At 35.8% G+C, this 57,671-nt stretch carries 55 protein-coding genes and 1 riboswitch (2 of these 56 running past the window's edge); of the genes, 46 read left to right on the forward strand and 9 right to left on the reverse strand.

The window, feature by feature from the left end; all coding sequences use genetic code 11:
- From ACQKN4_RS05140 to ACQKN4_RS05170, 7 genes are all read left to right on the forward strand, one after another.
- On the forward strand, positions 1 to 322 hold the 3' portion of the coding sequence (locus ACQKN4_RS05140; RefSeq protein WP_427482624.1) for a hypothetical protein. 587 nt of this gene lie to the left of the window's left edge; the window shows 322 of its 909 coding nt (coding positions 588-909); its start codon lies beyond the left edge, outside the window; its stop codon occupies positions 320 to 322.
- Positions 323 to 376: 54 nt separating this feature from the next.
- A complete protein-coding gene (locus ACQKN4_RS05145; protein WP_079560533.1) occupies positions 377 to 1,129 on the forward strand; it encodes a glycosyltransferase family 32 protein in 753 nt (250 codons plus the stop codon).
- Between the two features lie 42 nt (positions 1,130 to 1,171).
- Positions 1,172 to 2,716 carry an oligosaccharide flippase family protein gene (locus ACQKN4_RS05150; protein WP_079560534.1) on the forward strand — a complete coding sequence of 515 codons (1,545 nt, stop codon included), beginning with the start codon at positions 1,172 to 1,174 and terminating at the stop codon, positions 2,714 to 2,716.
- Positions 2,695 to 3,711, forward strand: a complete 1,017-nt coding sequence (locus ACQKN4_RS05155) for a glycosyltransferase family 2 protein (protein WP_427482626.1) — start codon at positions 2,695 to 2,697, stop codon at positions 3,709 to 3,711. The genes ACQKN4_RS05150 and ACQKN4_RS05155 overlap by 22 nt, the downstream gene beginning before the upstream one ends.
- A 153-nt stretch (positions 3,712 to 3,864) precedes the next feature.
- Entirely contained in the window at positions 3,865 to 4,590 is a 726-nt protein-coding gene (locus tag ACQKN4_RS05160) for a YveK family protein (protein WP_079560536.1), read from the forward strand.
- Entirely contained in the window at positions 4,590 to 5,303 is a 714-nt protein-coding gene (locus ACQKN4_RS05165; protein ID WP_079560537.1) for a CpsD/CapB family tyrosine-protein kinase, read from the forward strand. Before ACQKN4_RS05160 ends, ACQKN4_RS05165 begins: the two co-directional genes overlap by 1 nt.
- 196 nt (positions 5,304 to 5,499) lie before the next feature.
- On the forward strand, positions 5,500 to 6,297 hold the full coding sequence (locus ACQKN4_RS05170; protein ID WP_079560868.1) for a TIGR00282 family metallophosphoesterase: 798 nt from the start codon (positions 5,500 to 5,502) through the stop codon (positions 6,295 to 6,297).
- Positions 6,298 to 6,506: 209 nt separating this feature from the next.
- Here the strand turns inward: ACQKN4_RS05170 and ACQKN4_RS05175 are convergent, their stop codons facing one another.
- Positions 6,507 to 6,935: a hypothetical protein gene (locus ACQKN4_RS05175; protein WP_427482628.1), complete on the reverse strand. Its 429-nt coding sequence runs from the start codon at positions 6,933 to 6,935 to the stop codon at positions 6,507 to 6,509.
- Positions 6,936 to 7,489: 554 nt separating this feature from the next.
- Between ACQKN4_RS05175 and ACQKN4_RS05180 the strand changes: the two genes are divergently transcribed.
- The 20 genes from ACQKN4_RS05180 to ACQKN4_RS05275 all read left to right on the forward strand — a co-directional run bounded on the left by ACQKN4_RS05180 (position 7,490) and on the right by ACQKN4_RS05275 (position 30,386).
- Complete coding sequence (locus ACQKN4_RS05180) at positions 7,490 to 7,756, forward strand: stage V sporulation protein S (protein WP_004224903.1); 267 nt, start codon at positions 7,490 to 7,492, stop codon at positions 7,754 to 7,756.
- A 312-nt stretch (positions 7,757 to 8,068) separates the two neighbouring features.
- Positions 8,069 to 9,808, forward strand: a complete 1,740-nt coding sequence (locus tag ACQKN4_RS05185) for a 2-oxoacid:acceptor oxidoreductase subunit alpha (RefSeq protein WP_427482630.1) — start codon at positions 8,069 to 8,071, stop codon at positions 9,806 to 9,808.
- A complete protein-coding gene (locus ACQKN4_RS05190; RefSeq protein WP_079560540.1) occupies positions 9,808 to 10,674 on the forward strand; it encodes a 2-oxoacid:ferredoxin oxidoreductase subunit beta in 867 nt (288 codons plus the stop codon). Before ACQKN4_RS05185 ends, ACQKN4_RS05190 begins: the two co-directional genes overlap by 1 nt.
- A 429-nt stretch (positions 10,675 to 11,103) precedes the next feature.
- On the forward strand, positions 11,104 to 11,811 hold the full coding sequence (locus tag ACQKN4_RS05195; protein ID WP_427482632.1) for a lantibiotic protection ABC transporter ATP-binding protein: 708 nt from the start codon (positions 11,104 to 11,106) through the stop codon (positions 11,809 to 11,811).
- A 13-nt stretch (positions 11,812 to 11,824) separates the two neighbouring features.
- Positions 11,825 to 12,541, forward strand: coding sequence for a lantibiotic immunity ABC transporter MutE/EpiE family permease subunit (locus ACQKN4_RS05200; protein ID WP_427482634.1), 717 nt, complete (start codon positions 11,825 to 11,827; stop codon positions 12,539 to 12,541).
- Positions 12,542 to 12,544: 3 nt separating this feature from the next.
- Entirely contained in the window at positions 12,545 to 13,300 is a 756-nt protein-coding gene (locus ACQKN4_RS05205) for a lantibiotic immunity ABC transporter MutG family permease subunit (RefSeq protein ID WP_427482636.1), read from the forward strand.
- Positions 13,301 to 13,328: 28 nt separating this feature from the next.
- Complete coding sequence (locus ACQKN4_RS05210; protein WP_427482638.1) at positions 13,329 to 13,991, forward strand: response regulator transcription factor; 663 nt, start codon at positions 13,329 to 13,331, stop codon at positions 13,989 to 13,991.
- Positions 13,988 to 15,364, forward strand: a complete 1,377-nt coding sequence (locus tag ACQKN4_RS05215; protein WP_427482765.1) for a sensor histidine kinase — start codon at positions 13,988 to 13,990, stop codon at positions 15,362 to 15,364. The genes ACQKN4_RS05210 and ACQKN4_RS05215 overlap by 4 nt, the downstream gene beginning before the upstream one ends.
- 528 nt (positions 15,365 to 15,892) lie before the next feature.
- The gene (locus ACQKN4_RS05220) at positions 15,893 to 16,264 is read left to right on the forward strand and encodes an ELKS/Rab6-interacting/CAST family protein (protein WP_240518225.1); all 372 of its coding nucleotides are present in this window, start codon (positions 15,893 to 15,895) and stop codon (positions 16,262 to 16,264) included.
- A gap of 277 nt (positions 16,265 to 16,541) precedes the next feature.
- Positions 16,542 to 17,798: an ATP-grasp domain-containing protein gene (locus ACQKN4_RS05225; RefSeq protein WP_079560546.1), complete on the forward strand. Its 1,257-nt coding sequence runs from the start codon at positions 16,542 to 16,544 to the stop codon at positions 17,796 to 17,798.
- A gap of 188 nt (positions 17,799 to 17,986) precedes the next feature.
- Entirely contained in the window at positions 17,987 to 19,531 is a 1,545-nt protein-coding gene (miaB, locus tag ACQKN4_RS05230; protein WP_427482640.1) for a tRNA (N6-isopentenyl adenosine(37)-C2)-methylthiotransferase MiaB, read from the forward strand.
- Positions 19,532 to 19,969, forward strand: coding sequence for a RicAFT regulatory complex protein RicA family protein (locus tag ACQKN4_RS05235; protein WP_079560550.1), 438 nt, complete (start codon positions 19,532 to 19,534; stop codon positions 19,967 to 19,969).
- A 385-nt stretch (positions 19,970 to 20,354) separates the two neighbouring features.
- Positions 20,355 to 20,990, forward strand: coding sequence for an outer spore coat protein CotE (gene cotE / locus ACQKN4_RS05240; RefSeq protein WP_427482641.1), 636 nt, complete (start codon positions 20,355 to 20,357; stop codon positions 20,988 to 20,990).
- 129 nt (positions 20,991 to 21,119) lie between these two features.
- Positions 21,120 to 23,711, forward strand: a complete 2,592-nt coding sequence (gene mutS / locus ACQKN4_RS05245) for a DNA mismatch repair protein MutS (protein ID WP_427482643.1) — start codon at positions 21,120 to 21,122, stop codon at positions 23,709 to 23,711.
- Between the two features lie 14 nt (positions 23,712 to 23,725).
- Positions 23,726 to 25,597 (forward strand): DNA mismatch repair endonuclease MutL, encoded by a 1,872-nt coding sequence (mutL, locus tag ACQKN4_RS05250; RefSeq protein ID WP_427482645.1) that lies wholly within the window; start codon positions 23,726 to 23,728, stop codon positions 25,595 to 25,597.
- A gap of 397 nt (positions 25,598 to 25,994) precedes the next feature.
- Positions 25,995 to 27,641 carry a glycerol-3-phosphate dehydrogenase/oxidase gene (locus ACQKN4_RS05255; RefSeq protein ID WP_427482646.1) on the forward strand — a complete coding sequence of 549 codons (1,647 nt, stop codon included), beginning with the start codon at positions 25,995 to 25,997 and terminating at the stop codon, positions 27,639 to 27,641.
- Positions 27,642 to 27,644: 3 nt separating this feature from the next.
- Positions 27,645 to 28,559: an alpha/beta hydrolase gene (locus ACQKN4_RS05260; protein WP_079560558.1), complete on the forward strand. Its 915-nt coding sequence runs from the start codon at positions 27,645 to 27,647 to the stop codon at positions 28,557 to 28,559.
- Positions 28,546 to 29,448 (forward strand): tRNA (adenosine(37)-N6)-dimethylallyltransferase MiaA, encoded by a 903-nt coding sequence (gene miaA / locus ACQKN4_RS05265; protein ID WP_427482648.1) that lies wholly within the window; start codon positions 28,546 to 28,548, stop codon positions 29,446 to 29,448. Before ACQKN4_RS05260 ends, miaA begins: the two co-directional genes overlap by 14 nt.
- A gap of 91 nt (positions 29,449 to 29,539) precedes the next feature.
- A complete protein-coding gene (gene hfq, locus ACQKN4_RS05270; protein WP_079560563.1) occupies positions 29,540 to 29,770 on the forward strand; it encodes an RNA chaperone Hfq in 231 nt (76 codons plus the stop codon).
- A gap of 313 nt (positions 29,771 to 30,083) precedes the next feature.
- A complete protein-coding gene (locus tag ACQKN4_RS05275) occupies positions 30,084 to 30,386 on the forward strand; it encodes a rhodanese-like domain-containing protein (protein WP_079560565.1) in 303 nt (100 codons plus the stop codon).
- Positions 30,387 to 30,444: 58 nt separating this feature from the next.
- On the opposite strand, the gene ACQKN4_RS05280 is transcribed toward ACQKN4_RS05275, so the two are convergent.
- Positions 30,445 to 30,840 (reverse strand): hypothetical protein, encoded by a 396-nt coding sequence (locus tag ACQKN4_RS05280; RefSeq protein ID WP_079560567.1) that lies wholly within the window; start codon positions 30,838 to 30,840, stop codon positions 30,445 to 30,447.
- Between the two features lie 328 nt (positions 30,841 to 31,168).
- Between ACQKN4_RS05280 and ACQKN4_RS05285 the strand changes: the two genes are divergently transcribed.
- Positions 31,169 to 32,041, forward strand: a complete 873-nt coding sequence (locus tag ACQKN4_RS05285; RefSeq protein WP_427482651.1) for a DMT family transporter — start codon at positions 31,169 to 31,171, stop codon at positions 32,039 to 32,041.
- A 656-nt stretch (positions 32,042 to 32,697) separates the two neighbouring features.
- On the opposite strand, the gene ACQKN4_RS05290 is transcribed toward ACQKN4_RS05285, so the two are convergent.
- Positions 32,698 to 33,300: a response regulator transcription factor gene (locus ACQKN4_RS05290; protein ID WP_427482652.1), complete on the reverse strand. Its 603-nt coding sequence runs from the start codon at positions 33,298 to 33,300 to the stop codon at positions 32,698 to 32,700.
- A gap of 753 nt (positions 33,301 to 34,053) precedes the next feature.
- On the opposite strand from ACQKN4_RS05290, the gene ACQKN4_RS05295 reads away from it, so the two are divergent.
- The 7 genes from ACQKN4_RS05295 to cobT all read left to right on the forward strand — a co-directional run bounded on the left by ACQKN4_RS05295 (position 34,054) and on the right by cobT (position 41,798).
- Positions 34,054 to 35,163: a hypothetical protein gene (locus ACQKN4_RS05295; RefSeq protein WP_427482654.1), complete on the forward strand. Its 1,110-nt coding sequence runs from the start codon at positions 34,054 to 34,056 to the stop codon at positions 35,161 to 35,163.
- A gap of 9 nt (positions 35,164 to 35,172) precedes the next feature.
- Positions 35,173 to 36,501, forward strand: coding sequence for a YcaO-like family protein (locus tag ACQKN4_RS05300; RefSeq protein ID WP_427482656.1), 1,329 nt, complete (start codon positions 35,173 to 35,175; stop codon positions 36,499 to 36,501).
- Positions 36,502 to 36,536: 35 nt separating this feature from the next.
- Positions 36,537 to 37,400, forward strand: a complete 864-nt coding sequence (locus ACQKN4_RS05305; RefSeq protein WP_427482658.1) for a SagB/ThcOx family dehydrogenase — start codon at positions 36,537 to 36,539, stop codon at positions 37,398 to 37,400.
- 21 nt (positions 37,401 to 37,421) lie between these two features.
- Entirely contained in the window at positions 37,422 to 38,678 is a 1,257-nt protein-coding gene (locus ACQKN4_RS05310; RefSeq protein ID WP_427482660.1) for a M16 family metallopeptidase, read from the forward strand.
- A gap of 14 nt (positions 38,679 to 38,692) precedes the next feature.
- Positions 38,693 to 39,622 carry an ABC transporter ATP-binding protein gene (locus ACQKN4_RS05315; protein ID WP_427482662.1) on the forward strand — a complete coding sequence of 310 codons (930 nt, stop codon included), beginning with the start codon at positions 38,693 to 38,695 and terminating at the stop codon, positions 39,620 to 39,622.
- A complete protein-coding gene (locus tag ACQKN4_RS05320; RefSeq protein ID WP_427482664.1) occupies positions 39,619 to 40,368 on the forward strand; it encodes an ABC transporter permease in 750 nt (249 codons plus the stop codon). Before ACQKN4_RS05315 ends, ACQKN4_RS05320 begins: the two co-directional genes overlap by 4 nt.
- Positions 40,369 to 40,451: 83 nt before the next feature.
- A riboswitch (cobalamin riboswitch) is annotated at positions 40,452 to 40,628 on the forward strand.
- A gap of 114 nt (positions 40,629 to 40,742) precedes the next feature.
- Positions 40,743 to 41,798 (forward strand): nicotinate-nucleotide--dimethylbenzimidazole phosphoribosyltransferase, encoded by a 1,056-nt coding sequence (gene cobT, locus ACQKN4_RS05325; RefSeq protein ID WP_427482666.1) that lies wholly within the window; start codon positions 40,743 to 40,745, stop codon positions 41,796 to 41,798.
- A gap of 120 nt (positions 41,799 to 41,918) precedes the next feature.
- On the opposite strand, the gene ACQKN4_RS05330 is transcribed toward cobT, so the two are convergent.
- Positions 41,919 to 42,524: a trimeric intracellular cation channel family protein gene (locus ACQKN4_RS05330; protein WP_079560574.1), complete on the reverse strand. Its 606-nt coding sequence runs from the start codon at positions 42,522 to 42,524 to the stop codon at positions 41,919 to 41,921.
- A 286-nt stretch (positions 42,525 to 42,810) separates the two neighbouring features.
- Between ACQKN4_RS05330 and ACQKN4_RS05335 the strand changes: the two genes are divergently transcribed.
- The 4 genes from ACQKN4_RS05335 (at position 42,811) to ACQKN4_RS05350 (ending at position 46,960) form a co-directional block, all read left to right on the forward strand.
- The gene (locus tag ACQKN4_RS05335) at positions 42,811 to 44,061 is read left to right on the forward strand and encodes an aminotransferase class I/II-fold pyridoxal phosphate-dependent enzyme (RefSeq protein WP_427482668.1); all 1,251 of its coding nucleotides are present in this window, start codon (positions 42,811 to 42,813) and stop codon (positions 44,059 to 44,061) included.
- Between the two features lie 559 nt (positions 44,062 to 44,620).
- Positions 44,621 to 44,995, forward strand: coding sequence for a MerR family transcriptional regulator (locus tag ACQKN4_RS05340; RefSeq protein WP_079560583.1), 375 nt, complete (start codon positions 44,621 to 44,623; stop codon positions 44,993 to 44,995).
- Between the two features lie 83 nt (positions 44,996 to 45,078).
- Positions 45,079 to 46,413: a type I glutamate--ammonia ligase gene (gene glnA, locus ACQKN4_RS05345; RefSeq protein ID WP_079560586.1), complete on the forward strand. Its 1,335-nt coding sequence runs from the start codon at positions 45,079 to 45,081 to the stop codon at positions 46,411 to 46,413.
- 241 nt (positions 46,414 to 46,654) lie between these two features.
- A complete protein-coding gene (locus ACQKN4_RS05350) occupies positions 46,655 to 46,960 on the forward strand; it encodes a hypothetical protein (RefSeq protein ID WP_427482670.1) in 306 nt (101 codons plus the stop codon).
- A gap of 155 nt (positions 46,961 to 47,115) precedes the next feature.
- Here the strand turns inward: ACQKN4_RS05350 and ACQKN4_RS05355 are convergent, their stop codons facing one another.
- Positions 47,116 to 47,421 (reverse strand): hypothetical protein, encoded by a 306-nt coding sequence (locus ACQKN4_RS05355; protein WP_427482672.1) that lies wholly within the window; start codon positions 47,419 to 47,421, stop codon positions 47,116 to 47,118.
- An 85-nt stretch (positions 47,422 to 47,506) separates the two neighbouring features.
- On the opposite strand from ACQKN4_RS05355, the gene ACQKN4_RS05360 reads away from it, so the two are divergent.
- Complete coding sequence (locus tag ACQKN4_RS05360) at positions 47,507 to 48,634, forward strand: S-layer homology domain-containing protein (RefSeq protein WP_427482673.1); 1,128 nt, start codon at positions 47,507 to 47,509, stop codon at positions 48,632 to 48,634.
- A 394-nt stretch (positions 48,635 to 49,028) separates the two neighbouring features.
- Here ACQKN4_RS05360 and ACQKN4_RS05365 read toward each other — a convergent pair whose 3' ends face one another.
- Complete coding sequence (locus tag ACQKN4_RS05365; RefSeq protein ID WP_427482675.1) at positions 49,029 to 49,457, reverse strand: CotD family spore coat protein; 429 nt, start codon at positions 49,455 to 49,457, stop codon at positions 49,029 to 49,031.
- Between the two features lie 560 nt (positions 49,458 to 50,017).
- Between ACQKN4_RS05365 and ACQKN4_RS05370 the strand changes: the two genes are divergently transcribed.
- Both ACQKN4_RS05370 and ACQKN4_RS05375 read left to right on the forward strand, forming a co-directional pair.
- On the forward strand, positions 50,018 to 51,373 hold the full coding sequence (locus ACQKN4_RS05370; protein WP_427482767.1) for a YjiH family protein: 1,356 nt from the start codon (positions 50,018 to 50,020) through the stop codon (positions 51,371 to 51,373).
- 179 nt (positions 51,374 to 51,552) lie between these two features.
- A complete protein-coding gene (locus tag ACQKN4_RS05375; RefSeq protein ID WP_079560594.1) occupies positions 51,553 to 52,110 on the forward strand; it encodes a hypothetical protein in 558 nt (185 codons plus the stop codon).
- 81 nt (positions 52,111 to 52,191) lie between these two features.
- Here the strand turns inward: ACQKN4_RS05375 and ACQKN4_RS05380 are convergent, their stop codons facing one another.
- From ACQKN4_RS05380 to ACQKN4_RS05390, 3 genes are read right to left on the reverse strand one after another with little or no spacing between them, the layout of a single operon-like run.
- Positions 52,192 to 52,872 carry a hypothetical protein gene (locus ACQKN4_RS05380; protein WP_079560596.1) on the reverse strand — a complete coding sequence of 227 codons (681 nt, stop codon included), beginning with the start codon at positions 52,870 to 52,872 and terminating at the stop codon, positions 52,192 to 52,194.
- A complete protein-coding gene (locus ACQKN4_RS05385) occupies positions 52,869 to 53,735 on the reverse strand; it encodes an ABC transporter ATP-binding protein (protein WP_079560599.1) in 867 nt (288 codons plus the stop codon). Before ACQKN4_RS05385 ends, ACQKN4_RS05380 begins: the two co-directional genes overlap by 4 nt.
- A 3-nt stretch (positions 53,736 to 53,738) precedes the next feature.
- Positions 53,739 to 54,098 carry a GntR family transcriptional regulator gene (locus tag ACQKN4_RS05390; RefSeq protein WP_079560601.1) on the reverse strand — a complete coding sequence of 120 codons (360 nt, stop codon included), beginning with the start codon at positions 54,096 to 54,098 and terminating at the stop codon, positions 53,739 to 53,741.
- A 276-nt stretch (positions 54,099 to 54,374) separates the two neighbouring features.
- Between ACQKN4_RS05390 and queF the strand changes: the two genes are divergently transcribed.
- The 4 genes from queF to ACQKN4_RS05410 form a co-directional block, all read left to right on the forward strand.
- Positions 54,375 to 54,875: a preQ(1) synthase gene (queF, locus tag ACQKN4_RS05395; protein ID WP_427482678.1), complete on the forward strand. Its 501-nt coding sequence runs from the start codon at positions 54,375 to 54,377 to the stop codon at positions 54,873 to 54,875.
- Positions 54,875 to 55,510, forward strand: a complete 636-nt coding sequence (locus tag ACQKN4_RS05400) for a queuosine precursor transporter (RefSeq protein WP_079560603.1) — start codon at positions 54,875 to 54,877, stop codon at positions 55,508 to 55,510. Before queF ends, ACQKN4_RS05400 begins: the two co-directional genes overlap by 1 nt.
- Positions 55,511 to 55,711: 201 nt before the next feature.
- Positions 55,712 to 55,963 carry a phage holin gene (locus tag ACQKN4_RS05405; protein WP_427482680.1) on the forward strand — a complete coding sequence of 84 codons (252 nt, stop codon included), beginning with the start codon at positions 55,712 to 55,714 and terminating at the stop codon, positions 55,961 to 55,963.
- A gap of 98 nt (positions 55,964 to 56,061) precedes the next feature.
- Positions 56,062 to 57,671, forward strand: the 5' portion of a protein-coding gene (locus tag ACQKN4_RS05410) for a DUF2339 domain-containing protein (protein ID WP_427482682.1). Its footprint extends 493 nt past the window's final position; the window shows 1,610 of its 2,103 coding nt (coding positions 1-1,610); the start codon lies at positions 56,062 to 56,064; its stop codon lies off the right edge, out of view.

Below are 57,671 nucleotides of genomic sequence, written 5' to 3' on the forward strand. Positions count from 1 at the left end.
AGTTCCTCTTCTAGCGTCAAAAGCAGAATACGGGCTGAATTATATGCCTGATGTGTACCCTTTCAATTTACAAGCTTCAACTAAGCTCCTTGAGTACTGCGCATTAGATTTGAAAATTGTTACGACCGATTATCCTTGGGTCAATAATTTTGAACAGAAAACACAAGGACGCTTTTTTAAGTTACACCGAAATTTAGCAAACTTTACGATGGCAAGTTTAAAAAACTTTGAATTTGTGACACCAGATGTTAGTTATTTAGAGTGGAACCTATTGTTAGATAGGGTAAAACTGATGGAGTTTATCAAGTTAGTAATGGAATAGTTTGATATGTGATATGCCGTTAATTTATTTGGATAACAGAAAGGAAATTGTATAATGATCCCTAAAAAAATTCACTTCTGTTGGTTTGGCGAAAATCCGTATCCGCAGGTAGTTGAAGCGTGTATTGCCTCCTGGCAAAAATTAATGCCTGACTATGAACTAATTGAATGGAATGAAAATTCATTTGATATTCAATCCAATCAATTTGTACAAGAAGCCTACGAATCTAAAAAATATGCTTATGTAGCTGATTATGTTAGGTTATATGCACTATACACACAAGGTGGCATTTACTTGGATACAGATGTAGAAGTTGTCCAATCGTTAAACCCTTTTTTATCTCATCAAGCATTTACTGGCGGAGAAAATAGTGATACATGTGTAACCGGAACAATGGGGGCTGTAAAGGGGCATCCGTGGATTAAGCTACTGCTGGATTTTTATGAAGATAAAAGTTTCTATACGGAACAAGGTCAACAAACAAATACTGTTATCATCACGGATCTAACGAGAGAAAAATATGGATTTACAGAGTCTAATCAACATAGGCAATTGGATGACGATCTACACATATATCCATTTGAATATTTCTGTGCGAAGGACTTCGAATCAGGAACGATTAACCAAACTGTTAATACATTTACGATCCATCACTTTAATGGTTCATGGTTGTCAGAGCAACAAAAAAAACGACATAAAAAAGTAATGCGTTATAAATATGCTATCAACAAATTATTTGGACCGAATGCTTTTGATCAGTTAAATAAAACACGTAAAAAATTAAATGGTATCAAGATTTTCGAGTGAAAATGTAATGCATAAAAGGACAAGTGGAGGCAAGGTGGACTAATGAAGGAAATTCGGATGGGTGCTATTCTCTCTTACTTATCTATTGTTTGTACGTTTATAGTAGCAATTGTGTTTACCCCTATTATGATTCGAATTCTTGGTCAAGAAGAATACGGATTATACTCATTAATTACAGTTTTTGTTGGGTATTTAACAATATTAGATTTTGGTTTAGGGAATGCAATTATTCGTTATATTTCTAATAATCGAGTAGTAGGTGATAAGGAGACGGAAGCTAGATTAAATGGCTTTTTTCTGCGGCTATTTTCGATTATAGGTGCGTTTACTCTTGCCATTGGGTGTTTTGTGTATTTCCAAGTAGAGACAATTTTTGGACAAAGCTTATCTTCATTGCAAATCGAAAAGGCAAAAGTAATGGTAATAGTGATGACCGTAAGCTTTGCCTTACAATTTCCTTTAAGTGTTTTCTCTTCAATCCTTCAAGCCTATGAAAAATTCATACTAATTAAGTTAACTTCATTTATAAAAGTAATCGTACAACCGTTACTGATGCTGTTTTTCCTGTTACAAGATGCTGGTGCAGTCGGGATGGTTTATATTGTAGCTAGCTTAAATGTATGTGTATTAATAATAAATTCTATTATTTGTTTGAAAACGTTAAAAGTACGATTTATCTTTTCTGGTTATAATCCAGGCCTTATAAAAGAAATATTCGTCTATTCATTTTTTTTGTTTGTGACAGTCATAGTGGATAAAATTTATTGGCAAACTGACCAAGTATTACTGGGGATTATGAAAGGAACAGAAGATGTAGCCATTTATGCAATTGCTATACAATTTATTATGATATTTATGGCACTAGCACTTGCCATAAGTGATTTGTATTTGCCAAAGATTTCAATGTTGGTGACACAAGCGGATGGTCTTATGGAAATTAATCGGTTATTTGTCAATGTTGGCGCCATTCAGCTAATGATTCTTGGATATGTATTAAGTGGCTTTTTTTTATTTGGTAAAACTTTCATCTCATTGTGGATAGGGGATGAATATTTAATCGTCTATCCGATCGTACTGATCATCATGTTGCCGTTTTCAGTCGATTTAATTCAAAATATAGGTCTAAGTGTGTTAAAGGCAAAAAATATGTTTAAGTTTCGAACAGTATTATTAATTACACTTGCTAGCACAAATATTATTCTATCTATTCCTGCCATCTATTTATTCGGGGTTATTGGAACAGCAATCATAACCGCGGTATCGTTATTTATTGGGAATGTATGTATTATGAATGTTTACTATGCAAAAAAAATACAACTAACTATTAAAAAATTTTGGATACGCATTAGCAAGATTTTCGTAGCTATTGTTATTGCGTCTCTTTTAATGAAAGGTATACTAATTGTTTTCCCACTTTCGAATACTTGGTACATTTTAGGGCTGTATATTGCCTTATACAGTATGATTTTCGGTATATCTTTGTTCACATTTGGAATTACTGCTTCTGATCGAAAATATTTAATTGGAAAAGTAAAAATGCTCAGCCTAGCTGGAGGGGTGAAATTTTGGGGTCAGAAATCCTCGTAACTGTTATTATACCGGTATATAACGCAGCACCGTATTTAAAGAAATGTCTAGCAAGTATTTGCCAACAAACGTTAAAGCTAATCGAAATTATTGCGATTAATGACGGCAGTACTGACGATTCTCTTTCTATTTTACATCAATTGGCCTTACAAGATCAGCGGATAATCATTCATAATCAATCAAATGGTGGGGTAAGTCATGCTAGAAATATAGGGATTAACGAGGCAAGAGGTCAATACGTTACGTTTGTCGATGCGGATGATTGGATAGAGCCATCTATGTTGGAACGATTATATAGCGCTATTCAGGAAACAGAAACTGAAATAGCTAAATGTGATGTTTTTGTAGATGGAAAAAATGATGGCAATCGTTTGAACTATCCGTCGACTGCAAATGAACTTTTTGACTCTCAGAAATGTTTGCATTTATTATTTACTGAATTTCATGAAAAACATTTCGGTTTTGCTTGTTGCAAATTGTATTCTAAAGCCTTTCTTGATCAATTTGGAATTCGATTTGAAGAGGATATGAATTTTTCTGAAGATGTTTTATTCATAACAAAAGCGATCACAAAGAGTAAGACAATTTGTTATGTGCCTCAGCAGCTTTATCATTACAATGTGTTGCCACAGCAATCATTAACGAGAAGCTACCGTAAGAATGAGCGAGAAAAATATGATGTAATCTATGAACGTATTCGTGAGACATTAGTAGCTGAAAATATTTTTACATCCATTGAAACTAGCTTCAATGGATATGTATTTTCCGGTTTAGTAAATTTAACACTTCACATGCAGAGTTCCCCATATAAGGGGCTCGATTTATTAAAAGAGATTAAAGAAGAAATAGTCAGTTTTGTTGATGACTACCCTTATGTTCTTGAGATAAACCCAATAAAATTTTCATTGAAAAAGAAGCTCTATTATCAGTTGTTGAAAAAAAATGCTGTATCTACGCTAGCATTTATCATTTTTTTATCGATGAGGAAAAAATGAATTACTTGTTGTATTAGGAATAACATAGGACATAAATTTATATAATAAATATATAATTGAGTATTTCATTTTACTAGCTACTATACCAATTAACTATGAATATCACACTCCATTACACAAATTTAGATAGTTTAGGGGAAGGAGATATACTCGATGGAGAATTCGATTCAAGTAAAGGCGATAGTAAAAATCTTACGAAAACGTTTGCTTCTTATTCTTTCGATAATTATAATCGCGATGGCATTGGCTGCTTATGTTAGTTACTATGTCATCACGCCTGTATATCAAGCTGAAACTCAAATATTAATCAACCAAAAAAATACGGATCAACAACAAATGTATACGGGTGCATATTCAATTGAGACAGATTTACAATTAATAAATACGTATAATGTCATTATAAAAAGCCCAGCTATTCTATCAAAAGTAATTGAAGAGTTGAAATTAGAATTATCTCCCGAACAATTAGCAGAAAAAATTACGGTCAATAATGAAAGCCAATCACAAGTAGTTTCTATAAAGATTCTTGATGAAAAGCCAGCACGAGCGGCGGAGGTTGCCAATAGGATAATAGATGTCTTTAAAGAAGATATTCAAAAACTGATGAACGTAGATAATATCAATGTCCTTTCAGTAGCTAAATTAGCTGATGACCCACAACCAGTGAAGCCGAAAAAAATTCTAAATATTGCGATTTCCGGTTTTCTTGGACTACTTTTAGGAACAGGCATTGCATTTAGTGTAGAATTTTTCGATTCAACAATAAAGACAGAGCAGGAAATTGAAGAGCTATTAAATTTACCGATAATAGGATTCGTGAGTTCAATAAAAGAAGGCAGAGGATCTATCTCTACTAGACGAGGGAGACGAGTCACATAATGTTTAAAATGAAAAATAAAAAAAAGAAAGCATTAGCGATGATGCAACGGAAACTATTGACTAACGTACACACAACTTCTATTATTTCTGAGCAGTTTCGAACAATTCGAACAAATTTAAAATTTGCGCTCCCTAATTTATCGTGTAAAACAATTTTAGTGACATCATCTATCCCTGGTGAAGGAAAGACAACGAATGCAGCAAATATTGCGATCGTTTTTGCTCAAGAAGGTAAAAAAGTTTTAGTAGTGGATGCTGATATGCGAAGACCTGCTATCCACTATACATTTGAATTGCATAATATTTCAGGTCTATCAAGTGTACTGATACAAAATGACACGTTGAGCGAAGCGATACAAGAAACGTTTATAGAAGGATTATTTGTCCTCACTAGTGGACCAATCCCACCTAATCCTGTAGAGCTTCTTGCTTCAGAAATGATGGATACGTTAATAGAAAAAATGATAGATTTTTATGATGTAATCATCTTTGATACGCCACCTGTTAATTCTGTGACCGATGCACAAATTTTAGCGAATAAAACAGATGGTGCACTACTTATTGTTAATACTGGAGTAGTAGAGAAATCTAGTGTTGTCAAAGCGAAAAATTCCTTACTAGTAGCACAAGCAAAAATATTAGGCGTTGTTATGAATAACTATGCTCTGCCCAAAGAACAATATAAGAACCAGTATTATCATACAAGAAAATAGAAATCAGTACCGTCCGCCTGACAAGTACCTAATAGCTTGTCAGGTTTTTTTATAGACAATCAGAAAGAGTATCAGCGCCTATATTTTCAAGCCTAAAAAGCATCTGTTAAATACGCTAGACGGACATAATTTTGCGTTTGTCTTTGAATTGGTGGTAAAATATAAGGTGCTAATTAATGAAAGAGTGGTTATGAAAATGAAAGTTTTATTTATTGGGGATATTGTAGGTTCGATCGGCCGAGATGCAGTGGAAAAGTATTTACCACGCTTAAAGAAAAAATATAATCCAGACGTTGTTATTGCCAATGGTGAAAACGCAGCAGCAGGACGTGGAATTACACGTAATATTTATAATGACCTATTGCAAATGGGTGTAGATGTCATTACGATGGGTAATCACACTTGGGATAATAAAGATATTTTTGATTTTATAGATGATGCAGATTATTTAATACGCCCTGCAAACTTTTCAAGTGATGCACCAGGTAAAGGCATGGTGCAAATTTCAAAAAACGGTGTAACACTATCTGTTATTAATTTACATGGTCGAGTGTTTTTACCTCCTCACGAGGATCCATTTGCGATGGCAGAGAAATTAATCGAAGAAGCGCATAAAACGTCACCGCTTGTATTCGTGGATTTTCATGCAGAAGCGACAAGTGAAAAAATTGCGCTTGGATGGCATTTAGATGGAAAGGCCTCTGCAGTAGTTGGTACACATACACATGTGCAAACAGCTGATTCACGTATTTATCCAAATGGAACAGCCTATATTACGGACGTTGGTATGACAGGTCCATACGATGAAATTTTAGGGATGACGAAGGAAAGTGTCATTTATAAATTCCAAACAAATATGCCATCTCGTTTTGAAGTGCCTAAAAAAGGACGCGATGTGTTAAGTGGTTTCTTTGTAGACATTGATGATAAAACAGGCAAAGCTCGTCATTGTGAGCGGGTGTATATAAACGAAGATTATCCGTTCCAAGCATAAGAAGAGAAACTATTGTGTATGAAAAAATGCACAATAGTTTTTTGTTTTGAAAATTTGTTAATTCAATGAAATTAAAGCACCATAATAAAATATGACTCTTCGGCAAAACGAGGGGTGATTTCCGTTCCTACTTGGGCTTTCTTTGGGTGTCGGGGCAACAGATGTTTGCTGCGCGACCAGTGGTACTATTCCAATGAAAAAGAGCGCCCTTATTGGGTGCTTTTTTTTATGAGGGTAAATAATTCTTTTACAGATTCGTCCTCTTGTATTTTGTAATTTTTACCGTCAAACTGTAGGATGCCACTTTCAATGATAGAGATATGGTATGAATTATTGTTGTGATAAATAATGAACGTGTATCCTTCCAAATGAGAAAATTCATAGTGAGACTGTTTAACTTTTAAATCTTCCAGTGAACCAATTAATGTTGGAAATATAGGATTGTCTTTAATAACGTTTGTTATAGTTGTCGTTGATTCATTTAAGATACCAATTTTATTAATTTCTTCGCTTAAATTAACTGTATGTAGTAAATCTTTAACAAAGCTTTTTGTTTTGTATTCGTTGAAAAAGTAAATTGAGACTGCTATTAAAATTAAAGCTTTAATAAAAATTATTTTTTTCTTTATTCGAAACAACTCCTTAAATTATTGGGATTTTAATCATTTTCGAATTTTTAGTCAAGAAGTTTACTATCATTCTCGGTTCTTTAAGTGCCCATTGTTGCACCTACTATAGAAAGAGGGATTCGATGGGAGAATATGAGTCTTTAATCGGTTTAATGAGCAATACAGACTTTCCAATTGTCGCTTTTTTGGCCTTTTGGAAGTTCGATAAATCACTGACTGGCTTGAAAAAACTGGAAATGGTAAGACGGATACGGTTTCTTTCACTTCGCTTTCGTCGCAGAGCAAAGATTTCCGCAGAGATAGCGAGTAGTCTGGAATGGAAATCATCCCACGTTTTGCAAAGGAGCCATAGTTATTTATAATGGCTCCTTTATTTCAATGACAAAGCAATTTTTTAACTGTAATTATCAGTCTTTTTAGATTGTTTTGATATATAAGAAATGAAAATAGTCTATTTCCTTCTCGTCGAGCATAAAATGACCTATCGACAATAACTTGAGGTCCAAAAGGGGGACATGAGTTGTTGAGCGTAAACACTATTCGCGAAACGGGGAGGAATAATTGTGGATTCATTAAAAGTATCATCACGCTCTAATCCAAATTCAGTTGCAGGTGCATTAGTCGCGGTAATCAGAGAAAAAGGGCAAGCAGAAATGCAGGCAGTTGGGGCAGGTGCACTTAACCAAGCCGTGAAAGCAGTGGCCATTGCACGCGGATTTGTAGCGCCAAGTGGCACAGATTTAATTTGCGCACCGGCGTTTGCCGATATTTTAATTGCTGGTGAGGAACGTACAGCCTTAAAGCTTCTTGTGGAAAAACGTATTCGATAAAAAAGTAATGAAGTAAAATGCCTTGCACATAATAAGCTGCAAGGCATTTTTTTCGTTTATATAGACAATAAGGATATCAGGAAGAGAATCCCTCATGCTCTACATACTAACATGTTAAATGTCACTTGAATTCAGCAAGCAAATTTTTTAAACTTAATTGATTTGATAATTACAACTTTATGAACGCTATTTTCAGTCAAAGGTCTGAATTTCGCTGAAATCGCGTAATAACAATAGTGCAGACCGTTTCTTCGTGTTAAACTTATGAAGGAAAAATAATAGTATATACATTGGATCTAAGGAGTTGTTGACATGTTACATCAGCTTTCATGGAAAGTCGGTGGGCAACAAGGTGAAGGGATTGAAAGTACAGGGGAAATTTTCTCAATGGCAATGAATCGTTTAGGTTACTTCCTATACGGTTACCGTCATTTCTCTTCTCGAATTAAAGGTGGCCATACGAATAATAAAATTACAGTTCGTCCAACAGAAGTACGTTCAATTGCGGATGATTTAGATATTTTAGTAGCGTTCGATCAAGAAACAATCGACGTCAATTATAAAGAGTTAACAGAAAATGGGATTATTTTAGCGGATGCAAAATTTGATCCAGTGAAGCCAGAAGATTCAAAAGCGCCATTATTTGCGGTACCTTTTACAGAGGTAGCTGCAGAGCTAGGTACTTCGTTGATGAAAAATATGGTGGCAATCGGGGCAACAGCTTCATTGCTAAATCTAGAAGATGAAGTGTTCCAAAATGTTGTAGATGATATTTTTGGCAGAAAAGGTGAAGAAGTTGTTCAGAAAAACATGGAGGCAATTACACGCGGCCATGAATTAATGAATGAGCTTTTAGGCGATCGTGTAGGTGAATGGGCTCTAGCACCAGCAGACGGTAAACGCCGTATGTTCATGATTGGGAACGATGCAATAGCACTTGGTGCACTTGCAGCTGGGACACGCTTAATGGCAGCTTACCCAATTACACCAGCTTCTGAGATTATGGAATACCTTATTAAAAAATTACCGAATTTCGGTGGTACGGTTATTCAAACAGAAGACGAAATTGCTGCAGCGACAATGGCAATTGGGGCAAACTTTGGTGGGGTTCGTGCCTTTACAGCTTCAGCTGGTCCGGGTCTTTCATTAATGATGGAAGCAATTGGTCTTTCAGGTATGACAGAGCAGCCACTAGTAGTTGTTGACACACAACGTGGTGGTCCATCAACAGGGTTACCAACAAAACAAGAGCAATCAGATTTAATGGCGATGTTATATGGTACGCATGGTGAAATTCCTAAAGTAGTGATTGCACCTTCTACAATGGAAGAAGCATTCTTTGACACAATCCAAGCGTTTAACATTGCGGAGGAATTACAATTACCAGTTATTTTAATGACTGACTTGCAATTATCTCTAGGGAAACAATCTGTAGAGCCATTCGATTACAGTAAAATAGAAATCCGCCGTGGTAAAATTGTTACTGATGACATTGAAGAAGCAGCTGATAAAGCATACTTCAAACGTTATGAGAATACGGAAGACGGTATTTCACCGCGTGTGCTACCTGGTACATTAAACGGTATTCACCATGTAACAGGGGTTGAGCACGATGAAACAGGTAAGCCATCGGAAGCAACTGGTAACCGTCAAGTACAAATGGATAAACGTTTCCGTAAGCTAGAGGCATTGAAATTTGATAATCCAGTATTTTCAAATACGCCACATGAAGAAGCGGATATTTTATTAGTCGGCTTTAACTCAACACGTGGAGCTATTGAAGAAGTACAAGAACGATTAAATGCTCAAGGTATGAAGGTGAATCATGCACATATTCGTTTAATTCACCCATTCCCGTCTGCTGAAGTGGCACCACTTGTAGCAAAAGCGAAAAAAGTAATCGTTGTAGAAAATAACTACACAGGTCAATTAGCAAATATTATGAAGATGAATATTGGTGGTCACGATAAAATCGAGACGATCACAAAATATAATGGTACACCATTCTTGCCAGGTGAATTAGAAAATCGTGTGAAGGAGTTGACTCGCTAATGGCAACATTTAAGGATTTTCGTAATACAGTGAAACCAAACTGGTGCCCAGGCTGTGGTGACTTCTCTGTACAAGCAGCGATTCAGCGCGCCGCGGCTAACGTTGGTATTGAACCAAACGAACTAGCTGTTATCTCTGGAATCGGCTGTTCTGGTCGTATTTCAGGTTACATTAATTCTTACGGTTTCCACGGTATTCATGGCCGTGCATTACCAATTGCACAAGGTTTGAAAATGGCTAACCGTGATTTAAACGTTATTGCTTCTGGCGGTGACGGCGATGGCTTTGCGATTGGTATGGGTCATACAATCCATTCTATCCGTCGCAACATTGATATCACATACGTTGTTATGGATAACCAAATTTATGGTTTAACAAAGGGTCAAACATCTCCACGTTCTGCTGCAGGATTTATTACAAAATCTACGCCAGGTGGTGCGATTGAACCTTCATTAAAACCGTTAGAAGTCGCTTTAACTAGTGGAGCTACATTTGTGGCACAAGGCTTCTCAACAGATATTAAAGAGTTAACAGCTTTAATTGAAGCGGGCATTAATCATAAAGGCTTCTCATTCATCAACGTATTCTCACCTTGTGTTACGTATAACAAAGTGAATACGTATGATTGGTTTAAAGAAAACTTAACGAAGCTTGCTGATATCGAAGGCTATGACAATGCTGACCGTGCTATGGCAATGCGTACAGTGATGGAGCATGAAGGTTTAGTAACAGGTATTATTTATCAAGATACTGAAACAGCTTCATATCAAGAAAAAGTACCAGGCTACTCAGAGCTACCATTAACAGATATTGATATTAATATGAGCGAAAATGATTTTAATAAATTAGTGAAAGAATTTATGTAAATCAAATTTTATACAACATGATAAAAAGCATTTGGGATGACCTCATTCTAAATGCTTTTTGTGTTTTTGAAAGACTATGTAATTAAATAAAGTACGGCTCTTCTGCAAAACGAGGGGTTGATTTCCGTTCCGGCTGGGCGCTTTCCTGGGGGCGTCCGATGAGCCGCTTCACTGCGCTGCAGGGTCTCATCTGTGACGCTGATCCCCGAGGAGTCGCCCAGCCTCCAATCAACCATTTCACAAAGCATATCACTCTAATAAATAGTCATAAAACAAAAGTTCAGTAGGGGACGTCTATGCAAAAGTGAAGCATTATAGCATTCTCTGATTAAATTGATTTTCAGCGTGACGATCCACAAAAATTTTTGATTTCCTTACAAAATCCTTATAATCATTTTCTACACTAAAATCATCGAAAGGAAGATGATTATGGAAGATATTATTTTACAAACAGAAAATCTTAGTAAAAGCTTTAAGGGGCAAAAAATTGTAGAGGACTTGTCGTTAACGATACCTCGCAATTCTGTTTACGGTTTACTTGGTCCGAATGGTGCAGGGAAATCAACAGCGTTAAAAATGATAACTGGGATGCTGCGCCCGAATGCAGGAAAGATACTTTTTAGTGGCCGTGAATGGAATCGTAATGATTTAAAAGACATGGGTGTATTAATTGAAACACCACCTTTATATGAAAACTTAACGGCAAGAGAAAATCTCAAGGTTCGAACGATTGCCCTCGGATTGCCACAGTCACGCATTGACGAAGTATTAAGAATTGTTGACTTAACCAATACAGGGAAAAAACGAGCAGGACAGTTTTCTTTAGGGATGAAACAACGCCTAGGAATAGCAATTGCGCTATTAAACTATCCGAAGCTTTTAATTCTTGATGAGCCAACAAATGGTCTCGACCCAATCGGCATCCAAGATCTTCGAAAACTGATTCGATCTTTTCCAGAGCAAGGGATAACAGTCATTTTATCAAGCCACATACTTTCAGAAGTAGAGCAGGTCGTTGATGAAATCGGCATCATTGCAGGAGGAAAATTAGGCTATCAGGGAGTTGCCCCACAAGGTCAGGAATTAGAATCATTATTTATGCAGGTAGTGTCAGCTAATAGAAAGGCAGGCATGTAACATGATTTCGATTATGAAGGCTGAAAGATTAAAATGGAAAAAGACCTTTATTCCTAAATTAGTTTTGCTAGCACCCATTGTGGCAATCTTACTAACTGCAGTATTAATGGGAGGAAGTTTTTTTCAAAGTGGCGCTTATAATTGGTGGTATACAATGCTCCTGCCGGGTGCACTGACGATATGTTGTGCATTGGTGATCGAAAAAGATGCTAAATTGAAATACCATAGTATTCTCGCAATGCCGATTGATCTGAAGAAGATTTGGTTTGGCAAAATACTTGCATGTAGTACCTGGTTGTTATTAATTACAATTATTTTCTTTGCTGGTATTACTGCTGGTGGAATATTATTTGGTAATAGCTATTCTTTCATTAATAGTCTTACAGGTAGTTTGTTAATTTTCGTCACGTTTTTATGGCAAATTCCTCTTTGTTTATTCCTTGCGGCAAAATTAGGAACTTATATGTCCATTTTAATAAATTTAGTTGGCAATATTGTCGGTATGATCGCACTTGCAAATGGGGAGTTTTGGTATAGTGTTCCTTACGCCATTACTGCAAGACTAATTTGTCCAACGCTAGAGATTTTACCAAATGGTCTGCCAGTGCCTGAAGGTAGCCCGTTATTAAGCATGTCGGTTATAGTTCCAGGTATATTAATTACTTTAGCATGGTTTGCTTCAATCAGCTTCCTTACTGCACGTTGGTTTCAAAAAAGGGAGGCGAAATAGTTCATGGTAATGTTAAGATTACTTAGAGCAGAGTTTCTTAAAACAAAAAGAACGCCATTTTTGCTCACGCATCTAATTGTACCTATTATTATTTCAGGGGTATTTTTAGCATACTATACTTATTCACCATGGGGTTTTAATGATAGGGTAACGGCATATCTTCAAGGAGTAACATGCGGGTTTCCAATTATTATTGGATTAGTTTGCGCAATGGCTGCGGAGCAAGAAGCAAAGGCAGGGCAGTTCCAGGGGATGCTAACAGCTACTAAAACAAAAATAGTGGCCTATTTAAGCAAGTTGCTACTGTTATTGTTATTTAGTTTTGGAGCAATATTACTGTCTTTCGGTATTTTTAGTGTTGGATTTATTGAACTTTTGCATGAAGATACTTTTGATTATCAATTTTATTTTATAGCTGGATGTATTCTATTTGTAAGCTGTGCATTTTTATATATTTTACATTTTTTTGTTAGTCTTCATTTTGGTAAAGGTGCCTCAATCGGATTAGGTATTGTAGGGTCACTAATAGTAGCCTTATTACTCACTGGATTAGGTGATGGCATTTGGTCATTTATACCTTATGGTTGGGGTGGTCACTTTGTTTCATTATGGACAATGAAAGCGTCAGGGGTTGACTTATCAATAGTGGAAGTAGGACTACAGGAAGGTATTATTACTTCAGTATGCGGAACATTGTTCGCGTTAGTCCTTTCTTGTTTATGGTTTTGGAAATGGGAAGGAAGAAAGTCTGATAATTAGGGTGTGAAGAAATGGTGAGGGTAGAAATATGGCGAAAATATTGGCAGTAGATGATGAGAAAGATATTTTAATATTGATAAAAAATGCATTACTAAAAGACGAGCATTTAGTAACGGCAGTCTCTGATGCGACCGAAGTAAGTAAAATGGATCTGGGTGCCTTCGATTTAATTTTATTGGATGTGATGATGCCCGAAATTGATGGATTTACTTTATGTGGCCAAATACGCCATGCTGTAGATTGTCCCATCCTTTTTTTAACGGCTAAATCATTGGAGGAAGATCTAATGTATGGTCTAGGTCTTGGAGCAGATGATTTTATTATCAAGCCGTTTGGAATTGGTGAGCTACGTGCAAGAGTGAATGCGCATTTGAGACGCGAAAAAAGGGAAAGACGCAGTATCCTTTTTGTAGATAACATTCATTTCAATCTTTCTGGTAAAGAGCTGTTTGTAAATGAGGAAAAGGTAATGCTGACAAAAAGCGAATATGAAATATGCGAATTTCTAGCTCGAAATCGAGGACAGGTATTTTCGAAGGAAAAGATTTATGAAACTATTTTTGGGTTTGATGGGAAGAGTGACAGCACTGCCATTACTGAGCATATTAAAAATATCCGTTCAAAGCTACATACCTTTAATGTTGACGCCATTAACACTGTTTGGGGGATTGGATATAAGTGGAGACAATGAGGTCCAATAAAGGAACACGTTTACATACTTTTTTTCTTCGATATCTCTTTTTCCTATGTATAGGCACTATTCTTTTAGTAGTACTACTATTTAGTATATTTTTATTTGCTTTTTCCGCCAATATTGTATTGCCCGCAAATTATGCAGAAACTCAGATTTCATTATCAAAGGATCGCATAACGTCTAGTAGTTCGGTTACAGCTGATATTATTCCAGACCTTGTTGACTACGCTGTTTTGTCTAAAGATGGACAATTTTTTTCAGGGAGTCTTTCAGAAAAGGAAGCTATTAAGGCATGGACTGTAATGAAAAAGGGGGAAACTTCAAGTGGCTCCCAATTTTACTCGTTTATACAGCGAGAAAATGAGATTTGTATATTACGATATTATTTAGTACCCCAGTATCGTTCAGAATTTTTAAGAAAATATTTGCCTAATCCGCAACTATTAGAACTCCTATTGTTTATTATAGGGATAGTAACATATGCAACTGTGCTTGCTATTCATTTTGGAAGAAGTTTAAAGAAAAAAATGTTTGGCTTGCAGGAAGCGATTGAAAAAATACAAAATCAAAATTTGGATTTTACAATAAATACTTCAGGAATTCGTGAGATAGATGAAATATCCATTTCTCTTGAGCATATGAGGGAGGCATTAAACAGTTCTTTAAAACAGCAATGGGAATCAGAACAGGCACGTAGAGAGCAAATCTCTGCTCTTGCTCATGATCTGAAAACACCACTTACGATTATTAGAGGAAATGCAGAGCTTCTACAAGATACTGATCAAGATGATATACAAAAAGAATATAATAATTATATTTTGAAAAATACAATAGAAATAGAAAAATTCACGAAAGAGCTGATCGATTTATCGAAAATGGAGAAAAGTATCGTTCGTGAAAAAATGAATGTTAAAACGGATGTATTTATGACAGAAGTAGAGCATCAAATGAGAGCTCTTTCGTTGGAAAAAAAGCTTCAAGTAGTTGTCCGAAAGGAAATGCTTCCCACGCTCATATGGATCGATGAAGAGCAGTTCTATCGAGCGATGATAAATGTTATTGCTAATGCGGTAGAGCACACACCTGAAAATGGTAAGGTATTATTAACCGTGCAAAGTGCTAATGATGTGATTCAATTTACCGTTACCGATAGCGGCTGTGGATTTTCTCCGAAGGATTTAAAAGAAGCTACCAAACAGTTTTATCGCGGAGACCCAAGCAGAAATGCAGGAAATCACCATGGGATGGGGCTTTATATTGCCCAATCAATTGTTCAGAGTCATAGTGGGGCACTGCAAATTGATAATGATTTAGCAGCAGGTGGAGGAAAAGTGACCATAACAATCCCAAACAATTTCTTCTTGAAGTAATTGTTTTACTGTCACTTTGCTTTTGGAAAGATAAACAAAATTATTCAAAATGCGGGTAATTATTTTTCTGATAGAAGGATCCTTTTGTTTATACCTATTCTGGTATGGAACGGAAATTAGAGTCTGCTAATGAAGTTCATTAATATAATATTAGATAAAATGTATACAAGTTGATCTTCGTTATGGCTGGGCGACTCCTTGGGGAAGCGGTAGAGGAACGAAGGCTAAAACCATCACATCCTGTGATAACGCCTTCGTGACCAACATGCTGTTGCCCCAAGCGGCTCATCGGACGCCCCCAGGAAGCTTTGCTCTGTGCGAAAGCGGCAAAGCGCCCAGCCAGAACGGAAATCAACTCCACGCTATGATGGTGAGCTTTAAATTAATAAATATCTTGAGAAAAGAGTGATTTTGGCAAATTTGCTAATATCATTCTTTTTGTTTTTGGAAAAAGGAAGAAATGGGGAGCGCGTTCAGGCAATAATATTCTAAAAAATGCTACAATAAAAGAAAAAAGAAGAGGCGATGATGCACGTGGATAACGTCATTGATTTTATTGCAAAGAAAAGAGAGCGCGAAGAAAGGCAGCGCGCGCAGGATTTAGAAAAGTATGTTGCGACACAATGTAATTTCCATCAACCAGAAAATATTGATGCACTTGTTGAAGGAAAAATGATTGAAGTCAAAGATCATACGTTGTTTTTAGGTTTTCTCTCAATATTAAAAGATGAAAAAATTGATCCACTTGATATTTTTCAAGACGTATTTACATTAGAACCTTCCCGCTTTGAGATGTCCTATAATATGAGATGGTGGTCAGTCGTACAGCTTGCATTTACATTTTTAACAATTTTAAAGGAAAACGAGCCACATACATATGCAGATTTTCTTGGTTTATAAAATTAATCTAGAGTGTGTGCACGTCTTGAAAAGCTACATTAACGTGCGCATACAGAACTAGATTCCTTCTTATTCCCCCAAAATAACCCCCTTAAATAATTGTACAACGACGTTGCATATTGCAGATTTTTTATACACGATTGAGTGACAACATCACGTTAGCCCAGAGCCTCTGGCATGAATGAAAAATATAGACTCATAGTGTTATTAGTATTAAGTTCAGAATAGAACGCATACAAATGATTAAATTCATTTTTAATATGAGAGGCGAGTAAAATTGTCAAAAACAGTTGATCAACCCTTTTTACCAGTTATTATACAATCAGGTCAATATGCATATGGGGTAGCCCGTTCCTTCTATGAGGCGTATCGTATGAAAAGTCTTGTATTAGAGCCTTCAATGAAAACAAAAGGTATTCGAACGCTTCTACTAGGTGGGGCGCTAGGAATAGCGACTCAAAATAGTGATATCCTGGATTTTCAATATGTGGACCGTTTAGATGAACCAGATTATTTTGTACAGGCTTTAATAGAAGTAGCGAAGCAGTTCAAACATAAAAAATTAATCCTTCTTGTATGTGATTGTTATTATGCGGAGCTGATCATTACTAATAAACAGACATTACAACATTATTTTATTTTGCCTTATATAGATGAGGGTTTAATGAAGAGGGTTCAAACAAAGGAAGAATTTTATAAGCAATGTGATTTATATAATTTAAAATATCCCCAAACGATCGTATTGACAAAGGAACATCATGTAACAAGTGAAATACCCTTCGATTATCCAATAATAATCAAGCCATCGAATTTCGTTGAATATTCGCGTTGTTCCTTCCCTGAGAAGAAAAAAGTATTTCTTGTAAAAAATGAAGAAGAGAAGCGGCATATTATTAAAAGCATTTATCGCTCTTCCTATAAAGATTCTTTAATTCTTCAAGAGTTTATTCCAGGTGATGATTCTTATATTCGGGTATTAGACGTTTACGTAGGAAAGGACAGGAAGGTTAAACTGATGTGTTTAGGGAACAAGCTCCTTGAAGATCCATCACCACAAAATATTGGAATCTCCTTGGCGATTATGACAGACTTCGATAAACAGCTTATGGACAACTTGCGCTATTTTTTGGAGGGCATTGGCTATAGTGGTTTTGCAAATTTTGATATGAAACTAGATGTTCGTGACGGGGAATTTAAAATATTTGAAATGAACTTACGATCGGGTGCTTCAAGCTATTACGTGACAGCAAGTGGTCATAATTTAATGCAATGTGTTGCTAATGATTATGTATTCAATGTACATCAAGAGCTAACGTATGTACAGACGAGGCATTTATGGTCACTCATTCCAAAAAGATTGTTATTCAAAGGCTTGAAAAATGTAAAACTGAAAATAGAAGCTAAGCAATTAATAAAACAGGACAAGTATTCGAATGCTCTATATTTTAGAGAGGATATGAACATAAAGCGTTGGGTAAAGCTTAAACTATATAATTTTTATTTAAATCTAAAATATAAAAAGTACTACAAATAAGGCCAAGATAATTTGGAGTTCTAAAAGAAGCAAAGCGGTGGTGGAAAAATTCTGCAAACTACGTGTAATTAAGTCTAAACCGCGACATTTAGTACACAAGCCTTGTAGGATGTTGCAATTATTCAGTATAATAGTAAAACGGGATTTCAAATGTATGGAATTCGTTTGAAAGGAGTTACCTGATTGCAATGAATGAAGAACAACGCTTAGCTAATCAACAAGTCAATCAACCAAAAAAAGAAGACAAGCCTGAAAAGGATTATAGTAAATATTTTGAAACGGTCTTTACGGCACCTTCATTAAAAGATGCTAAAAAACGTGGGAAAGAAGATGTTAAGTACCATAAGGACTTTAACATTGCAGAAGAGTTTGCAGGTATGGGAACAGGGCGTACTTTCTATATTCGTACGTATGGCTGTCAAATGAATGAGCATGATACAGAAGTTATGGCTGGGATTTTTATGCAGCTAGGATATACGCCTACAGATATAATTGATGAAGCTGACGTCGTATTACTGAATACGTGTGCCATCCGTGAAAATGCAGAAAATAAAGTATTTGGAGAACTTGGCTTCCTGTTAAAATATAAACGTAAAAATCCAGAAATGTTAATCGGGGTTTGTGGCTGTATGTCACAGGAAGAATCCGTGGTCAATAAAATTTTAAGAAGTTATCCGCATGTCGATATGGTGTTTGGTACACATAATATTCACCGTTTACCGAACATTTTAAAAGAAGCATATATGTCTAAGGAAATGGTCATTGAGGTTTGGTCTAAAGAAGGCGATGTAATTGAAAATCTGCCGAAAAAACGTCTTGGTTCCATCAAAGCTTGGGTAAATATTATGTACGGCTGTGATAAATTCTGTACGTATTGTATTGTACCTTATACACGTGGTAAGGAACGTAGTCGCCGTCCAGAAGAAATCATTGCTGAAGTTCGTGAACTAGCGGCTGCGGGTTATAAAGAAATTATGCTTTTAGGACAAAATGTCAACGCTTACGGTAAGGATTTTGAGGATATTGAATATCGACTTGGTGATTTAATGGATGAATTACGAAAAATCGATATCCCACGTATTCGATTTACAACGAGTCATCCACGTGACTTCGATGATCATTTAATCGAAGTACTTACAAAACGTGGTAACTTAGTGGAGCATATTCACTTACCAGTACAATCTGGTTCAAATGATGTGCTAAAAATTATGGCGCGTAAATATACACGTGAGCATTTCCTTGGATTAGTAGCGAAAATTAAAGCGGCTATTCCGGAAGTAACACTAACGACTGATATTATCGTAGGTTATCCTAATGAAACTGAAGAACAATTTGAGGAGACATTATCCTTGTACCGTGAAGTAGGTTTTGAAATGGCCTTTACTTATATTTATTCTCCTCGTGAGGGTACACCTGCTGCCAAAATGGTGGATAATGTACCTGAAGAAGTGAAAAAAGAACGTCTTCACCGATTAAATGCGGTAGTAGGGGAATACTCTCGCAAAGCATTAGAGAGCTTGAAGGGTGAAATAGTAGAAGTATTAGTCGAAGGAACGAGTAAAAAACGTGATGATGTGTTAGCTGGCTACACGCGTAAAAACCGTCTTGTAAACTTTAAAGCCCCAGCAGATTTAATTGGTCAATTAGTGAAAGTAAAAATAGTTGAAGCTACTTCATATTCACTGAGTGGTGAATTCGTAGAAGTAGTAAAAAATGAAAAGGTGGAAGCGTAAATGACACAAGTATTATATACAAAAGAAGATTTAATCAAGAAGTCACATGAAATTGCGCATATGATTGCCAATACGCCAGAAGTAGAATTTTTCAAAAAGGCAGAAGCACAAATCAATGAAAACCAACAAGTACGTGAACGTATTGCAAGTTTAAAAAGCCTACAAAAGCAAGCTGTTAACTTCCAACACTTAGGAAAAGAAAAAGCGCTTAAATTAATTGAAGATAAAATCGGAAAAATCGAAGAAGAAATCAACGCAATCCCAGTAGTTCAACAATTTAAAGAATCTCAAGGGGATGTAAATGATTTATTACAACTAGTGTCAAACACAATTGCAAACAATGTTACAAATGAGATTGTTCGTTCAACAGGTGGGGATTTACTTCGTGGAGAAACTGGCTCATACGTAGCAAATACAACACCAGGCAGCTGCTCATAAAAATAATTGAAGAAATAGCTCGAATGAATGCTTTCATTCGAGCTTTACTATTGTTAAAAAACTATTGTGTCAATGAAATGAAGATGCCTGTCGCTCTTCGTTTTATAATCATAAATTAAAGTGAAATGCCAGAAGAGACATACAATGTGAAATAGTTGATCTTCGTTACGGCTGGGCGACTCCAAGAATGCACCCAGCTGGAACGGAAATCAACCCCTCGATTTGCTGAAGAGACATACAATATAAGCAACAATTACGGCTAGGCTTCAATTTTCATAGATATTGGCGTGTTTCTGACAACATACTATGTAAAATGAATTTAATCCTTAATTCGATTCTATAAAAATATATGTTCACCCAATAGGCGCTACCTGCATATGATGGAGTGAAAAGAGTCGAAGGAGGAATTGCGCTGAAACGTTTACGACAAATCGTGACGAGAGCAGTAGTTGCCAAAGGGAAGAAGAGAACAGAAGAACGTGTAACATTATGTCCATCAAATAAGCCGACAAGCATTCTCGGTTGCTGGGTTATTAATCATACTTGCTCCGCGAAAAAAGTCGGTAAATTTGTAGAAGTATCAGGGAAGTTTGATGTCAATGTATGGTATGCCTATAGTAATCATTCGAAAACAGCAGTGTTTTCTGAAACGGTGCACTATAAAGACAAAGTGAAGCTTTCATTTAGAGAAGGCGAAGTAAGTGTTGGTGATGATGTACGTGTACGTGTCATTCAAGAGCCAAACTGCATAGAGGCAATCATTTCTCCATGCGGTACGAAATTTGAAATCTTAGTAGAACGTGAAGTCGTTGTAGAGGTAATGGGAGAAACGACGATTTGTATTAGTGTACATCCACTAGATTTCGAAGAGGAATGGAACTTTGATGATGAGAGCTCATCCTCGTCTTCATCTAGTTCGAGCTCAAGTTCAAGCTCAAGCTCATCTTCTTCGTCTAGCTCTAGTGGAGAAGGCAGGTATGTTTTAGAGTCTTCATCGTTTCCTGATGAACGACAAAGATAATAGTAAAGAACATATTTCTTTTATACATGCGAAGCGCTAGCATCTTAAAAAAAGGTGATTGAAGCGTTTCGCATGTATCTTTTGTTATAATAAAAATATCTATATGGTTAGAGCGAGGGAATTTTTAAAATGACAACATATACACCAATGATGCAACAGTATTTACAGGTAAAGGAAGATTACAAGGATGCCTTTTTATTTTTTAGATTAGGCGACTTTTACGAGATGTTTTTTGAGGATGCTATTAATGCCTCACAACTTTTAGAAATTACATTAACGAGCCGAGATGCTGGTGCAAAAGAGCGAATTCCAATGTGTGGTGTTCCACATCATTCGGCAAAAAATTATATTGAAACACTTGTGCAAAAGGGCTATAAGGTTGCAGTTTGTGAGCAAACAGAAGATCCGAAGCAAGCAAAAGGTGTAGTGAAGCGTGAAGTCGTACAACTTATTACACCGGGTACGATCATGGAAAGTAAGTCGCTCGATGGTAAATCCAATCATTTTATTGGCGCTGCAGAGCACTTTGATGATACGACATTTGGCTACGCTTATTTAGACTTATCTACAGGTGAAGCAGTAGCCTCCTCGATTGAGGGCGACGGTAAAGCACTATTAATGCAAATGCAGGCATACGGTATTCGTGAATTAATTGTCACGGAAAATTTGCAACTGCTATTAGCAGAGCATGCAGTTAATGTCGGTATCGTCCTTTCTATTGAAACAGATGAAATGACGTTGGCTAAAGCTGCACATTATGTAGAAGCGGTGCCGAATGATTTACAAATCGCTTGCCTTCGTTTGCTTCATTATATCGATAAAACACAAATGCGTTCCTTATCACATATCCAGGCATTTACGTATAATGAAATGAAAAATTATTTACGTATTGACTCTAGCTCTAAGCGTAATTTAGAGCTTATTCAATCTATTCGCGGCGGCGATCAAAAGGGCACGCTTTTATGGTTGTTGGATGACACCGTGACGGCAATGGGCGGACGGAAATTAAAGCAATGGTTACACCAACCTCTTGCTTCACGTTCTGCCATTGAAGCGAGACTAGCGAACGTCACTGATTTGTTGGAGGAGTATTTTGTAAGAACGGAGCTCCAAGCCTCTTTAAAACAAGTATACGATTTAGAACGTTTAGCTGGACGTGTAGCTTTTGGTAATGTAGGTGGACGTGATTTAGCGCAGCTACGTGATTCTTTACGTCAAGTACCTGTAATTCAGCAGCAATTACGTGGTGCTAATAAAGAAACATTGCAGAAGCTAGGCGCAGCACTTGATACGTGTGCGGATGTGGAGGTACTTTTAGCTCGTGCAATTACGGACAACCCACCAATTACGATTAAAGAGGGGGACGTCATTCGCGATGGCTATAATGAGCGTTTAGACGAGCTACGCAATGCCTCACGGAATGGGAAAGATTGGATTGCTCAGCTGGAGCAAGAGGAGCGGGCGAAAACAGGCATTAAAAACTTAAAAATAGGCTACAATCGAATTTTCGGTTATTATATTGAAATTACGAAATCTAATATCCATTTAGCTGATTTAACACGCTATGAACGTAAGCAAACTTTGGCAAATGCTGAACGTTATATTACGCAAGAGCTTAAGGAAAAAGAAGCATTAATTTTAAATGCGGAGGAAGAAAGTTTAACGTTAGAATATAATTTGTTTGTGGAAATACGTGATGAATTAAAGGCGTTTATTCCACGTGTACAAGCATTAGCGGCAAGTATTAGTGAGCTGGATGTGCTAGTAAGTTTTGCGAGTGTTTCAGAGAAATATCGTTTTACGAAGCCTGAGTTTCATGAAGGGCGTGCGCTAGAAATTATTGAAGGGCGCCATCCAGTTGTTGAGAAAATGCTTAATAAGCAAATGTATGTGCCAAACGATTGTGTTCTTGAGGATAATAACAATATGATGCTGATTACAGGTCCGAATATGTCCGGTAAAAGTACGTATATGCGTCAAGTTGCACTAATTGTTGTGATGGCACAAATGGGCTGTTATGTGCCTGCTGAAAAAGCTAGATTACCAATTACAGATCAGATTTTTACACGCATCGGTGCGGCAGATGATTTAGCAGCGGGACAATCAACCTTTATGGTGGAGATGTTAGAATCTCAGCACGCCATTACGCATGCTACAAAAAATAGTTTAATGCTATTTGATGAAATTGGTCGCGGGACATCTACTTATGATGGCATGAGTCTTGCTCAATCCATGATGGAATACATCCATGATAAAATTGGAGCAAACACACTGTTCTCAACTCACTATCATGAATTAACGGCACTAGAAAAGGAGCTTCCTCGACTGCAAAATGTACATGTATCTGCTACTGAAAAAAATGGCACAGTTGTCTTTTTGCATAAGGTGAAAAAGGGGGCTGCCGATAAATCTTACGGGATTCATGTAGCACAGCTTGCTCAATTACCAGAGGAAATTTTAACAAGAGCACAAGTACTGCTTGAAAACTTCGAGGCAGGAAGCGAGGCTGGACACGAAGCCGAAAACGAAGTAGTCGTGGTACAGGAAGTTGATGAAAAGCCAATGCAAATGTCCCTATTTACAGAAGAAGAACCAATTTCTCCTGCAGAATCTGAGGTGCTTAAAAACCTAGAAAAAGTAAATATTCTAGGCACTTCACCAATGCAAGCGATGAATATTTTATATGAATTACAGCAACAACTAGTAAATGCAAAAAAGTAAAGGAGTGATGCGCTATGGGAAAAATACAAATTATGGACGAGTGGCTGTCCAATAAAATCGCTGCAGGGGAAGTAGTAGAAAGACCGGCCTCTGTAGTTAAAGAGCTTGTTGAAAATGCCATTGATGCAGGAAGTACGTCCATTGATGTTTTTTTACTAGAAGCGGGCCTCACTTCAATTCAGGTCATTGATAATGGTAGTGGTATGGATGAAGAGGATGCATTAATATCATTCTCTCGCCATGCGACAAGTAAAATTCATCAGGAGCATGATTTATTTCGAATTCGTACACTTGGCTTCCGTGGTGAGGCATTAGCTTCCATTGCATCAGTGTCAAAAATGACACTGATTACATCAAATGGTGAATCAGGAACGTATTTAGAGCTTGAGGGTGGGCATATCGCCACACATAAACCTGGCCCTTTGCGTAAGGGAACAGATCTTACAATAGCACAGCTATTTTTCAATACACCTGCTCGATTAAAATATATGAAAACAATACAGACCGAGCTTGGGCATACAATTGATTTAATGAACCGCCTTGCGCTCGGTAATCCACAAATTGCGTTTAGATTGCTGCATAACGGCCAGCAATTGCTACAAACAAATGGACGAGGGGATGTTCAGCAAGTGTTAGCGGCCATTTACGGTGTGCATAATGCTAAAAAAATGGTGGCATTCAGTGGAGAATCACAGGATTATAAAATTTCTGGCTTTGTATCACTACCTGAGGTGACTCGTGCCTCGAAAAACTATATGTCGTTATTTGTGAATGGTCGCTGGGTGAAGCATTATTTAATACAAAAAGCGATTGTAGATGCTTATCATACGTATTTGCCCATTGAACGTTTTCCGATTGTAGCGCTCTTTATAGAGGGAGATCCTTATTTAACAGATGTCAATGTTCATCCTGCCAAGCATCAAATACGTTTAAGTAAGGAGCCTGAGCTTCTTAAGCTAATTGAGGAAACGATACGAGAGAATATTCGCCATGTTATTCGAGTACCGCAAATGGAAAAGAAGGAGAAAGTGGCAAAGTCTGAGACAGAGCAGTTAAATATTTGGAAACCTGCACCGAAGCTTAATGTGGAGAAAATGAATGCTATTGTAGAGAAACTTTATGATGTACAAACTGTTCAAGAATCCAACACATTAGATCCTATAGTGCCACAATCTGAATCCGTCCCTACTGCCATTGAAGAAAGTTGGCAACCGACACCAATGATGGAAGTGAATCGTCCTGAAGAAGAAGTGACACTAGAAAAGCCAATGGAAGTTTTGGAGGATGAGCCTCCGAAAGAACCATTCCCTGCACTTGAAGTGATAGGGCAAATTCACGGCACGTATATTGTTGCGCAAATGGAGGATGGCTTTTATTTAATTGATCAGCACGCTGCTCAGGAGCGTATTAAATATGAATTTTTCCGTGAAAAGGTCGGTCAGGTGAATCCGAATGAGCGTCAGGCTTTATTGTTGCCATTGACTTTCCATTATGCTGCTGACGAGGCTCTTATTTTAAGAGAAAATCGACAGGAGTTAGAAGCTGTAGGCGTATTTTTAGAGGAATTTGGGCAGGCATCATTTGTCGTAAGAGAGCATCCGAGCTGGTTCCCTAAAGGGGAAGAACAGGAAATTATTGAGGACTTAATTGAACAAGTGCTGACAACTAAAAAAGCGGACGTCAAAAAATTACGTGAGGCGGCGGCGATTATGATGAGCTGTAAAAAGTCGATAAAGGCCAATTATTATTTAACAAAAGAGCAAATGGAAGTGTTATTGCGAGATTTACGCAATGCCGACAATCCATTTACATGCCCGCACGGACGTCCAGTACTTATTCATTTTACATCTTATGAAGTAGAAAAAATGTTTAAACGGGTAATGTAATTATAACGCCTAGAACAAAGGTTCAAAAGTAACATAAACAGTACATGTGCATAAAGGAATTTTGTAGGTAAAGCATATACAAATGACTCATCATCAAAAGTTGTGGATGACATTTTGCTAGAATGTATGTCATGGATATTAAGTTGATTGGAGTGGAGACTGGGCGACTCCTTGGGGATTAGCGTCACAGATGAGACCCTGCAGCGAAGCGAAGCGGCTCATCGGACGCCCACAGGAAAGCGCCCAGTCGGAACGGAACTCAACTACATGTTATGGTGATGAGCTATACGAATGACATTGGAGTTTCTATGCTTAAAGTTATAACTAGTTATACAATCAGACATATACAGCAAAAGTTACACGTATTTTCAATTTATAGCAAATGGGGGAAAAAGGTATGTTTTCATTTGAGCATCGTCCTAAAATTATGCATTTTTTAGAGCAATATAGCTTTGACGTTTTAGTCATCGGTGGTGGCATTACTGGTGCTGGCATAGCACTTGATGCAGCATCGAGGGGGTTATCAGTCGCTTTGATAGAGAAGCAGGATTTTTCTGCTGGTACATCAAGCCGTTCAACAAAGCTTATTCACGGTGGACTTCGTTATTTAAAGCAACTTGATGTAGGTGTAGTAGCGGAGGTTGGGCGTGAGCGTGAAATTGTATATGACAATGCTGTTCACGTTACAACGCCTGAAAAAATGCTACTACCATTATATAAAAAGGGCTCACTTGGACCATTGTCAACATCATTGGCATTGAAGGTCTATGATCGATTAGCAGGTGTTAAAAAGCATGAACGTAGAACTATGTTAAACGCTCAGGAAACGGCAGCGCTAGAGCCTTTACTCAATCAAGATGAGCTTATTGGTGGTGGCTATTACGTTGAATATCGTACAGATGATGCCCGTCTAACTATTGAAGTGTTGAAAAAAGCTGTGGAATATGGGGCACTTTGTCTAAATTATGCGGAAATGACAGGGTTTTTATATGAGAAGAAAAAGCTTGTTGGGGCACAAGTGACGGATCATGTTACAGGGAAAACAATCGATGTGCATGCTGCGCAAATCGTCAATGCAACTGGACCTTGGGTAGATGAAGTCCGTCAAAAGGATAAAGTAGTAGACAAAAAACAATTACGTCTCACAAAAGGGGTCCATATTGTCCTTGATCAAAAAGATTTTCCATTACAGCAAGCCGTGTACTTTGATATAGTGGATGGGCGTATGGCCTTTGCAATTCCACGTGATGGTAAAACGTATGTAGGAACAACAGATACAGTTTACGAGGGAGACCCTACACATCCGGTCGCTACCCGAGAGGACGTTGATTATTTAATTGTAGCTGCAAAAACAGTGTTTCCAACTGCAAATATTTCAAGAGATACGGTTGAATCGTCGTGGGCAGGTGTGCGTCCACTTATTTATGAAAAAGGCAAGGATCCATCCGAAATTTCACGCAAAGATGAGATATGGACGGCTCCAAGTGGGCTAATAACAATTGCCGGTGGTAAACTGACGGGCTACCGTCAAATGGCAGAAACAATCGTTGATAAAATTGTAAAGATCCATAAATATAAGCACGCAAGTCCATGTGTAACACGTGAGTTGTCACTTTCCGGTGCAAAGGGCATTAATGCCATTAATTTCCCTGATTATAGTTCTTATAAAGCTAAAGAGGGCGTTCAGTATGGCCTTAATTATGATGAAGCAAAACAACTTGTACAAAAATATGGGACAAATGTTGACGCATTATATAACCAGGTGAAATTTTTACATGAGCACGGAAGTACGATGCCTTTAGTTTTACATGCCATGTTACTTTATGGCATAGAAGCGGAAATGGTGTATACGCCAAGTGATTTCTTTATTCGTCGAACAGGCTTATTATACTTTGATATTGATGCAGTAAAACGTTATAAACAGCAGGTCATTCAAGTGATGCAACAACATTTTAACTATACAGAGTCACAAAGAAATATTTATGTAGCTCAACTAGAGCAAGCTATTTTAGATGCAACAAATTTTGCAGAGGAAGGAGTGTAGGTAATGCGTTATATTGAAATGTCAGATGGCCATTTTCTGTTTATTCGAACATTAAAACCATCGAAGCCATGTATTGGTCATATTCATATATTGCATGGCATGGCGGAGCATAGTGAACGTTATGTTACATTTGCCAATAGCCTAAACGAAGCGGGCTATGCAGTGACAATGCATGATCATCGAGGGCATGGAGAAACAGCGGCCTATAATGGCACATTAGGTTTTTTTGCTGAACAAAATGGGTTTGATCGTGTCGTAGAGGATGCGCATGAAGTAGTAACATTTTTGCATGAACAATTTGCAGATGTACCATTAATTATATTTGGTCATAGTATGGGATCGTTCATTACTAGAAGATATATACAATTGCACAGCGATCAAGTGGATCACGTGATTCTTTGTGGAACAGGGAATGTTACAGCATTGCATACGATGGGGAATTTAGTAGCAAAAGTATTAGCCAAACAGCTTGGTAAAGAGACAGAGAGCAAGTTATTAAATAAGCTGAGCTTTGGTAGCTTTAATAAACAGTTCCCGAATTCGAAGACTGCTTATGATTGGTTATGTTCAGTAGAGGACGAAGTGGAAAAATATATAGATGATCCGTATTGTGGCTTTATCCCAACAAATCAATTTTTTGTCGATTTAACAACAGGTTTCAGGTCGTTAAATCGTAAAAGTGAAATAGCAAAAGTGAAAAAAGACTTACCGATATTATTGATAAGTGGTAGCAAAGATCCAGTAGGAGAACAAGGTCAAGGTGTATACGCTGTTGCAGAACAATTTACAGAAGCAGGCATACAGGACGTGACGGTCTACTTATTTGAGGATAAGCGCCATGAAATCCTAAACGAGGATAATCGAGAGGCAGTCTATCAAGTTTTATTACGGTGGTTAGAAAAATATGATACAAGATAAAATACAACAGGCAGAGGTCGTAGCAATCGTAGGACCTACAGCATCTGGGAAAACAGCATTAAGTATTGAGTTAGCAAAAAAATATAATGGAGAAATCATTAACGGTGACTCCATGCAAATCTATCGAGACTTAGATATTGGTACAGCTAAGATTACGGAAGAAGAGATGGAGGGTGTACCCCATCATTTACTAAGTTTCAAAGAGCCAACAGAATCCTTTTCAGTAGCAGACTATCAAAAATTAGTGCGAGCTAAAATTGCAGAAATTCAAACGCGTGGCAGGCTACCGATTATTGTAGGGGGCTCAGGTTTATATGTGCAGGCAGTACTCTTTGATTTTCAATTTACAGAGGAGCAGGTAGATGAGGTGGCACGGAAAGCCTATTATGAAGAACTGGAAAAATTAGGACCAGAGGCGATGCATGCTAAGCTGAAAAAACTTGATCCACAAACAGCGGAGACTATTCATCCAAATAATACTCGCCGTGTCATACGTGCGTTAGAGATGATTGAGCTTAGTGGCGTTTCAAAGGCATCCGAAGAACAAAATCGTGGAGAGGTTCCACTGTACAATCATGTGATTTTAGGGCTCGGGCAAAATATGTCACGTGAAGTGCTCTATGATCGTATTAACCGTCGTGTTGATATAATGATGGAAAAAGGACTTTTAGAAGAAGTAAAGGGCTTATGGCAGAAAAATATTCGTGGTGTGCAATCAATCCAAGCAATCGGCTACAAAGAATTATACGATTACTTAGATGGTAAATGCTCTTTAGAAGAAGCCGTTGACAGCTTAAAGCAAAATTCTCGCCGCTACGCGAAAAGACAGCTAACATATTTCCGTAACAAAATGGATGTATATTTTGTTAATAATGAAGAAAAACTTTGAATAATTTCTAAAAATTACTAATTGCTAAATTGGTAGAACATGCTACTATAGGAATGAAGAGGTAGAAAGAGAGTATAGGGAGGTATATTTGATGAAATCAATTAACTTGCAAGATACATTCTTAAACCATTTACGTAAAAATAATGTCTTTGTAACTGTGTTTTTGTTAAACGGATTTCAGTTAAAAGGAACTGTGAAATCCTATGATAATTTTACAGTATTATTACTAGATGCTGATAGCAAACAACACCTTATTTACAAACACGCTATTTCTACATTTGTTCCAGCAAAGCAAGTGGATTTTTTAGAGACAGGTGAATAGATCATTCATCATCAAAAGTTTGGGAATCAGATTTTATAAAACGTTTACCATTTGAATAAGTTGCTCTTCGTTACGACTGAGTGACTCCTTGGGGATTAGCGATTTAGAGGAACGAAGGCTAAAAGCATCACGTCCAGTGATAACGCCTTCGTGACCAACAACAAAGCGCCCAGTCGGAACGGAAATCAACCTCACGTTATGGTAAGGAGCCGTAAAAAACTATACTTAAACAGTTAGTGTTCTTGACACTAGCTGTTTTTTTGCCTTCAGGCTATAATGTAAGAGGAAATTGACATTTTGGAGGACTACACAGATGAAATCTATGGATACAACAGAAATAGTAGAACTATTAGATGCAAACGAAGACCTATTCATTATTGATGTTCGTGAAGAGGATGAGGTAGCTCAGGGTATGATTCCTGGTGCTCAGCACATTGCTCTTGGGACAATCCCTGAGCGCTTAGAAGAATTAGATACTGCTAAGCCATACATTATCGTTTGCAAGGCAGGCGGACGTTCAGCAAATGCTTGTGCATATCTAGAAGCTCAAGGCTTTGACGTAACAAACCTTGAAGGCGGCATGCTTGCTTATGATGGAGAGTTAGAATTTAAATAATGACATACTAAAAAAAGAAAGAGCCTTTCAATATTCGCTCTTTCTTTTTTTATTGCGCTTATTTTTTTAGTGAGTCTATAATAAGGCTAAAATTTTTTTCGAAATGATTGTATGGATTTTCATTTTTTAGCTCCCGGATCTTTAGGTTATAACTGGCAAAGTTTAAACCGGCACCGTAAATTTGTAATGCGCCATTCGCAAGATCTCCTCTCTGAAGGTGTTCTATACCTTCCATTAAGAAGTTTTCGCTCTCATCGAAGTGACATTCAGTAATGTTTTTATCTCCACTGTGAAATAACTTTAAGTTTTCAATGATTTTATTCGCTGTATCTTCACTTATTGAAGCGTCTACATTGATTAATATTTGGTTTATCGGTTTTACTAGCTGAGCATATCGGCTATCATAATTCTCGCATGTTTCAGCAATTGCGTTTCTTAGCTCTTTTGTGTCCAACGTCTCTTCACCTACCTTTTTAATTTTGTCCTGCCTTAGATTTTATTAACTCCCAAACTTATTTAGCACACCAGTTTTCATTAATTTTTATCGTTTTGGCACTTATCAAAAGATAGCATCTAGCATTAATATTCTTGCGCACGAATATTCAGAAATGTGTTACAATTAAAACCGTTAAGGAGGGATAAGTATGTATCGAACAATAGCACCCCCAACAATGTCTTTACAGTAGAATCTACTGTTTAGGCATTCATTAAAAGCTTGCTAATTCTCAATAGATTCTACTGTATATCGGAGACTATATACATGTAGAAAGTAGGAATTAGAAATGAGCGGAAAACCATCTTTTATTGTATCGATGATTATTTTTGGCGCTGTCGGTGTTTTTGCAAAATATATTAAGTTGCCTTCAAGTGAAATAGCCTTTTGGATGAGTCTCATTGGCTCTTGTTTTTTACTGTTGATTTTCCTTTATAAAAAAGAAAAATTTACGAAAACAACTATTTTGCAAAATAAATGGCCATTGATACTTTCGAGCTTTGCTTTATGTGGCAATTGGATTTTTCTTTTCCAAGCGTACAAGGAAACAACCATCGCAAATGCGGCACTAAGCTACTATTTTGCTCCAGTACTAGTAATTTGTTTATCACCAATCGTTTTGAAAGAGAAAATAGTTGCACGGAAAATCTTTTATGTTTGTGTTGCGCTAGTAGGCCTGTATTTTATTGTCCAAAGTCAAACTACCGAAACGAGCGAACATTATGTCGGAATTATCTATGGGCTTATTGCAGCTTGTTTCTATACAATAGTTACATTCACCAATAAGTATATTCATGGCTTAAAAGAGCCCGATAATACGATTATTCAGCTTGCTTTAGCAGCGTTATTCCTCGCACTTTATCTTGTGGGGACTAATGGGTTCAAAGTAATACAAATCGATATAAAATCAATTAGTTTACTTATAGCATTGGGCATCGTCCATGCTGGGATCGGCTTCTATCTGTTCTTTTTCGGAATGCGTCATTTAAAAGGGCAAAGTATAGCTATTTTAAGCTATATTGATCCGCTAACATCATTACTGATTTCGGCGATAATTATTGGAGAAAAAATGACGACCCTACAAATAATAGGCGCTATTCTTTTGCTCGGTGCAACATGTCTGAGTGAATTAGACAAAACAAAGTTGATCTCACAGCGATAAACTGACAGGAAGCTCCTAAAAGCATTTGTGATAGCAGAAATTGTACTTTGTCTTTCGACTATACTCTTAGTTGACTTTGTTGTGGCAAAAATTGTAGTAGCAGCTTGCGTGGGCTTGAGGAATTTGTGTAGTACCGTTTTGTACAGCTTGTATTGATGGATTTTTTATATTAGGATCATCTAGGGTCGATAACGTTATTGCTTGTTTAAAAAATAAACACTGGATTCAATGAGTAAATTGATTCATGTATTTTGATAAAAATAAGAAGCCTTCGAATAAAAGGCTTCTTGTTTTTTTCTTACTTTTTTAGGGACAGACATACTATAAAATATACTTAAAGAGATGAGAAGACAAACTAATTAAAATATAACCTATCGTAAAAACAGTTATCACTTTTTTTATCAAGTCTTTTTTGATTTCTTTTTTCAAAATAATACCACCTATAACATACAATTGTAGTTAACTTAAAAAGTACATAATATGATATGCTAATGCAAATTTATACCATAATTTTTTGAATATTCACACTATATCGCAAGGATGAGAGCCTTTTTACTACGTTTATATTAGTATAAACGTTACTACTAGTGAATTTTTAGGCAGTATGAATTAGCCTTTCATAGGATGAAAAAATACAGTTAATAAACATTAGTATGCTATTTAATACTTAGCAATCCTCGCTTAATAGCTGTTACAACAGCACCTACTCGAGATTCTGCGTCTAATTTCCTAATGATTGATGAGATATGGTATTCAACTGTTCTTATACTTATCATCATTTCCTCACTAATTTCAAAATTAGTTTTATCCTCTGCTATTCGTTTCAATATTTCAGATTCTTTTAGTGTAAGTATTCTATCTATCTGATTTTCTTCAATTTTAGGAAATATTTTATCACCTAAATATACTTGTTTGATAGTAAATATTAATTCTTGAAATGATTTTTCTTCTGAAATAAAAGCACTAGCTCCTGCAATATAAGTAGCTTGAATATATTCTGGATATTCATATTTCGATAATATGACAATTCGTAAATTAGGAATATTTTTTAATAGTTTAGTTAAATTGATTTTGTTAGATAACTCCATTCGGAAATTCATTAGTACAATATCCGGAGAATTAGTGATTATTTCATGTTGTAAATACTCAAAATTAGAAAGAGTCCCTATCACGCAAATATTTGGTTCTTTGTTTAATCTGTGTTTTAAGCATTCTAGTACTAATTGACGATTATCTACAAGTAGTAGATTAATATTCAAGTTGTTCACTCCTTGGTTATATCTTCATCTAGAAATGAGAGAAACTAAAGATAGTTTTTTGTATATCATACCCGTTAAATATTTTTCAAAACTTTTAACCTACTTATTTCTAAAAACTTGATAACTAATCTCCATTATGAGAAATATATGTGAAATTGCAATATTTGCGGAAAATACGGATGTTTTAAAAGTTCTATTTGTTATATTAATAATTAAGTATTCTTAAAAATCAGAAAATTAAAACTTTGAAGTTAGATAGACATGCATTTTGAATATTAAGACGTGTTTCTTTAAGTGCACCTCAATAAAAATCTAGGAATAAATCTTTACACAAATCTATTAGCACTTAGTAATACACGCTGAATTACTCCATATCATCCAGCGTGTTTACTATATAAAACTAAAGAAGTAAGGGGGGGGATGATATGCAAATTATTGAACTAAATGAAGGTATGCGCTTATTTGATGTTCCTTCAACTGCAGAAGCTATATGGTGTTGCTGTTGTTATTTCTGTACTTCTACAGGATGATTTGTAAAATATAAAGCACTTATTTACATACTTTGAGAGTGCAACAATTGTTGTTCAAAAGACCTTTCAAAATGAGTGGAGGAAAATAAGTGCTTTATTTCTATTGATAAATCATTATTTTTATTTTGTTATACAAAGAACTTTAGCCTCTTCTGTTAATGTATGGTTGATATACATTTATTAGGGGGGGTTTTTAGAATTATATTAAATTTAAAAAGAGAAGGTGAAACAATTGGGAGGTATCCAGAACAAAGATTTAAAGTTTACATTAAAAAATGGTATTACAATAGCCCAAATGGATGAAGATGAAATCACAATTAAAACTGCTAGTCGATTGTTTAAACTAAAGGGAAATGATATAAAAAATATTCTTATACCTAATATAGAAAACTTTGAAATTGGGGTCGACTTTTTTACAATAAAAAATTGTTCAATAGAAGCATCTGAAGAAGAAATCCATAATGCTTTGGGACAATTAACTGCTAGGGGTTGGTTGACGAATTTAGACACGCCTGTCTTTATAAAAAGTTTTTCAGATTCTGAAAAGGAAAGTTATGAATCTATCGGTGTTGATTACAGTAAAATTCAACCTATTCTAGATAATAAAACTGTAGGTGTTATTTCACTTATGAATCATACGGAATACCTAGTTGAATACATGCTTGGTTCTAATATTAAGAATATTAATTTATTACTACCAAATGATTTTTCTGAGAATGTAATCTCTCATTTCTCCCGAAAGAATAACTTTGAGGAACTTAATCTTTGTAGTTTTAATTATTTGAATCAAGAAATATTGGAAAATCATATTACAAGTTGCGATTTTTTAATCTTATTAGAAACTATAGAAAATAAATTTATAGAGAAACAGATAAATAAATTATGCTTAAAACATAAAAAATCATTTATCAGAGCAATTGTTCAAAATTTCAAAAGCGAAATAGGACCGTTAGTTATCCCAAATTTGACTGCTTGTCTAGAGTGCTACAATACAAGAATTTATAGTAACTTAAATCATTATCTTGAAAATAAGGCAATTGATCAAAAAGTAATGTCAAAAGGCTATGGATATAAAGTTAGTAATGAAGTAACAATGTCTTCCTTCTTGACAGGAATAGGTATTTTAACAAATGAAGTAATAAAGTACTTCATAAAAGATATTACTTGGAATTTCCCTGCATCGATTGAAAGTATTATTGAATTTGATAACTATAATATGGAATTGAACATTAATAAATTTCTGAAAATTCCGAGGTGTGAAATCTGCGGGAAAAATATTATAAATAATTGCGAGGAGAAGTATTGGATGGAGCCCTACTCATATCAAAAATAGGAGGTACTTATGGATAGAAAAGCAACGAGTAATAATTTGTCTTCCATTTATCCTTTTGCTGATCCTGCCGTATGTAATTCTAAAACAGGTATAGTAAAAGATTTATTTCACTGGCTTCCAGAGCCGAATGACCCTTCCGTATTTTTAATGGCAGCTATCACGAATAATTCAGGGAGGTTTGCAAATGAATCTGCTACTAATTTTAATAGTGGTGCGGGACTAACAATGGAAGCGGCCTATAATGCGGCAGTTGGTGAAGCAATCGAAAGATATTCATCTGCATTTATTAATGAAGAAGAACTTGTATTATCTAGTTATAGGGATTTAAAGGAAAATGCCATTCATCCAGACAAATTTGCTTATTATCATGAAAAACAATATGTTACTCCTAAATTTCCATTCAAAAAATTAAATTTAGATACAGTCGTTAATTGGGTCAAAGGTTATTCATTGATTCAAAACGAACGTGTTTATATCCCAGCTGCAAATGTATTTCTTCCTTACTTCCACAAAAATGATGAAGAACTAATATGGCATTCAGTTTCTACTGGTCTTTCTTGTGCAAAATCAAAGGAAGAGGCAATTTTAAAAGGTATCTTTGAAGTAATAGAGCGAGACTGCTTTAGTATATTATGGTTCAATAAATTATCAATGCCAAAAATCAATATTGAAAGTGATAAAGTTATTAGTGATTTATTTGAACAATATTTTGAAACGCCAAATTGTAAATTTCATCTAATAGATATGACAATGGATGTAAAGGTTCCAACAGTTTTAGGGGTATTGGAAGATTTATCTGGCGGTACACTAATCGCTGCTGCGACTCGATTAAATTTAAAGGATGCAGTCATTAAAACCCTTATAGAATTATCTCAAGGAAGAATCAGCTGGAAAAGGGATTTTGTTGAGGGAGTTCAAGACGAATTTAAAGAAGATTTTAGTGATATACGAGATTTTCATAGTAGAGTAAGACTATTTACGAATAAAAATATGAAAAAACACATTGAGTTCGCATATCAATCTAATAATATTGTCAATATTAATCAAGCATATCCTGAATATGAAAATTCTCATAAAAAACAGCTATCAATTACTTTAGAAATGTTAAAAAGGCAAGGGTATGATGTTATTATTTATGATTTAACAACAAATGATGTTAAAAAAAGGGGATACCATGTAATTAGGGTAGTAATTCCGGGCTTTACAGAAATCACTAATGATCATGTAATTCCGAGAGCTGGTGGAACAAGAATATATGAGGTACCGAAAAAAATTAATTTAAAAGATACAGTTATGAACTTTGAAGAACTAAACCCTATACCACATCCGTTCCCTTAATAGAATGAAAATAAAATAAAAAAGGGTGTGATTTTTTGAGCCAGATAACAGAAGTAGAAATTCTATCGAAAAAGGTAGAGGAAATATTGTTAAAAAACCCTAGTATGTATGAGGTTTTCCATGAAAATACAAAATTAAATTCATTAAAGGAAAAGATGCTAGGAAAAAATATAATGGGTGTTTTGACAGAGAAAAATTTCTTAGAAGCAAGTCATATGCCATATAAAACATATACATCGAATAAGAGAATCCCGTTAGAAAAAAACTTTCATAATTTAATTATTAATAAAAATTTCACTGAAATTCTTTTAGATAGACGTAGTGTTAGAAAATTTATTAATAAACCTATCTCTTTTAATCAATTATCATATTTATTGTATATGAGTTATGGAATTAATGATTTTTTACCATCAAAACAAACAAATTCTTTACAGGAATTAAGAACTGTACCATCTGCCGGTGGCCTATATCCTTTGGAAATTTATTTACTAATAAACAATGTAGAGAATTTGGAGCAAGGTTTATATCATTACAATGTTAAATTACATTGTCTCGAGTTATTAAAGGAAGGATCTCAAGAAGCCTGTTTACCATCATTAACTTCTTATAGTGATATTGCTAAAAATGCGTCAATTCTTATGTTCGTAACAGCTATATTTCCTAGACTATCTTACAAGTATGGAGATAGATCGTATAGATTTGCTCACCTCGATGCTGGTCATTTAGGACAAAATATTTATTTAACGAATACTGCTATGAAGTTGGGTACTCTAGCTGTTGGAGGCTTTTTTGATGATGAAATTAATGAGTATTTAAATATAAATGGTGTATCTGAGGGAGTTGTATATGAATTTTTTATTGGTCATAAAGACGAAGAAAATGATTATAGAATTAAGTAGATCTAAGAGGGTGCATAAAAAATGAAAAAATATAAATACACTTTATCGAAAAACGATATACCCATTTATCATTTAAGGAATGACACAAGTTACTTATCTCATATCATATTTTGGTTTAATATCGGGTCACGTTATGAACAAAAAAATTATTATGGGATGATTCACTTAATAGAACATTTATTATTAAGTTGCCACTATTCAAATGAAAATCAATTAAGAGATATCTTAAATGAAAAAGGAATTGAATTCAAACTTTCTACTTCTTATGAATATTTTTATTTATTGTTGTCATGCAAAGAAGAAGATGTAGAAGAAATAATTAAGATAGTATTTTCCGTTTTAAGTAATCCAAATATCGATAATATTTCATTTGTTAATGAAAAAAAGACGGTTATGTTAGAGAAGAAGAGTCGTACATTCATTGATCAAAAAAATATTCAAGATATCATCACTGAGAATATTTGGGATGAGGATTTAAGCCATCCAATATTGGGAACTGAATTAACACTATCAAAAATTAAATTAAACCAAATTCTTGATGTAATAAAATACTTAAATAATAGTAAGAACTTCTCCATTTTATATAGTGGTAAAAAATATATAGATGATTTTTCTGAAATTATTGATAAACATTATGAGGTACCTTCAGAGGAAGAGGAACTACGTATCAATTCATTGATAAGGGATACGATAGAGCCTTCTGCTTTTAAAGAAACGGATGTTATGTTGAAAACAAAAGAAGATTCAGATAAATCAGCGTCTTCTTTTGTATCTATATGTTACGAGTTTGATAATGGATTATCAAAAGATGAAAAAATTTATTTATCTTTGTTTAGTATTATGATGACAATGAATGATACGGGATTGCTGTATGAAGAATTTCGATTGAAGGAACAAAGTGTGTATTTTATTGTATGCTTACCTATTCATTTTAAATATGAGAGTATTTTGCAAGTTCAATTTATTACAGAACAAAGTGATTTAGAATCACTCATCTTACATATTAATGAAAAGGTGAACACGGACAGCAAAGAAATCAACATAATGAGCAAGTATTTCGAGAAAAGTAAAAAATTTTTACAGCATAAAATTTACAAAATATTAGAGAATGATAAGGATTTTTTATTATTTTTAGGGAATGAGCGAGTGAGCGGAAGACATCAAATATCATTAGATGAAATGCTTCGGATCTTAGATAGTATTAATATTAAAGACATGCAGGCATTTATTAATGAAAATTTGAATCATGCAAAAATGAAACGAATCATTCTATCCTAATTGAGGTGTTATATATGAATGAAGTTATATCAATAAAAGATTTGTGTTTTTCGTATAACATAAATATAAAAATACTAAAAAATATTAATTTAACAATAAACCACAATGAAGTGTTTGGATTACTAGGACCAAACGGGGCTGGAAAAACAACCTTATTAGAATGTATACAAGGAGTTAAAAATAGTTTTTCCGGCACAATAACGGTCAATGGTTTAGATGTTAGAAAAGATGCAGATAAAATTAAACCATTTATAGGTGTGCAGTTTCAGTCAAACTCCTATTTTGATCATATTAAAGTGGATGAATTATTTGAATTTTTCGCCATATTATACAACATGGAGGTTACAGAAGAAGAAATTAAAGATCTATTAAAAAAAGTCAATATGCAAGAACAGAAAAGATCTTATGTTAATAGACTTTCTGGCGGGCAAAAACAAAGAATAAGTATTGCATTAAGCATTCTCAATAAACCACAGGTCCTATTTTTGGATGAACCAACAACTGGTTTAGATCCAAACTCCAGAAAAGATTTATGGAATATTATAAAGGACATTAGAGAAGAAGGAACAACAATAATCTTAACGACACATTATATGGAAGAAGTAGAAGCACTCTGTGATAATGTATGTTTTATTAACAATGGGAGTATTTATACTGTAGGAAGACCTGAAGAGATTATTAATAATGCTAATTTAAACTCAGTAATAAAAATAGGTTTAATTGCCGATTCTTCTGTCCATTATTTAGAAAGTTGTCCTGCAGTAGATAAGATTAAAAAAGAAGATGATTATTTCTATTTATATACGAAAGATATTAGAAAAACGTTAGATTATATAAATAAATTAGAAGATGAAAAAAGAATAACAACGACTAGTATAAATATTCAAATGGCGAATTTAGAGGATGTATTCTTAAATATGACTGGAAGTGTTTTGAAAATATGAATAGTTTCGTGAATTTATCTTCTATATTTTTTAAAATGGAAATAAGAAATAAACAAGCGGTTGTTATGAGTACGGTGTTCCCTATTCTTATGATGGCTTTAATGGGTACAGCCGGAAAAGATACGGCAAGAGACGGCATGTCCTATATGACTTATATTTTTCCTGGTATTTTAGGTATGGCTTATGGAGCTATTGGTCTTATAGCATTACCCGTTATGATTGCTTCGTATAGGGAAAGGGGTATTTTTAAAAAAATTAAAGTTACGCCAATCTCTGCATCAAAAATAATGGTATCTATTTTCAGTACACAGCTTTTCATTATGGCTATACAAACAGTTATTATTTTGGTCATTAGTGTTTTCGTTTTTAATGTTCAATTAAATTTTAATTCGATTTACACTCTTTTATTAATCCCGTTGTTATTAATCGGTGGTCTTAGTTTATTAGGCATAGGTTTAATAATCGGAATTTACGCTAATAACACAAAAAATGCCACAACTATGGGAAATCTTTCAAATCTAGTATTCATTTTTTTAGGTGGTACTTTTTTTCCGAGTGATGTATGGCCAAAATTTTTAATGCCATTTGTTTATATTAATCCACTTAATTATATTATTGAAGCTATTAGAAAAACACTTATTTTCGAGACTCAAAATTTTTATACGTATCTGACTGAACTTTCAGTAATAACTGCTATAGCAGTTATTACTTTAGTATTTTGTGTTAAAGTTTTTAAATATGAATAATTAATATCAGTTTACTATAATAAACATGATGCACGAAAATTTCGAATGTTGACATATTAAACACTTTGACGTAAATTAAAAATAATTGCATAAAAGCATTAGGTGCCCATTGCGGGAGAATAGGGAATAAAGTGAAAAGCTTTAGCGGTCCCACCACTGTAAAAGGGAGTTTCATAGAGAATGCCACTAGCATCGTTCTGGGAAGGTTCTATGAAATGTTGAAATTGAGCCAGGAGACCTGCCTATCTGCTTCGTATTATATAGACGATGGAAAAGTCTGTAGTTTATTTGTTATGGATAAACTACAGGCTTTTTATTTTTTTCTCTAAATCATTCTTCGAGTAACAAGGGCAAATAAGAAAGGGGAAATTTTCATGCAATTATTACAACAAACGATCCAAAACATTCAAAGTGCAGACCACAAAATGATGGGGCAGGCAAGAGAACGCATAGATGCACTTTGCAAACCTCCTAGTAGTTTGGGGAAGCTGGAAACTCTAGCTGTGCAACTATCCGGTATTACAGGTGAACTATATCCTGCAATTGATAATAAAGCAATTATTGTCTGTGCCGCGGATCATGGCGTCTGTGAAGAAGGAGTGACGCCGAATCCACAAAATGTGACGGTCTTCCAAACGCTAAATTTCCCAAGAGGAGGAACAGGTGTCTGTGCTGTCGCGAAAATAACGAATGCAAAAATTGTTACGGTAGACGTTGGGGTTAAAGAGGATATTCCACATGATGCTGGTGTCATCATTAAAAAGATTAAATATGGTACGGACAATATGGCAAAGGGTCCTGCTATGTCAAAGGAAGAAGCCATTCAATCAATTGAAGTAGGAATTGAAGTAACTACGGAAGAAATCAAAAAAGGGATAAATGTACTCGGGACAGGTGAAATGGGTATCGGTAATACAACACCTAGTGCTGCTATATTATCGGTTCTTCGCGAGTGTCATCCGAATGAAGTGACAGGCTTCGGTGCAGGAGTTGGACCAGGAGGAATAGCACATAAAGTAGAAGTCATCCGCAAAGCTATAGCATTAAACAAACCAAATCGTCATGATGCTATTGATGTTCTTGCAAAAGTCGGAGGGTTAGAAATTGGCGCGATGGCAGGGGTAATACTTGCTGCTGCTGCACATCGCAAACCTGTTGTTATTGACGGCTTTATTTCTACTATCGCTGCTCTAATTGCGTACGAACTTGAGCCAAACGTAAAAGACTATATTATTCCTTCTCATGCTTCTGAAGAACCTGGTGCAAAAATTGCTGCTGAAATGCTCGGAATTGAACCAATGCTACAAATGAATATGCGATTAGGAGAGGGCTCTGGTGCAGCTTTAGCCTTTCCTATTTTGGATGCAGCAAGCTCTATGATGAAAAACATGACTACATTAGAGGAAGCTATGTTACTGTTGAAAATGTAGATTTATTAATCTTTAGGTACTTATTGTCGCTGCTGTGGATGCACGGCGTTTGTGAAAATAAGAAAAATTCAAAACAAGCCCAAATCTGATATTTGGGCTTGTTAATATGCAACGGTATAGCTATGCTCGATTCAACTTCCGCAACGGTAACCGCCATTTCTTCGTATATGAAAGTATTCTTAATACTGTGATCACACCAAATAATACATATAAAAAGATATCCCCTGAGAAAAGTTGAAGTCCGATAATAAGCCCGGCTAGTGCTGCCCAAACACCATAAATTTCATCACGGAGGACTAATGGTTGTCGTCTAGCTAATAAATCGCGAACAATTCCACCACCTGACCCTGTTAAGACAGCAGCTACAATAACTGCACTAATAGGCATGTCGAGCTTTACAGCATAGAGAGCACCTTGAATCGCAAATGCGGATAATCCGATAGCATCGGTAAAATTGCCCCAGCGATGCCAATGCTGAATAAGACGGTGCGGAAATAAGAAAAATAGCGTAATCGCTGCAATGGCAATTTGGAACATCATATCTTGACCCCAAAGTGTAGTTACAGGTAAACCTATCAATAGATTTCGTATAGCTCCACCACCGAAAGCAGTTACGATACCGAGTATATAGACACCGAATAAATCATATTCTTCTTCCATTGCAATTATTGCCCCGGAAATAGCGAAGGCAATTGTTCCAATGATACTAAAAACCTCCCAAGCCAACCCTTTCACCCCTTAAGTGAATAAAATCATTTCTTGTTGTAGATTAGTTACTAATACGAACTAGAAAACATTAAAGTCTTCTTTTTTGTATCAGAAGCAAAGAAAGCATCGACTTATGATTTGGAATTATCAGATATTAAGTATCTAATTATAGCAGAAATGCATAGATATAGTTTTTAATTTAACTAAGCGCCTAAATGCAATTAGAAACACAAGCAATTTTTGCAGGCAAGCTCACAAATTGTTAAGATAAGATTTGAACAAATGTGAAATGGAGAAGAACATAATGACTTTTACAACCAATTTATTAGAAGAAACACTAGCATTAGCTGCTAAAATAGAAGATAAGGTACGCCCTTTTCATGCAAAGGTAGAAGATATGGCGTTCTTCAATCAACAAAAAGTGCTTGCTGCATTCCGAAAGCATCAAGTAAGTGATTATCATCTGCACCCATCTAACGGTTATGGCTATGATGATGAAGGGCGTGACAATCTAGAACGTGTTTATGCAGAGGTTTTTGGAGCGGAGGCTGCCATTGTGCGTCCGCAAATTATTTCTGGTACACATGCAATCACACTTAGCTTATTCGGAGTACTACGTCCTGGTGATGAATTACTTTATATTTCGGGGCAGCCGTATGATACATTGCAATCAATAGTCGATGGTGGCGATAAAGATACTGGCTCGTTAAAAGATTATAAAATCGGTTATAGCCATGTGGATTTATTGAATAATCAAGAGATCGATTGGGAAGGTGTTGTAGCTGCAATTACAGCAAACACAAAAATGATTGCTATCCAACGTTCGAAGGGCTATGCAACACGCCCATCCTTTACTATTTCGCAAATTGCAGAAATGTGTGCAAAGATCCGTGAATTAGCACCGAACGCAGTTATTTTCGTTGATAATTGCTACGGAGAATTTGTTGAGGCACTAGAACCGACAGAGGTTGGAGCGGATTTAATAGCAGGCTCGCTCATTAAAAATCCTGGTGGAGGCTTAGCGAAAATTGGTGGTTATATTGCAGGTCGTGCAGATTTAGTAGAAAAATGTGCTTACCGTATGACATCGCCAGGTATTGGTGCTGAGGCAGGTGCAACATTAAATACGCTCGGTGATTTCTATCAAGGATTTTTCCTCGCGCCACATGTTGTATCTCAAGCATTAAAAGGTGCCATTTTCACAGCTGCTATGCTGGGAGAAATAGGCATGAATACATCGCCAAGGTATGATGCGAATCGTACGGATTTAATTCAATCGGTTTCTTTCCAAAAGGCGGAACAAATGATTGCTTTTTGCCGTGAAATTCAAGCAAACTCACCAATTAATGCGCATTATGCACCAGAGCCAGCGTATATGCCTGGCTATGAAGATGATGTCATCATGGCTGCTGGAACTTTCATTCAAGGTTCAAGCATTGAGCTCACAGCAGACGGTCCTATTCGTCCGCCATTTACCGCCTTTATTCAAGGTGGGTTAACATACGAGCACGTAAAATTTGCTATTTGTAGTGCTGTTCAAAAAATCCAAAAATAAGTAACGAAAAACTATTCAAAACGTCCTTTTGAATAGTTTTTTTACTTATGAACGAACAGTTGAAGATGAAGCTTCTTAAAGCGAATGCCATTTATCATCATTCAGTAGAAGACTACTTCATGATGAAATATCCTAACACCTACTGAATGGAGATAAAGCCTCCGGCGGATGTCACGGATCTTCAAAATCCGGAAGCATTTACGACAAGGCGAAATTGATATAAGTTGATTGGAGTGGAGGCTTGGCGACTCCTTGGGGATTAGCGATAGAGGAACGAAGGCTAAAACCATCACATCCCGTGATAATGCCTTCGTGACCAACACCGTGTTGGCCCGAGACCCTGGAGCGAGCAACGCGAGTGAAGCGGCTCATCGGACGTCCCCGGGAAAGCGCCAAGCCGGAACGGAAATCAACCCCACGTTAGGATGTGAAGTATAGTTTTTTACAATTTTTCATCATTTCAAAAAAATATTTTAATCCATGTTAGGAAAGCTTACATGAGTGGTTGACACTATAAATTTTTCGTTATATGATTAGCGAGTATTGGAGGGGAACTTAAATGAGTCGTGAAATTAGACGAACTATGCCGTTATTATCTATGAATATCGTAATGCAATTGACAGAGCTTTCGGCACGTCAGATTCGTTATTATGAAGAACACCATTTAATTGAGCCGCACCGAACAGAAGGCAACCGTCGAATGTTTTCATTAAATGACGTCGATACACTGCTGGAAATTAAAGATTATTTAGATCAGGGTATGAACATGGCGAAAATTAAAAAGCTGTTCGCTAAAAAGAATGAACCTGTTTCAACAGATGAGCGTGATTTAAGTGACTCAGAATTACGTAACATCATGCGTGAAGAAGTGCGTCAAGCACAGCGCATGCAAAAATCATCCATCCGTCGTGGGGATTTATCTCGATTCTATTAATAAAAGGCAACATCATTCATGTCTTTATTAATAGAGTAGGGTAATTATAAAAAGCTAGACAATTTATAGGAGTGTGGAAAACTGTGGGTAAATACACTAAAGAGGACATTAAACGTCTAATCGAAGAAAAAAATGTAAGCTTTATACGTCTACAATTTACAGATATTCTTGGCACAATCAAAAACGTTGAGATTCCTGTAAGCCAATTAGACAAAGCACTAGAAAACAAAATGATGTTTGATGGCTCATCCATTGAAGGCTTCGTACGTATCGAAGAATCAGATATGTATTTACATCCTGATTTAGATTCTTTCGTAGTGTTCCCTTGGACTTCTGAAAAAGGGAAAGTAGCACGTTTCATCTGTGATGTATACACTGCTAAAGGCGAGCCATTTGCTGGTGACCCACGAAATAACTTAAAACGTATCCTTAAGAAAATGGAAGATATGGGATTCTCAAGCTTCAACTTAGGACCTGAACCAGAATTCTTCTTATTTAAATTAGATGCAAAAGGTGAACCGACACTAGAAGTGAACGACCACGGTGGTTACTTCGACTTAGCACCAACTGATCTTGGCGAAAACTGCCGTCGTGATATCGTACTAGAGCTAGAAGAAATGGGCTTCGAAATTGAAGCATCTCACCATGAGGTAGCTCCTGGACAACACGAAATCGACTTCAAATATGCAGACGCAATCACAGCTTGTGACAATATTCAAACGTTCAAATTAGTTGTTAAAACAATTGCACGTAAACACGGTCTACATGCTACATTCATGCCGAAGCCATTATTCGGTGAAGCGGGTTCTGGTATGCACTTTAATGTTTCATTATTTAAAGGTAAAGAGAATGCATTCTTCGATGAATCTACTGAACTAGGTCTTTCTGAAACAGCAATGCAATTCATGGCAGGTGTCCTTTCTCACGTTCAAGGCTTCACAGCTGTGACAAATCCAACAGTTAACTCTTATAAACGTCTTGTACCTGGTTATGAAGCGCCGTGTTATGTAGCATGGTCAGCTCAAAACCGTTCACCACTGATCCGTATCCCATCAGCACGTGGTCTTTCGACTCGTGTAGAAGTACGTTCTGTGGACCCATCTGCTAATCCGTATTTAGCGATGGCTGTTATTTTAGAAGCTGGTCTTGAAGGGATCCGTCGAAACTTAACACCACCAGCTGCTATTAACCGAAACATCTACGTGATGTCTGATGAAGAGCGTAAAGCGAATGGTATCGCAAACTTACCACCAGCGCTTGATGATGCTTTAGCATTACTTGCTAAGGATGAAGTAGCTCAAGCAGCTTTAGGTGAGCATATTTATGCAAACTTTAAAGAAGCAAAAGAAATCGAGTTCGACATGTACCGTACAACAGTACACCAATGGGAACGCGATCAATATTTAAAAATGTACTAATTAAAACGTTGGGGCTATGATGCTCCAACGTTTTTTTGTGCGCCTAGCCTGGAAGTACATCATTTTATGCGGTATCTTCTGATAGAATTTAGTAAATTTTATCAAAAGAAGGTCTTCAAAATAATAAAAAGAACGCAAATTAATACATAAAAGCTAAGTTATTCGTAAATATTTAAGTTTTTCTTATATGCCCTATACACACTTGACTACGTGCATTATTATTTTAAAAGAGGTGAATTAAATGGAGATAGTATCATCGTTTGGATTTATAAGTATATCAATTTTTTATCTTTATCAAATTATCTTTTTTATCTTTTTCAGAAAAAAAGAACCTAAAGAAGCTTCTTTAAAGTATTATAAATTTACATGTGTGATTAATTTCTTGATTTTTCTCGCGACTCTTCCAGTAGTGTTTTTACTTGGTGCTATGTCATCATCTCTTTTTCCGTTTTTAATCATCAGTGGTTTACCATTACTATTCTTTATTTGGTCACTAAGAGATTTACTAATTTTACAAAAAGAAGAAATAAATAGATACATAGACTGATAAAAAATGCATTCAACAACCATTTTTAACGATATGGAAGTCAATTTTATTAAAAGTCAAGAGGTTAAGTAATTCGCTTGTTACATCAGTATTCTTTATGAAATGTACAACATTATAACGAATTATTTTTAAGCTGAACTAATTTCTGCATTAGTTCAGCTTTTATTTGTGATTAGAACTCTCGAACCTTTTTCACCTTTCGAATTATCTAATTTCCCCTCTTTCTTTAATCGTGCCACTTCAATTTGATTGACCATTTCAAAATCAACTTCACTAAAAGAGGAATTCAACAATCCCTGCTCTTCCTCATAATCAAACCCCGTCGCCCCCTGGAAATGCACTTTTCCCTGAAATACTTTCTTTTTCGGTTCGTAATGATCCTCTAATGTAACCAAATCGGTAGCTAATAAAGCCTCCATCAGATTTTCATGAGGCATATGACTAGCATTCTTTATTTCCATATTTTGCACTCTATATATATTTGTAGCAGTCATGTAAACTATGTCTATTGGTAAAATTTTAATAGAAGAAAGTAGGAGCAAACCAATGAAAGCACTATATGTTTTTTTATCTTCCCTTGTATTGTTTGGACTTATTTCTGTTTCGCCAGCAGAAGCAGCAGCAGCAGAAAAATCCATCGATATGTATTTTTTGGAGGATGTTGATTACGATCATTGGGCATACAATGAATTGGAACGCTTTGTGTATTCGGATATCATAGACGGATATGTGGAAACAGAATCGTTTGAAGAAGATGGAGAGGAATATGAATATACATCCGTCTCTATAAAACCAAAAAATCCGATTACTCGTGCTGAATTCACTAAAATTTTAGTGAATTCGATGAATTTATGTGCAGGTGAAACAGTTAAATCGTTCCCTGATGTAAAACCGGCGAATTGGTATTACGAGTTTGTTAAGGTTGCTAGTAGTCAAGGCATTATCAATGGTAAGCCAGACGGTACTTTCCGACCGAATGACAAGATTACACGTAACGAAATGGCAGTCATGATTTACCGTGCATTCGAGTCAAAGCTTGATTTTTCAGCAACAGGAAAAGTATTCCCAGATGTACCAAAGGGGAATTTCGCCTATGAAGCAGTTGTGAAAACGGCAGCTGTAGGAATTATCAAAGGGTACGGAAATGTTTTCAAGCCTTACAATGATGCAACTCGTGCTGAAGCTATCGTGATGATTGACCGTGCCTTGCATCTAGAGCCCGAAACAGATGGAGATCAACTTGCGATCATTCAAGCAGTTGATCGTAACATTAAAGATGAGACGAAATTCATTGAACAACAAGACTTAAAAGCATTAGAAGCACTTTATCGTGAAACGACAATTGGTTACCAATTAGCTTATTCACTTGATAGTTTGGATATGGCAGGAATGTTTGAAGAATCAGATGTTATATTCAAGAAGGAACAGATTGGTGAATATGCGATCAAAGCTGTTTCTGTAAATAATCATTTTGCTCAAGTCCGTATTGATAACTTAGTATATAAAATATCTTTGACAGCGCCAGATATGTCTTTTAACATGAAAATTGACTTATCAGGAACTGCTCATCTTAAGAAAAGTAATGATGGTAAATGGAAAATTTATAACGTTGTTCTTGATGAAGATGACTATGAACAAGATTGGAAAGAAACATTAGAAACTGAGATCAACTAAGAACAAAAAAAGCGTAAGGAATTCTCTGAATCGCCCCGTAAAAGTTAGACATCAATCTAACTTTTACGGGGTTTTTTTATGGCAAAAGTAAATGCCGAAAATTGATTCAAGCAGTCCAGCGATACTTAAATGGAAATGAATCTATGATTGAAATCGCGGAAGAATTGGAGTGACAGATAGGGTTGTAAGTGAATGGGTTTGCCGTTATTGAAAAATGGTGTAGAGACTTTCTTAAAATCCTAGTAGGAATGTTAAGCAGCAAAAAATAAAATGTACACTACTAAAATTGAAATTTAGTAATGTACATTTTTATAATAATTGCAACAATATAAACAAGTTATGATATAACAATTACTTGTCTTTAATATTACAGAGTATCCTCATCGCATCTATTTTAATAGCCCATATGATGGTGGCACGGCATATGCTGCTGATGGTGATGTTGATGATGCCCCATGTGATGATGATGCCCCATGTGATGGTGATGGTGGTGATGATGTGGCATATGGCAAGGCTCAGGTGGCATTTCGCAAAGTGTATGAGTCTCACAACATTCATTCACGACAGACTCAGTGCAAGGGAAATGATACTGATGATCAATTATATGTTTATTAACTGTTGTTACATGTGCTGGCTGTACATGTGGTACAACTGTATGGATGTAATTTGTGCGTACATAATCCTCTGGTGGACAACAATGTGGCGGCTCATATTGAGTTGGACATGTAAGTGGTGGACAACAATGCGGGCCTTTTGCATGATGATGGTGATGCATATGCTGCATGTGATGCATATGCTGCATATGTTGCATATGTCTTTCCATGGTAAAACCTCCTGTTTTGATAAGTTGTGGTTCATAATTAACATATGAGATAAAAGACGATATGGTCTATTTGTATGCCTATTAAGGGCTGGTTAAATCTCTTAGGCAATCAAAATAGGTATGATTAATGGAGGGGTTCACCAAATTTTAGACGTCGTCAGTCACTGTAAAATTGAGGTTTGTTGAAAAGTAATGATACAAAGAAGAATTGCAAATAATGTTAGAAGAGAATAATAATAATATTAAATTTTAGATTGAATAAAAATGCATTTTGTTGTAGAATTAACCGATGTATCGTAGGTTTACGATATTTTTTAGCTCATAAAAATGAGTGATAGTGATTATTCTAAAAAACTTTATGCATTGAGGATTTTAATAATAAAAAAGTAGTGTTTGGGCATTCCTTCCTTACTTTTTAAAGGAATGTTTTTTATTTGATCATTCATTAACTACTCAATGCAAAACTTTATACAGATATACATTTCTTGGCGGTTTTAAAGTACCTAACAAGCTTGATGTATAAAACTTCGAAAAAACCTAAAGAAATGAGGCTTTAAATGATGAAAAAATATCCTACTTCTTCATACTTTTTCTTCATAATTCCGTCTCTTATTGGTGTTCTATTATTTATGACACCAGTCTTAACGGAAGATGGATGGAAAGTTCCGATTGCTATTTTAGCAAATTTATTAGCAGGTTTTGTTGCACCTATTATTAGTTACTTTACTATAATTATATTTGCGATTTCGGCAATTGGTTCACTCATTGCCAAATTTGTTCCTCGGAATAATGCAAAGGAATCTAGTATTTTATATACATTATTTTATGTAAATTGGTTTTGGACAATTATAAGAGTCATCGGTTTAGTATTTGCCTCAATGGTCGTGTTTAATTTTGGACCATCCGCGATTAACAATGAAAATACGGGTGGATTATTAATGAATCCTGACGGTGGTTTAGTAACATTTTTATTTACGATTTTCTTATTTGCAGGCCTACTATTACCGTTTTTAACAAACTTCGGATTGCTTGAATTTTTCGGAACGATGATGGTAAAAATCATGCGTCCGCTCTTTAAAAGCCCTGGGCGTTCATCAGTTGATGCACTTACATCGTGGGTTGGTGATGGAACAATTGGTGTTCTTATGACGAGTAAGCAATATGAAATGGGGAACTATACGAAAAAAGAGTCAGCCATTATTGCAACGAGCTTTTCTGTAGTATCCATCACATTCTGTATCGTAGTACTAGATACAGTGCATTTATCACGCTATTTTATTCCATATTACTTAACGGTTGTACTTTGCGGTCTTGTGTTAGCGATTGTTATGCCGCGAATTTTTCCACTTGCTAACAAAGAAGACACTTATATCGACGGTACACCAGTAGATTTATCACGTGAGGAATTACCTGAAGGCTATAATTCTGTGTCTCACGGCTTAGAAAATGCTTTAGCCGTTGCGCATGCAAATCGTGACCCACGTCAATTTTTGAAAGATGGGACTAGAAATGTCTTGGATTTATGGATTGGTGTAGCACCGATCGTTATGGCATTTGGTACGGTTGCTTTAATGCTTGCTGAATTCACTAATATTTTTGCATTTTTAGGAAAACCGTTTGAACCTATTTTAACAGTACTTGGTTTACCAGAGGCAGCTGAGGCAGCGCAAACGATGGTTGTTGGCTTTGCTGACATGTTTTTACCTTCAATTTTAGGAGCAGGAATTGAAGCTGAAACGACACGATTTGTGATTGCTGTTGTTTCTGTTACACAGCTTATTTATATGTCTGAAGTCGGTGGCCTTATTTTAGGTACAAAAATTCCACTGAAATTTTTAGATCTAGTAATTATTTTCTTAATTCGTACGATTATTTCACTACCAATCGCAGCATTAGTTGCACATATACTCTTTTAGATTAAAAAGGCAATTGTTCGAATTTCACTAATGCGAACAATTGCTTTTTTCTTTATTAAAGTACGCGCGAAAAAGGAGAATATCTATAAAAAGGAATTCAGTGAACATAATATAACTTGCACATAAATTCATTGAATTGGGAAAAACTACGTTTAAAGTGATGATACTGAGGTGATAAAATGGACAGAATTTTTTCTCTCTGCTTAAGTTCTTGTTATTTGTTATTTTCTCAACCTAGTGATGCCTATATAAAAGACTCACCTAGTTCGTATGAAGAGGTCTATCCTGAAATAGGCTATAAAACGGTTGAAGGAGCTGCCTACGATTTCGAACGGCACTTTCATCAAGGACTAAAGCTACCACTTCGAGTACCTCCTATTAGTTTTACACATCATTTTGGTCGGTTTAATGATCTAGATGGTGACATGAACGATTTTTTTGAAGTTACATTTGTTAATAATCAACTTCCTGAACATCATTATAAAATAACGGTTCGACCTATTCAGTATAAGTTTCCAGTTAAAAAGGAAAGTGTAGTAAAGACTTTCGTATTGAAAAAGGGAACGACTTCAATCTATATGGAAGTCTCGGGTTTTCATGTACTTGCTTTCGAAAGAGAAGATTGGCAATATATGCTGTGGATTGATAAAAGAGTTTCAAATAAGGTGACACCTGAAGTGTTAGTTGACATTGCTAATTCCATTGACTATACAACGTTAGAGGATGAACGGGGTTAATTCAGCTAGAAAATGCCAAGACCTATAGTTTTTTGGTCTTGGCATCATTTTTTTTGAAAGTATGCCGAATAGCCTCAATAATTATGCTGGATTGACAGAAGCATTTCGGATCGCCATTGTTATGATAGAGTAGAGTAAGACACTAAAAACTAATAAACCACTTAATAGAGCGAAGCTAGATATATTTGATAGTAGGTCAAACAAAGGAGAATACCATTTGAATATGATTGTAACAATCGGAATTAAGACGAGTAACCCTATAAAACTGTAACCGCCCAGAGTTCCCAAGCGATAAAAGACAACATTCAATAAAAGTCCTGCTGTTAGGAACAAGAGCAGTAAAACGGTATCCAATGCCATCATTTGTAAAAATGATGGGGAATTATTAAAAAGTAAAATAGGATGGATAATGAATATGTTAGAGACGTTAGTAAGTATTTTTTGTGTACAACCAATTATGAAGGCACTTACTAGGCTCCAACAGATAAAAAAGAGCCCCACATTGAACATAAATTGCAAGCGACATAAACCAAGCCTTAAAAAATAGGATAACGTTTTATTTAGTAACTTTGCAGCCATGATACTGGAGAAGATATAAACAGGTATAGAAATCATGATGTAAAAATTATAAATATACAGGTTAAAAAAAGCTTCTAAGAATAACGACAATAGGACGATTGAAAATAAAATGCTCCAAAAAATTAAAATTTGCTTTTTATAGCTTTGAAATAATACATACAAGCTTCCCTTTACTGTATTCATTTAATAGTCCTCGCTTTCTGCTGTTTACTTAAATACACTAACATATCCTGTAATGAAACAGGTTCAAGCATAATATTCTGTCCTTCAATGGATTGACCATCAGTGAAGACAATTGCAGTTAGCTCCTGCATAAATGTATGCTTATAAATACTCTTTAGTCCATTAATTGCCTGCTCAACATCAGAAGGATTACCTTTTACTGCTACAATATGCTCATGCCATTCCTCCACGGTTTTCTGAAGCAGTAATTGTCCTTCGTGTAAAATAAGTATTTCCTCAAATAGCTTACTTGCTTCATCAATTAAATGTGTAGACAATATAAAGAGTCTTGGATTGTCGGTTTGTTGTTCAATCAATAAATCATAAAAAGTATTTCGGGCAGCTACATCAAGTCCGATATAAGGTTCATCAAAGATTGTAATCCCTGCGTTACTCGCAAAGCCTGTAATAATGCCTAACGCAGACACCATTCCTTTTGATAAACTGCGAACCTTATCTTTTGGATTTAGAGCAAAAACTTCTAGTAGCTCCATTGCGAGCTCTCCATCCCAGTTTGGATAAAAGAAGCTATTCGCCTTTAACGTTTGTGCAATTGTCATTTCCTCTTGAAAGTTTCCATTCTCTGCAACAAAACAAATATCACGTAAAGTTAAAGGTACATTGAAAACATTTTCTCCATTGACAGATATGTTTCCCTTAGTTGTAGAAATAAGTCCTGATAATAAATTTAAGAATGTTGTTTTACCAGCGCCATTATGACCCAAAAATCCAATGATTTTTGGTCCTTCAATTGTAAAAGAGATATTTTTTAAAGCTTCCTTATGTCTATATGATTTACTAACATTTTTCACTTCGATTTTCATAGGTTAACCCCTCTGTAACATATTTTGTAATTCTTTATCTGAGATACCTAATCTTATTGCTTCTTTCTTTAACGGCTCTATATGTTGCTGAAAAAAATTTTCCTTACGCTCCGCAATTAATAATTCACGAGCATCAGTACTCACAAACATGCCGACGCCACGTTTTTTATAAATTACGCCTTTGTCCACTAATTCGTTCACGCCCTTTCCAGCTGTTGCAGGATTAATTTGATATTCCTTTGCAAATTCATTTGTGGATGGAATGCGATCTTCGGGTTGTAGGTGTCCATCTAAAATTCCATCCTCTATTCGTTCGCGAATTTGTTGGAAAATGGGCTTTTCATTGTTTAAAGAGTGAATCACAATTCCCCTCCTTTTGTTGATTGGTTAATTACTTGTGTAACTAACTATATAACGCAAGGGTAATTTTGTCAATTCCATATTGTGAAAAATTTAGTTGACTGAATGCGTTCATTAAGTTATTATAACTAGCGAATAAGAAAGAGGTTCATAGCGCATACCCTCTATAAAAAACTATGGATGACGTCATCTACGCCATATCCCAAAATGCGGATATGGCGATTTTTTTTTATTTGGTTTCACGCAATGGACTTCTCACAATTTGAGGAGGCATTTTTTATGGCAGGAAGAAATGAAGAGCAAGGTTTACAGGATTTAACACTCCTTGGGAACCAAAATACAAAGTATTTATTTGAATACTCACCGGAAATACTTGAAGCAGTCGACAATTTGCATACGAAAAACGATTTTTTTGTAAAGTTTAATTGCCCGGAATTCACAAGTCTATGTCCAATGACAGGGCAGCCTGACTTTGCGACAATGTATATTTCTTTTATTCCAGATAAAAAACTAGTCGAGAGTAAATCATTAAAGCTATATTTATTTAGTTTCCGTAATCACGGGGACTTCCATGAGGATTGTGTCAACATCATCATGAATGATTTAATTAAGCTGATTGAACCGCGCTATATTGAAGTATGGGGTAAGTTTACGCCGCGTGGTGGCTTGTCCATTGATCCTTGGTGTAACTATGGCCGACCAGGCACAAAATATGAAAAAATGGCGGAGCATCGTTTGATGAACCACGATGTGTATCCGGAAAAGGTGGATAACCGCTGATGCTTTACTATTTAAATGGATTGTTTGTTGGCTTTTTAATTTTAGCTAATGTTTTAGCTGTTAAAGTGTTTAGTATAGGTGAATGGATGGTGCTTCCAGCCGCTGCGATTTTAATTATTTTTACGTATCCGCTTATTGATGTAATTTGCGAGGTATATGGTAAGGAAGCGGGTGGTCGCACGGTTAGAACAGGGCTTATTGCTCAAGTGTTTGCGGTATTCTTTATCGCTATAGCCATTGAACTACCACCTGCACAAGCCTTTGTCCATCAGCAGGAGTTTGAGACAATTCTCGGCGGTAGTATGCGTGTCATTATTGCAAGTCTTGTAGCCTATTCGGTCAGTGTTAACTTGGATGTAGTGATATTTAGTAAATTTAAAGAAAAGCATGGAGACGGAAAGCTTTGGCTTCGAAACAATGCTTCTACGATGCTAAGCCAACTCATCGATACGGCATTATTTATTACGATAGCCTTTTTTGGAATAATGCCATTTAAGGTGTTACTGACATTATTTATCACACAGTATATATTTAAATTTTTGGCGTCCATTGTTGCAACACCACTTGTTTATGGGTTAGTTTACGTTGCACGGAAATTTGATAAACTTAAAAGCATCGAGCCATCTCATTACTGAGATGGCTTTTTTAACATTCCGTTCTTTAAATAACCCGATGGAAGAGAGGGACATAATTCTTCTGTCGAAAGTTAATAGTGCTCTCGTAATCGAATATTATTTAATAGCACCTCTTTTATCCAAGTTTATAGCTCCATTTTTGCATATGTGTAACGTTACGGCCGAGCATATACTGTGGATAAGAAAGGGAGGTGAGCAATTATGAGAATTAACTGGAAGATCCGTTTTCAGCATAAACCATTTTTACTTGCACTATTTTCGTTGATTGTATTACTCGCGCAGCAAGTAGCAGCTATTTTTGGCTATGATTTAACGAGTGCAATGAGTGAGCAGGGAATGACCATCTTAAATACCGTATTATCCATCTTCGCTTTATTAGGAGTTGTCGTAGATCCTACAACACGGGGAACCAGTGATAGTCAACGTGCTTTGATGTATAGAAGACCTAGATAAAAAAGGGTGGAAATAAATTAAAAGTGTAATTTTACATTTTGGATAAATGTGTTATAATGATAAAAAATTGATAAAGATAAAGTAGGGAGGACGATTGAATGTCGCTTGAAATGGAGCAGAGGGTTGCCAAGCTCGAGCAGGAAATGATGGATTTGCGGCAGGAATTAGAAGGCTTAAAACGTCAACAACCTGTTGAAAAATCAAGCGCCTTGAGTGCTAGGCAATCCATGGCTGATCAATTTGAACCAAAACCAGCGCAAATCCTAAAGCCAAATTCAAGCTTGGAACCAAAGCCGAAAATAATGACAAATCCAGAAGAAAAGGTGCAACCACAGCGAACATTGGAAGAGCGTATTATGTGGGCACTTCCAAAATTATTTATGGTCATTTTAGTGATGGGGGTACTTTGGGGACTTAAGCTTGTTAGTGATTATGGCTATTTAGCGAACGAAGTTAAAATTATCCTTGCCTACGTATTATCTCTTGCCTTAGCAGTAATAGCTTATGTGTTAGAGCGTAAAAAAACAGGATCATCGGCTATAACAATTTCTTTATACGGTGGTGCATTTATTGTTGGGATATTAACAACTGCCGCAAGTGCGATATTGTATGAAATCATAGGTTTAACGATGGCACTTGTTATTGCCGTTGTTTATATCGGCTACGGTATTGTTATTAGCTACTTGAAGAAAAACGAAGTACTCACAATATTTGTAGCCTTTACATCATTATTACTACCATATTTACTAGAATATGATTTTAGTCCTGTTATCATCTTAATCTATGTGGTTGTGCTATTTATGATGCTGCAATTTGTCATTCTTCAACACAAGCAGAAGTTGGCATTCTATCTAGCAACCTTTTTCTCTTTGCTAGCTGTCAGCATTATAGCGTTTATGAACCATGACAACCGAGTTGTTTTTGCAATAGGTTTCCTTGTTGTTCTAACTATTTTTTACACTAGTTGGTGCCGATTATATAATGCAGAGTCTAAACTGAAAAATATTCATGTCGGACTCCAATTCAGTCTAGGAACTTTTAGTTTATTACTCCTGAACTTTATTATTAGACCAATTGAATATAGCGAAGCACTATTACTCATAGTAATCAGCTTGTTTGCAGCTGTAGCGGGTTATGGCTATAAGCAAAAATGGCAGGAGGCATTTGATAGTGCCGTAACACTCGCATTTATTACACTATGTAATACGCTGCTAGTTATGAATTTACCAGGGGAAGTAGATCAATTGCTCATCCCGTTCATCACCTTTGCAGGTGTTATGATGAGTTTACGATTACGAGCAAGTATGATGAAGGTTGTCGGCTCATTTTCATTTACAATTACAGTCGCTTTAAACTTTATTATTCATGAGCCGACACCGTTCTTCAGCATAGATCATATTAGCTTAATAATGCCGGGAATATATCTCCTAATTATTTATGTATATGCGAGACGTCCAAAAGAGACACTGACATCCTTCGAAAAGTTTATGAAGGAAATATATGTGATTGATATTTTAGCAGTTATTACGGCTGGTTATTTCTTAGCCTATATCGGAAAGCTGGATGAATTGTACTTTGCAAGTGTTGGTAATATCCCGCATTTAACGTGTTTAATCCTAGCTTTACTTTTCGCGGGATCACTTTTAGTACCAATAAAATACAAGGGGCGTGCATTAACGCCAGTCCTTGGTGGGTTTTTCGTTCTCTT

Origin of the sequence: Lysinibacillus sp. NPDC093692, from assembly GCF_050280125.1 — a bacterium.
Classification (GTDB): Bacteria; Bacillota; Bacilli; order Bacillales_A; family Planococcaceae; genus Lysinibacillus.

What these genes read in the sequence shown, in the direction of transcription:
- ACQKN4_RS05195 (WP_427482632.1), top strand. Translation starts at nt 11,104, where the DNA reads ATGGAAGATATTATTTTACAAACAGAAAATCTTAGTAAAAGCTTTAAG.
- ACQKN4_RS05260 (WP_079560558.1), top strand. Translation starts at nt 27,645, where the DNA reads ATGCGTTATATTGAAATGTCAGATGGCCATTTTCTGTTTATTCGAACA.
- ACQKN4_RS05220 (WP_240518225.1), top strand. Translation starts at nt 15,893, where the DNA reads ATGCACGTGGATAACGTCATTGATTTTATTGCAAAGAAAAGAGAGCGC.
- ACQKN4_RS05365 (WP_427482675.1), bottom strand. Translation starts at nt 49,457, where the DNA reads ATGGAAAGACATATGCAACATATGCAGCATATGCATCACATGCAGCAT.
- ACQKN4_RS05210 (WP_427482638.1), top strand. Translation starts at nt 13,329, where the DNA reads ATGGCGAAAATATTGGCAGTAGATGATGAGAAAGATATTTTAATATTG.
- cobT (WP_427482666.1), top strand. Translation starts at nt 40,743, where the DNA reads ATGCAATTATTACAACAAACGATCCAAAACATTCAAAGTGCAGACCAC.
- ACQKN4_RS05285 (WP_427482651.1), top strand. Translation starts at nt 31,169, where the DNA reads ATGAGCGGAAAACCATCTTTTATTGTATCGATGATTATTTTTGGCGCT.
- miaB (WP_427482640.1), top strand. Translation starts at nt 17,987, where the DNA reads ATGAATGAAGAACAACGCTTAGCTAATCAACAAGTCAATCAACCAAAA.
- ACQKN4_RS05185 (WP_427482630.1), top strand. Translation starts at nt 8,069, where the DNA reads ATGTTACATCAGCTTTCATGGAAAGTCGGTGGGCAACAAGGTGAAGGG.
- ACQKN4_RS05160 (WP_079560536.1), top strand. Translation starts at nt 3,865, where the DNA reads ATGGAGAATTCGATTCAAGTAAAGGCGATAGTAAAAATCTTACGAAAA.
- ACQKN4_RS05215 (WP_427482765.1), top strand. Translation starts at nt 13,988, where the DNA reads ATGAGGTCCAATAAAGGAACACGTTTACATACTTTTTTTCTTCGATAT.
- ACQKN4_RS05205 (WP_427482636.1), top strand. Translation starts at nt 12,545, where the DNA reads ATGGTAATGTTAAGATTACTTAGAGCAGAGTTTCTTAAAACAAAAAGA.
- ACQKN4_RS05165 (WP_079560537.1), top strand. Translation starts at nt 4,590, where the DNA reads ATGTTTAAAATGAAAAATAAAAAAAAGAAAGCATTAGCGATGATGCAA.
- ACQKN4_RS05300 (WP_427482656.1), top strand. Translation starts at nt 35,173, where the DNA reads ATGGATAGAAAAGCAACGAGTAATAATTTGTCTTCCATTTATCCTTTT.
- miaA (WP_427482648.1), top strand. Translation starts at nt 28,546, where the DNA reads ATGATACAAGATAAAATACAACAGGCAGAGGTCGTAGCAATCGTAGGA.
- ACQKN4_RS05335 (WP_427482668.1), top strand. Translation starts at nt 42,811, where the DNA reads ATGACTTTTACAACCAATTTATTAGAAGAAACACTAGCATTAGCTGCT.
- ACQKN4_RS05190 (WP_079560540.1), top strand. Translation starts at nt 9,808, where the DNA reads ATGGCAACATTTAAGGATTTTCGTAATACAGTGAAACCAAACTGGTGC.
- ACQKN4_RS05375 (WP_079560594.1), top strand. Translation starts at nt 51,553, where the DNA reads ATGGACAGAATTTTTTCTCTCTGCTTAAGTTCTTGTTATTTGTTATTT.
- ACQKN4_RS05340 (WP_079560583.1), top strand. Translation starts at nt 44,621, where the DNA reads ATGAGTCGTGAAATTAGACGAACTATGCCGTTATTATCTATGAATATC.
- ACQKN4_RS05355 (WP_427482672.1), bottom strand. Translation starts at nt 47,421, where the DNA reads ATGGAAATAAAGAATGCTAGTCATATGCCTCATGAAAATCTGATGGAG.
- ACQKN4_RS05150 (WP_079560534.1), top strand. Translation starts at nt 1,172, where the DNA reads ATGAAGGAAATTCGGATGGGTGCTATTCTCTCTTACTTATCTATTGTT.
- ACQKN4_RS05275 (WP_079560565.1), top strand. Translation starts at nt 30,084, where the DNA reads ATGAAATCTATGGATACAACAGAAATAGTAGAACTATTAGATGCAAAC.
- ACQKN4_RS05400 (WP_079560603.1), top strand. Translation starts at nt 54,875, where the DNA reads ATGCTTTACTATTTAAATGGATTGTTTGTTGGCTTTTTAATTTTAGCT.
- ACQKN4_RS05170 (WP_079560868.1), top strand. Translation starts at nt 5,500, where the DNA reads ATGAAAGTTTTATTTATTGGGGATATTGTAGGTTCGATCGGCCGAGAT.
- ACQKN4_RS05385 (WP_079560599.1), bottom strand. Translation starts at nt 53,735, where the DNA reads ATGAAAATCGAAGTGAAAAATGTTAGTAAATCATATAGACATAAGGAA.
- mutS (WP_427482643.1), top strand. Translation starts at nt 21,120, where the DNA reads ATGACAACATATACACCAATGATGCAACAGTATTTACAGGTAAAGGAA.
- ACQKN4_RS05350 (WP_427482670.1), top strand. Translation starts at nt 46,655, where the DNA reads ATGGAGATAGTATCATCGTTTGGATTTATAAGTATATCAATTTTTTAT.
- ACQKN4_RS05320 (WP_427482664.1), top strand. Translation starts at nt 39,619, where the DNA reads ATGAATAGTTTCGTGAATTTATCTTCTATATTTTTTAAAATGGAAATA.
- ACQKN4_RS05370 (WP_427482767.1), top strand. Translation starts at nt 50,018, where the DNA reads ATGAAAAAATATCCTACTTCTTCATACTTTTTCTTCATAATTCCGTCT.
- ACQKN4_RS05145 (WP_079560533.1), top strand. Translation starts at nt 377, where the DNA reads ATGATCCCTAAAAAAATTCACTTCTGTTGGTTTGGCGAAAATCCGTAT.
- hfq (WP_079560563.1), top strand. Translation starts at nt 29,540, where the DNA reads ATGAAATCAATTAACTTGCAAGATACATTCTTAAACCATTTACGTAAA.
- ACQKN4_RS05200 (WP_427482634.1), top strand. Translation starts at nt 11,825, where the DNA reads ATGAAGGCTGAAAGATTAAAATGGAAAAAGACCTTTATTCCTAAATTA.
- ACQKN4_RS05405 (WP_427482680.1), top strand. Translation starts at nt 55,712, where the DNA reads ATGAGAATTAACTGGAAGATCCGTTTTCAGCATAAACCATTTTTACTT.
- ACQKN4_RS05380 (WP_079560596.1), bottom strand. Translation starts at nt 52,872, where the DNA reads ATGAATACAGTAAAGGGAAGCTTGTATGTATTATTTCAAAGCTATAAA.
- ACQKN4_RS05255 (WP_427482646.1), top strand. Translation starts at nt 25,995, where the DNA reads ATGTTTTCATTTGAGCATCGTCCTAAAATTATGCATTTTTTAGAGCAA.
- ACQKN4_RS05310 (WP_427482660.1), top strand. Translation starts at nt 37,422, where the DNA reads ATGAAAAAATATAAATACACTTTATCGAAAAACGATATACCCATTTAT.
- queF (WP_427482678.1), top strand. Translation starts at nt 54,375, where the DNA reads ATGGCAGGAAGAAATGAAGAGCAAGGTTTACAGGATTTAACACTCCTT.
- mutL (WP_427482645.1), top strand. Translation starts at nt 23,726, where the DNA reads ATGGGAAAAATACAAATTATGGACGAGTGGCTGTCCAATAAAATCGCT.
- ACQKN4_RS05360 (WP_427482673.1), top strand. Translation starts at nt 47,507, where the DNA reads ATGAAAGCACTATATGTTTTTTTATCTTCCCTTGTATTGTTTGGACTT.
- ACQKN4_RS05315 (WP_427482662.1), top strand. Translation starts at nt 38,693, where the DNA reads ATGAATGAAGTTATATCAATAAAAGATTTGTGTTTTTCGTATAACATA.
- ACQKN4_RS05235 (WP_079560550.1), top strand. Translation starts at nt 19,532, where the DNA reads ATGACACAAGTATTATATACAAAAGAAGATTTAATCAAGAAGTCACAT.